Origin of the sequence: Bacillus sp. FJAT-29790 (assembly GCF_019039215.1) — a bacterium.
In the GTDB taxonomy this organism is placed as follows: domain Bacteria; phylum Bacillota; class Bacilli; order Bacillales; family Cytobacillaceae; genus Cytobacillus.
Window position 1 is genome coordinate 1,763,670 of sequence record NZ_JAHNZZ010000001.1, and the last position, 57,115, is coordinate 1,820,784.

Annotated in this window: 61 protein-coding genes, 1 other RNA gene and 2 pseudogenes (1 of these 64 running past the window's edge); 23 read left to right on the plus strand and 41 right to left on the minus strand. The window is 37.5% G+C overall.

The annotated features are described in order from the left end of the window. Positions 1-180: 180 nt before the first annotated feature. Complete coding sequence (gene splB / locus BGM26_RS08315; protein WP_217039346.1) at positions 181-1,209, minus strand: spore photoproduct lyase; 1,029 nt, start codon at positions 1,207-1,209, stop codon at positions 181-183. After that, complete coding sequence (locus BGM26_RS08320) at positions 1,206-1,469, minus strand: transcriptional regulator SplA domain-containing protein (protein WP_217039347.1); 264 nt, start codon at positions 1,467-1,469, stop codon at positions 1,206-1,208. The genes splB and BGM26_RS08320 overlap by 4 nt, the downstream gene beginning before the upstream one ends. Before the next feature lie 212 nt (positions 1,470-1,681). Here BGM26_RS08320 and BGM26_RS08325 point away from each other — a divergent pair, with 212 nt between their 5' ends. Continuing rightward, positions 1,682-2,047, plus strand: coding sequence for a carboxymuconolactone decarboxylase family protein (locus BGM26_RS08325; RefSeq protein WP_217039348.1), 366 nt, complete (start codon positions 1,682-1,684; stop codon positions 2,045-2,047). A 454-nt stretch (positions 2,048-2,501) separates the two neighbouring features. Beyond that, positions 2,502-2,930 carry a YugN family protein gene (locus BGM26_RS08330; protein ID WP_217039349.1) on the plus strand — a complete coding sequence of 143 codons (429 nt, stop codon included), beginning with the start codon at positions 2,502-2,504 and terminating at the stop codon, positions 2,928-2,930. A 263-nt stretch (positions 2,931-3,193) separates the two neighbouring features. Here the strand turns inward: BGM26_RS08330 and BGM26_RS08335 are convergent, their stop codons facing one another. Next, a complete protein-coding gene (locus BGM26_RS08335) occupies positions 3,194-3,616 on the minus strand; it encodes a pyridoxamine 5'-phosphate oxidase family protein (RefSeq protein ID WP_217039350.1) in 423 nt (140 codons plus the stop codon). A gap of 289 nt (positions 3,617-3,905) precedes the next feature. Here BGM26_RS08335 and BGM26_RS08340 point away from each other — a divergent pair, with 289 nt between their 5' ends. The 3 genes from BGM26_RS08340 to BGM26_RS08350 all read left to right on the plus strand — a co-directional run bounded on the left by BGM26_RS08340 (position 3,906) and on the right by BGM26_RS08350 (position 4,888). Continuing rightward, positions 3,906-4,193: a transposase gene (locus BGM26_RS08340; protein WP_217039351.1), complete on the plus strand. Its 288-nt coding sequence runs from the start codon at positions 3,906-3,908 to the stop codon at positions 4,191-4,193. A gap of 102 nt (positions 4,194-4,295) precedes the next feature. Further along, positions 4,296-4,472, plus strand: a complete 177-nt coding sequence (locus BGM26_RS08345; RefSeq protein WP_217039352.1) for an asparagine synthase — start codon at positions 4,296-4,298, stop codon at positions 4,470-4,472. A 77-nt stretch (positions 4,473-4,549) separates the two neighbouring features. Continuing rightward, on the plus strand, positions 4,550-4,888 hold the full coding sequence (locus BGM26_RS08350) for a DUF378 domain-containing protein (RefSeq protein ID WP_217039353.1): 339 nt from the start codon (positions 4,550-4,552) through the stop codon (positions 4,886-4,888). 149 nt (positions 4,889-5,037) lie between these two features. Here BGM26_RS08350 and BGM26_RS21925 read toward each other — a convergent pair. Further along, a pseudogene (locus tag BGM26_RS21925) lies at positions 5,038-5,175 on the minus strand (TetR/AcrR family transcriptional regulator); the annotation flags it as partial. Positions 5,176-5,182: 7 nt separating this feature from the next. Here BGM26_RS21925 and BGM26_RS08355 point away from each other — a divergent pair. After that, positions 5,183-5,524, plus strand: a pseudogene (locus BGM26_RS08355) (MMPL family transporter); the annotation flags it as partial. Positions 5,525-5,679: 155 nt separating this feature from the next. Here BGM26_RS08355 and BGM26_RS21485 read toward each other — a convergent pair. The 4 genes from BGM26_RS21485 to BGM26_RS08370 form a co-directional block, all read right to left on the minus strand. Continuing rightward, positions 5,680-6,108, minus strand: coding sequence for a c-type cytochrome (locus BGM26_RS21485; protein ID WP_367949328.1), 429 nt, complete (start codon positions 6,106-6,108; stop codon positions 5,680-5,682). 12 nt (positions 6,109-6,120) lie between these two features. Continuing rightward, the gene (locus tag BGM26_RS21490; RefSeq protein WP_254119149.1) at positions 6,121-6,591 is read right to left on the minus strand and encodes a c-type cytochrome; all 471 of its coding nucleotides are present in this window, start codon (positions 6,589-6,591) and stop codon (positions 6,121-6,123) included. A 126-nt stretch (positions 6,592-6,717) separates the two neighbouring features. Beyond that, entirely contained in the window at positions 6,718-7,755 is a 1,038-nt protein-coding gene (locus BGM26_RS08365) for a DUF4179 domain-containing protein (protein ID WP_217039355.1), read from the minus strand. Further along, a complete protein-coding gene (locus tag BGM26_RS08370) occupies positions 7,745-8,275 on the minus strand; it encodes an RNA polymerase sigma factor (protein ID WP_217039357.1) in 531 nt (176 codons plus the stop codon). The genes BGM26_RS08365 and BGM26_RS08370 overlap by 11 nt, the downstream gene beginning before the upstream one ends. Before the next feature lie 267 nt (positions 8,276-8,542). Between BGM26_RS08370 and BGM26_RS08375 the strand changes: the two genes are divergently transcribed. After that, positions 8,543-9,109: a sigma-70 family RNA polymerase sigma factor gene (locus BGM26_RS08375; RefSeq protein ID WP_217039358.1), complete on the plus strand. Its 567-nt coding sequence runs from the start codon at positions 8,543-8,545 to the stop codon at positions 9,107-9,109. Next, positions 9,106-10,218, plus strand: a complete 1,113-nt coding sequence (locus BGM26_RS08380) for a DUF4179 domain-containing protein (RefSeq protein WP_217039359.1) — start codon at positions 9,106-9,108, stop codon at positions 10,216-10,218. Before BGM26_RS08375 ends, BGM26_RS08380 begins: the two co-directional genes overlap by 4 nt. A 179-nt stretch (positions 10,219-10,397) precedes the next feature. On the opposite strand, the gene BGM26_RS08385 is transcribed toward BGM26_RS08380, so the two are convergent. The 10 genes from BGM26_RS08385 to BGM26_RS08430 form a co-directional block, all read right to left on the minus strand. Continuing rightward, on the minus strand, positions 10,398-11,699 hold the full coding sequence (locus BGM26_RS08385) for a DUF4179 domain-containing protein (protein WP_217039360.1): 1,302 nt from the start codon (positions 11,697-11,699) through the stop codon (positions 10,398-10,400). Next, complete coding sequence (locus BGM26_RS08390) at positions 11,692-12,216, minus strand: sigma-70 family RNA polymerase sigma factor (RefSeq protein ID WP_217039361.1); 525 nt, start codon at positions 12,214-12,216, stop codon at positions 11,692-11,694. Before BGM26_RS08390 ends, BGM26_RS08385 begins: the two co-directional genes overlap by 8 nt. A gap of 366 nt (positions 12,217-12,582) precedes the next feature. Further along, entirely contained in the window at positions 12,583-12,960 is a 378-nt protein-coding gene (locus tag BGM26_RS08395) for a type II toxin-antitoxin system RelE/ParE family toxin (protein WP_217039362.1), read from the minus strand. A gap of 24 nt (positions 12,961-12,984) precedes the next feature. Continuing rightward, a complete protein-coding gene (locus tag BGM26_RS08400) occupies positions 12,985-13,194 on the minus strand; it encodes a DUF5808 domain-containing protein (RefSeq protein ID WP_217040799.1) in 210 nt (69 codons plus the stop codon). A 22-nt stretch (positions 13,195-13,216) separates the two neighbouring features. Continuing rightward, complete coding sequence (locus BGM26_RS08405; protein WP_217039363.1) at positions 13,217-13,594, minus strand: GntR family transcriptional regulator; 378 nt, start codon at positions 13,592-13,594, stop codon at positions 13,217-13,219. Between the two features lie 144 nt (positions 13,595-13,738). After that, entirely contained in the window at positions 13,739-14,341 is a 603-nt protein-coding gene (locus tag BGM26_RS08410) for an alpha/beta hydrolase (protein WP_217039364.1), read from the minus strand. A 351-nt stretch (positions 14,342-14,692) separates the two neighbouring features. Then, complete coding sequence (locus BGM26_RS08415) at positions 14,693-15,571, minus strand: metal ABC transporter permease (RefSeq protein WP_217039365.1); 879 nt, start codon at positions 15,569-15,571, stop codon at positions 14,693-14,695. Next, complete coding sequence (locus tag BGM26_RS08420; protein WP_217039367.1) at positions 15,561-16,502, minus strand: metal ABC transporter permease; 942 nt, start codon at positions 16,500-16,502, stop codon at positions 15,561-15,563. The genes BGM26_RS08415 and BGM26_RS08420 overlap by 11 nt, the downstream gene beginning before the upstream one ends. A 10-nt stretch (positions 16,503-16,512) precedes the next feature. After that, positions 16,513-17,262: a metal ABC transporter ATP-binding protein gene (locus BGM26_RS08425; RefSeq protein ID WP_217039369.1), complete on the minus strand. Its 750-nt coding sequence runs from the start codon at positions 17,260-17,262 to the stop codon at positions 16,513-16,515. A gap of 10 nt (positions 17,263-17,272) precedes the next feature. Continuing rightward, a complete protein-coding gene (locus BGM26_RS08430; RefSeq protein ID WP_217039371.1) occupies positions 17,273-18,199 on the minus strand; it encodes a metal ABC transporter solute-binding protein, Zn/Mn family in 927 nt (308 codons plus the stop codon). A 430-nt stretch (positions 18,200-18,629) separates the two neighbouring features. Here BGM26_RS08430 and cspD point away from each other — a divergent pair, with 430 nt between their 5' ends. After that, a complete protein-coding gene (cspD, locus tag BGM26_RS08435; RefSeq protein WP_009332654.1) occupies positions 18,630-18,830 on the plus strand; it encodes a cold-shock protein CspD in 201 nt (66 codons plus the stop codon). A 113-nt stretch (positions 18,831-18,943) separates the two neighbouring features. Here the strand turns inward: cspD and BGM26_RS08440 are convergent, their stop codons facing one another. Together BGM26_RS08440 and BGM26_RS08445 are read right to left on the minus strand one after the other, a co-directional pair. After that, entirely contained in the window at positions 18,944-19,120 is a 177-nt protein-coding gene (locus BGM26_RS08440; protein WP_217039373.1) for a zinc-finger domain-containing protein, read from the minus strand. Positions 19,121-19,151: 31 nt separating this feature from the next. After that, on the minus strand, positions 19,152-19,808 hold the full coding sequence (locus BGM26_RS08445) for a reverse transcriptase-like protein (protein ID WP_217039375.1): 657 nt from the start codon (positions 19,806-19,808) through the stop codon (positions 19,152-19,154). Between the two features lie 248 nt (positions 19,809-20,056). Here BGM26_RS08445 and BGM26_RS08450 point away from each other — a divergent pair, with 248 nt between their 5' ends. Continuing rightward, entirely contained in the window at positions 20,057-20,446 is a 390-nt protein-coding gene (locus tag BGM26_RS08450) for a reverse transcriptase-like protein (protein WP_217039376.1), read from the plus strand. Between the two features lie 107 nt (positions 20,447-20,553). Then, positions 20,554-21,480 carry a DMT family transporter gene (locus BGM26_RS08455; protein WP_217039377.1) on the plus strand — a complete coding sequence of 309 codons (927 nt, stop codon included), beginning with the start codon at positions 20,554-20,556 and terminating at the stop codon, positions 21,478-21,480. 470 nt (positions 21,481-21,950) lie between these two features. On the opposite strand, the gene BGM26_RS08460 is transcribed toward BGM26_RS08455, so the two are convergent. Further along, positions 21,951-22,220 carry a DUF6123 family protein gene (locus tag BGM26_RS08460; protein ID WP_217040709.1) on the minus strand — a complete coding sequence of 90 codons (270 nt, stop codon included), beginning with the start codon at positions 22,218-22,220 and terminating at the stop codon, positions 21,951-21,953. A 7-nt stretch (positions 22,221-22,227) separates the two neighbouring features. Beyond that, positions 22,228-22,746 (minus strand): divergent PAP2 family protein, encoded by a 519-nt coding sequence (locus BGM26_RS08465; protein WP_217039379.1) that lies wholly within the window; start codon positions 22,744-22,746, stop codon positions 22,228-22,230. 397 nt (positions 22,747-23,143) lie between these two features. On the opposite strand from BGM26_RS08465, the gene sspL reads away from it, so the two are divergent. After that, positions 23,144-23,284 carry a small, acid-soluble spore protein L gene (gene sspL / locus BGM26_RS08470; RefSeq protein ID WP_217039380.1) on the plus strand — a complete coding sequence of 47 codons (141 nt, stop codon included), beginning with the start codon at positions 23,144-23,146 and terminating at the stop codon, positions 23,282-23,284. A gap of 39 nt (positions 23,285-23,323) precedes the next feature. Here the strand turns inward: sspL and BGM26_RS08475 are convergent, their stop codons facing one another. From BGM26_RS08475 to BGM26_RS08495, 5 genes are all read right to left on the minus strand, one after another. After that, entirely contained in the window at positions 23,324-24,211 is an 888-nt protein-coding gene (locus tag BGM26_RS08475) for a 5'-3' exonuclease (protein WP_217039381.1), read from the minus strand. 272 nt (positions 24,212-24,483) lie between these two features. After that, positions 24,484-25,320 carry a sulfurtransferase gene (locus BGM26_RS08480; RefSeq protein ID WP_217039382.1) on the minus strand — a complete coding sequence of 279 codons (837 nt, stop codon included), beginning with the start codon at positions 25,318-25,320 and terminating at the stop codon, positions 24,484-24,486. 184 nt (positions 25,321-25,504) lie between these two features. After that, the gene (locus tag BGM26_RS08485; RefSeq protein WP_217039383.1) at positions 25,505-29,176 is read right to left on the minus strand and encodes a dynamin family protein; all 3,672 of its coding nucleotides are present in this window, start codon (positions 29,174-29,176) and stop codon (positions 25,505-25,507) included. Between the two features lie 608 nt (positions 29,177-29,784). Beyond that, complete coding sequence (locus tag BGM26_RS08490) at positions 29,785-30,345, minus strand: isoprenylcysteine carboxyl methyltransferase family protein (protein ID WP_217039384.1); 561 nt, start codon at positions 30,343-30,345, stop codon at positions 29,785-29,787. A gap of 3 nt (positions 30,346-30,348) precedes the next feature. Beyond that, positions 30,349-31,437 (minus strand): type III polyketide synthase, encoded by a 1,089-nt coding sequence (locus tag BGM26_RS08495; protein WP_217040710.1) that lies wholly within the window; start codon positions 31,435-31,437, stop codon positions 30,349-30,351. 524 nt (positions 31,438-31,961) lie between these two features. Here BGM26_RS08495 and BGM26_RS08500 point away from each other — a divergent pair. The 4 genes from BGM26_RS08500 (at position 31,962) to BGM26_RS08515 (ending at position 35,345) form a co-directional block, all read left to right on the plus strand. After that, a complete protein-coding gene (locus BGM26_RS08500; RefSeq protein WP_217039385.1) occupies positions 31,962-32,417 on the plus strand; it encodes a chemotaxis protein CheX in 456 nt (151 codons plus the stop codon). Positions 32,418-33,041: 624 nt separating this feature from the next. Next, positions 33,042-33,191: a cytochrome c oxidase subunit 2A gene (locus tag BGM26_RS08505; RefSeq protein ID WP_217039387.1), complete on the plus strand. Its 150-nt coding sequence runs from the start codon at positions 33,042-33,044 to the stop codon at positions 33,189-33,191. Between the two features lie 22 nt (positions 33,192-33,213). Beyond that, positions 33,214-33,690 carry a cytochrome c oxidase subunit II gene (locus BGM26_RS08510; protein ID WP_217039388.1) on the plus strand — a complete coding sequence of 159 codons (477 nt, stop codon included), beginning with the start codon at positions 33,214-33,216 and terminating at the stop codon, positions 33,688-33,690. Then, positions 33,690-35,345, plus strand: a complete 1,656-nt coding sequence (locus BGM26_RS08515; protein ID WP_217039389.1) for a b(o/a)3-type cytochrome-c oxidase subunit 1 — start codon at positions 33,690-33,692, stop codon at positions 35,343-35,345. The genes BGM26_RS08510 and BGM26_RS08515 overlap by 1 nt, the downstream gene beginning before the upstream one ends. A 35-nt stretch (positions 35,346-35,380) precedes the next feature. Here BGM26_RS08515 and BGM26_RS08520 read toward each other — a convergent pair whose 3' ends face one another. From BGM26_RS08520 to BGM26_RS08530, 3 genes are all read right to left on the minus strand, one after another. Continuing rightward, positions 35,381-36,295: a DMT family transporter gene (locus BGM26_RS08520; RefSeq protein WP_217039391.1), complete on the minus strand. Its 915-nt coding sequence runs from the start codon at positions 36,293-36,295 to the stop codon at positions 35,381-35,383. A 52-nt stretch (positions 36,296-36,347) separates the two neighbouring features. Then, a complete protein-coding gene (locus BGM26_RS08525) occupies positions 36,348-37,868 on the minus strand; it encodes a carboxypeptidase M32 (RefSeq protein ID WP_217039393.1) in 1,521 nt (506 codons plus the stop codon). Positions 37,869-38,269: 401 nt separating this feature from the next. After that, a complete protein-coding gene (locus tag BGM26_RS08530) occupies positions 38,270-38,503 on the minus strand; it encodes a DUF2249 domain-containing protein (RefSeq protein WP_217039394.1) in 234 nt (77 codons plus the stop codon). A 215-nt stretch (positions 38,504-38,718) separates the two neighbouring features. On the opposite strand from BGM26_RS08530, the gene BGM26_RS08535 reads away from it, so the two are divergent. Next, positions 38,719-39,876 carry an MFS transporter gene (locus tag BGM26_RS08535; RefSeq protein ID WP_217039395.1) on the plus strand — a complete coding sequence of 386 codons (1,158 nt, stop codon included), beginning with the start codon at positions 38,719-38,721 and terminating at the stop codon, positions 39,874-39,876. A gap of 169 nt (positions 39,877-40,045) precedes the next feature. Here the strand turns inward: BGM26_RS08535 and rbsK are convergent, their stop codons facing one another. From rbsK to BGM26_RS08565, 6 genes are all read right to left on the minus strand, one after another. Continuing rightward, the gene (rbsK, locus tag BGM26_RS08540) at positions 40,046-40,927 is read right to left on the minus strand and encodes a ribokinase (protein ID WP_217039396.1); all 882 of its coding nucleotides are present in this window, start codon (positions 40,925-40,927) and stop codon (positions 40,046-40,048) included. Positions 40,928-41,057: 130 nt separating this feature from the next. Beyond that, positions 41,058-41,990: a nucleoside hydrolase gene (locus BGM26_RS08545; protein ID WP_217039397.1), complete on the minus strand. Its 933-nt coding sequence runs from the start codon at positions 41,988-41,990 to the stop codon at positions 41,058-41,060. A gap of 24 nt (positions 41,991-42,014) precedes the next feature. Then, a complete protein-coding gene (locus tag BGM26_RS08550) occupies positions 42,015-43,196 on the minus strand; it encodes a NupC/NupG family nucleoside CNT transporter (RefSeq protein ID WP_217039398.1) in 1,182 nt (393 codons plus the stop codon). Between the two features lie 154 nt (positions 43,197-43,350). Then, complete coding sequence (locus tag BGM26_RS08555) at positions 43,351-44,268, minus strand: pseudouridine-5'-phosphate glycosidase (RefSeq protein ID WP_217039400.1); 918 nt, start codon at positions 44,266-44,268, stop codon at positions 43,351-43,353. Further along, positions 44,269-45,363: a carbohydrate kinase gene (locus BGM26_RS08560; RefSeq protein WP_217040711.1), complete on the minus strand. Its 1,095-nt coding sequence runs from the start codon at positions 45,361-45,363 to the stop codon at positions 44,269-44,271. It lies immediately after the preceding gene. Positions 45,364-45,816: 453 nt separating this feature from the next. Continuing rightward, on the minus strand, positions 45,817-46,776 hold the full coding sequence (locus BGM26_RS08565) for an EamA family transporter (RefSeq protein ID WP_254119154.1): 960 nt from the start codon (positions 46,774-46,776) through the stop codon (positions 45,817-45,819). Positions 46,777-46,955: 179 nt separating this feature from the next. On the opposite strand from BGM26_RS08565, the gene BGM26_RS08570 reads away from it, so the two are divergent. From BGM26_RS08570 to BGM26_RS08595, 6 genes are all read left to right on the plus strand, one after another. Beyond that, entirely contained in the window at positions 46,956-48,047 is a 1,092-nt protein-coding gene (locus tag BGM26_RS08570) for a PfkB family carbohydrate kinase (protein WP_217039402.1), read from the plus strand. A gap of 202 nt (positions 48,048-48,249) precedes the next feature. After that, on the plus strand, positions 48,250-48,939 hold the full coding sequence (locus BGM26_RS08575) for a Crp/Fnr family transcriptional regulator (RefSeq protein WP_217039403.1): 690 nt from the start codon (positions 48,250-48,252) through the stop codon (positions 48,937-48,939). 37 nt (positions 48,940-48,976) lie between these two features. Beyond that, the gene (locus BGM26_RS08580) at positions 48,977-49,219 is read left to right on the plus strand and encodes a DUF2249 domain-containing protein (protein ID WP_217039405.1); all 243 of its coding nucleotides are present in this window, start codon (positions 48,977-48,979) and stop codon (positions 49,217-49,219) included. Then, positions 49,216-49,422 (plus strand): DUF2249 domain-containing protein, encoded by a 207-nt coding sequence (locus tag BGM26_RS08585; RefSeq protein WP_217039407.1) that lies wholly within the window; start codon positions 49,216-49,218, stop codon positions 49,420-49,422. The genes BGM26_RS08580 and BGM26_RS08585 overlap by 4 nt, the downstream gene beginning before the upstream one ends. A gap of 14 nt (positions 49,423-49,436) precedes the next feature. Continuing rightward, entirely contained in the window at positions 49,437-50,681 is a 1,245-nt protein-coding gene (locus BGM26_RS08590) for a hypothetical protein (protein ID WP_217039408.1), read from the plus strand. A gap of 11 nt (positions 50,682-50,692) precedes the next feature. Then, complete coding sequence (locus BGM26_RS08595; protein ID WP_217039409.1) at positions 50,693-50,992, plus strand: metal-sulfur cluster assembly factor; 300 nt, start codon at positions 50,693-50,695, stop codon at positions 50,990-50,992. Between the two features lie 45 nt (positions 50,993-51,037). On the opposite strand, the gene BGM26_RS08600 is transcribed toward BGM26_RS08595, so the two are convergent. The 5 genes from BGM26_RS08600 to rnpB form a co-directional block, all read right to left on the minus strand. Beyond that, positions 51,038-52,963, minus strand: coding sequence for an ATP-dependent DNA helicase (locus BGM26_RS08600; RefSeq protein WP_217039410.1), 1,926 nt, complete (start codon positions 52,961-52,963; stop codon positions 51,038-51,040). A 313-nt stretch (positions 52,964-53,276) separates the two neighbouring features. Continuing rightward, positions 53,277-53,447, minus strand: a complete 171-nt coding sequence (locus BGM26_RS08605) for a hypothetical protein (RefSeq protein WP_217039412.1) — start codon at positions 53,445-53,447, stop codon at positions 53,277-53,279. A 200-nt stretch (positions 53,448-53,647) separates the two neighbouring features. Next, positions 53,648-54,787 (minus strand): THUMP domain-containing class I SAM-dependent RNA methyltransferase, encoded by a 1,140-nt coding sequence (locus tag BGM26_RS08610; protein ID WP_217039414.1) that lies wholly within the window; start codon positions 54,785-54,787, stop codon positions 53,648-53,650. Between the two features lie 10 nt (positions 54,788-54,797). Then, positions 54,798-56,873, minus strand: a complete 2,076-nt coding sequence (locus BGM26_RS08615) for a sensor domain-containing protein (RefSeq protein WP_367949288.1) — start codon at positions 56,871-56,873, stop codon at positions 54,798-54,800. Positions 56,874-57,007: 134 nt separating this feature from the next. Beyond that, positions 57,008-57,115: RNase P RNA component class B (rnpB, locus tag BGM26_RS08620), an RNA gene on the minus strand (it continues 285 nt past the right edge of the window).

Consider the following 57,115-nt stretch of genomic DNA (forward strand, 5'->3'; position numbering starts at 1 on the left):
AAATGCGATAGCATTTTCGAGGAGTCAAGTGCCCTCCGCTCCAATCAACTCAGTTGTTAATAATACTAAAAAATGCAGCAAAGTTTACGAAAACAGCCAAAATAATAAAAGCTAATCGATTTGAAAGTTCGATTAGCTCATTATGATCATTTATATAGCAACTTTTTAAATTATATCCTATTACGTGAAATATTCTAATTTTGCATTCGGGAAGAACTTTTCCATATAAGCATAAAGATGATTTTTTATATCCTCCTCTTCTCCTTTTTGGTAAATGTATTTTCCGATACCATATTTCCCCCATTTATACCTTCTTTTCTCTTCATCTAACTCTAATTTTGTCATGGGATAGTTTTTTTCGATGACTCTTTTGGCTGGCTTTGTAAAACGATGTTGAATAAACTCAAACGTTAAATCCTTCCTCGCTTCAGGCAGCAATTCTGCATCCAAACGCTCAAACATTTGATAGTATCCATCCTCCCACCCTTCATGCAAATAAATGGGCGCTACTATAAATCCAAGTGGATACCCTGCTCTTGCAACTTTTCCTGCCGCCTCAATTCTTTTCTCTAAAGGAGAAGTACCTGGCTCAAAGTTCTTAATCACGTAATCAGCGTTAACACTAAATCGAAATCTGGTTTTTCCGTTATGCTTGGCATCAAGCAAGTGATCAACGTGATGAAATTTCGTCACAAATCTCAATTTTCCATACTCTGATTCTCCAAAATGTTCAATCGCTCGTTTTAACGTATGAGTCAAATGATCGATCCCAACAATATCGGATGTACAGGATGCTTCAAACCTTGTTAGCTCAGGTGCACGTTCCTCCATATATTTGTCGGCCGCTTCTAAAATCTCATCGACATTCACATATGTGCGGATGTACGGCTTACTCCCCATCGTCGTTTGTAAATAACAATAATGACAATGACCCATGCAGCCTGTCGCAAAAGGAATTGCATATTCTGCAGAAGGTTTTGAGGTATCGAATTTAAGTGTTTTTCTAATCCCGACTACTAGTGTAGACTTGGCAACCCGATATCTTTGAAAATCATTTTCCCCAGGAAGATTCCTTACTTGATTATGGGAAGTGGTATACCTGATTTCTACATCCATCTTTTTAAACTTTTCTAGTAACTCCCTTCCTAATGAGTAATCCAACGCATTGGGTTCAAAATAGACGAGCTTAGGTGTAAATGGCTGATTCATTCGAATGTCTCCTCTGAATCATTTCCGTAATAGTAATGGTAGGCTTGGTTAGCCTCTTCTGCTGTTGTATAAATAGCCATTTCACTTGATAACGGATAATAATTTTCATACAAAAACAAAGCTAATTCGTTGGTATTCTCAGGGTTATTTACAACTGCTGCTGCCTGTATATTTGCTACATCCTGAGTATGCGGATTTCGGTAAAAAACATAGACAATATCTCCAGCATGATATGTTCCGTTTTCGTTATTCAGTTCCATTTCATCACCTTTTCTATTCTTTAAAATCCACTAGGTAAGTAACTTATTAATAGAATTGTGCCTTTATTTCCTAAAATTATGTTTTCTTGATTATGGAAAAGGATGAAATACGGAAAACTAAAGTTTATATACAAGAATATTCGTTTAAATATTTACATTTGGCTCATAATATCATTGATGAACATAATTTTTAGAAAGAGAGTGAATGATAAATGGAATTTGAAGCTAGAAACTCTACTGAAGCCGCACTTATTAAATATAAAGAAGGACTGGGCATGTTTACCGAAAAAATGCCTGAATTTTCAAGGCAATTTAATTCTTTTACTGAAGAGTGTTTTAAAGAAGGTGTTTTATCTCAAAAAGTAAAACAATTAATCGCATTAGGCATCAGTCTACATGCCCAGGACGAGTATTGTATCATCTATCATACAAAAGGGTGTCTTGATCAAGGTTGCTCAGAACAAGAAATTCTTGAAGCTGTAGGTGTGACTGCCGCATTTGGCGGTGGGGCATCTATGAGCCAGGGAGTTACACTTGTTCAAGAATGCATTCAGGAATTAAATCAATTGAAACAATAAACGAGTTTTAAGCATTTTATTATGGATGAAATTGATATAGTAGTTTTGTTAATGGATGATATATGGTTTCGTGCTTTTTTTTTCACTTTGATTTGATCTAATATATCCCTTTTATATTAATGATTTTTCAACATATTTATTGTCTTTTCAACATTTACTCTTTATTTTTGGCTGTTTTCGTAAACTTTGTTGCTATTTAATCAACTAGAAGTGTAGTGGATTTCCGTCTCAGGATGCTTAGCGAACCAAGGGGCGGGCGGTGAGCATCCTCAAGCTTTAAGCCTGTGGTGTCTCACCAGTCTCGCAGGAGTCTCGCACCTTCCGCTCCAATCAACTTCAGTCAAAACCTATTTAAAAACAACAATCATTTAGAAAACAGCCTTATTTTTTATGTATCTTTACCCATTTTTTTGAAAATAATAGTATTAAATATTCTTATTAGAGGTGAATTATTATGATCAAATTAAACTCAGTAATTAAAGGAAAAAGGGCCCATTTTGGTATTGTTCGAAAGATGTTTCTGTCCCATGGGTGTAGTTTTTGCAGTAATTTTGAATATGATCAAGGTAAATTTGATGCAGTTTTATGGAGGGAAGGTGGGGAAACCATCTATTTAAGAATCCCTTTTAACGTTTTGGATGGGGCCTTGGATCATTCTAATGCCTATATTGAGTTTGGAACACCTTATGTTATTAAACATGTTGTAAATACTGGTTTAGATTATGATGAAAACTCATTACTAACCGCTACTACAGGACTTAGTCAATTTCAAGAGCCCTTGGATAAAGACGGATTTATAAGAGATAAAAGCAGATGGGAAAAAGCAGGTGAAGAAACGGTAGAACAAGTATTAAATTCCATGAATAATTTATTAAGCTCCTGATCTCACTGATTTTGCAATGAAACGAAAACATGAAAACGCTCGAATAATAAAATGTTTATTCAAGCGTTTTTAATTTTCAGATCCTCTCTTGCCAGCATCCACTAACGGATAACCCTTTTCCTATGTAGCAGTTCTTCGTCATTTCCCCCCAAGGAAATGCTAGATATTGACTCCAAAAAGATATTTACCTAATTATCCTGTAAAAAAAGAATTGAATGTATGTACTATGTTTTTTGCTTTCATTATAAATCACTCCTTTATTGTTAGAAATAAAGCTCTTGTGGTGGTTCACCTTGATTGTTTAAAATACGGACAGTTTCAGGTTGGATTTGTAGAAATACATAGTTTGGATCTTCAGGACCATCGAACCATTTGTTAAATGATTCATCCCAGAATTTCACTTTCAAATCTTGCGACTTATTAATTGTAGATGTTCCAGAAATTTCAACATAGGTATCGCTTTGCCCTTTTTCTTCATAACCTAACAGTACTGAAACGAATGGATTTTTTTCTATTTCAACTATTTTTTCAGTATCCATTTTCGTTGGTGAATACAATGTTAAGTCCTCATTATAAAATGTCATATACCGTGAATGAGGCTTGTTATTTTCAACGGTTGAAAGGACGCCCATCCTATGATCAGAGATAATTTTCATAACTTGCTTTTTTAAATCTTGCTGGCTCATTGATTTTCACTCCTTTACTATGTTACTGTGCCTCTTATTCTTGAAATTAAACCTTCCAGTTCTTTGTATTTTCTTGTAGGTGCGAGTCAAAAAAAACATATGTACAACTAAAGCAATGGTTAGTCTTTCCTTTTAGGCAGATAATAAAATAAATAAAATAGAGGAGTGACAACACAAAAAAGAATAATTAACATCAGTTGAGATTGGTTTATGATGAGGTTTTGTTAAAGCTTTAAATCATGTAATTTTACTTTTCGGTAATACAAAACTGTATTTAGAAGGTGATTTTTTGAAAATTTTGTTGGTCCTAACAAGTATAATATTCCCTTTAAGTATGTTCATCTTACAGAAATTCCGGGTGAAGTTTCGTTTTATTTTTAATATTGGTGCAATCATCTCGATACTCATTTTTGGAAATATCGCTTCTCTATCTATTCTTGAAATTATTAATAATAGAACCGTATTTATGACAAATATCCATGCTCTTTTCTTAGACCCCATTTTCTTAACTACCGGAGCCTACTTAGGTGTATATATACTTTATCAATTATTGGTAGTCACTTTAGATCAAAAATAAAATGCTACATTGAGCATTCATTACATATTTTTTTGGTATTAAACCAACATTAAATCCTAAAGATAAGAATGAATCTTAGCAACTAACGGGAGGGCTGTTTTTATGGAGAACGTACGAGAAGGATTAATCCCCGCAGTACTCGGAACAGTAGTAACATCCACTGGGATCGCACTACGGAACAATAAAAACATTAAACCGTTGATCACAGGTTCGGTTATAGGCTTTGGATTGGCCCATGTTGTATTAGGGGCTATCGATTTAGTCGAACATCGTCGCTAAAGATTCAGGTAGGAAGGATGTAGATCCTTCCTGTACATAGTTTCACAAAAAATTAAGGATAAAGGAGTGTTATACCCATGAAAATCATAAATCGGATTGCCCTAGCTCTAACTATAATTGGTGCTATTAACTGGGGACTAATTGGTTTTTTTAAATTTGATTTAGTAGGAGCAATATTTGGTGGACAAGGTGCCTTTTTGTCAAGAGTGATTTTTGGTATTGTTGGGCTAAGTGGACTGGCTTGCGTAGCGCTTTTGTTTGAACCGATGAGAAATGTCGATCAAGACATTAATCGACAAAGCTTTGGAAAACCTAATTATGGCACTGAATTTGGGGAAGAAACAGACGTATCAAATTTAAATAGACCTTCTAGACAAGTTTATGAACAAAACCAAAATCCTTCAGATAAGGAATAATAACCTGTTTTTTCAAAGCCATGCATTCAGCATGGCTTTGAAATTTCTTCTGAATCTAACAAGTATCTAATGCTCGACGGATAAGATTATTCGCTAGATTTACGTCCCCTTTAAGCAATGGAATAATACTTTAAATTACTATTGCTTCATTAATTTCTTAAGCCATTCCAATAAAAGTCAACAATTTGTTTGGCCATCTCATCCATTAAGGGGAAAATAGGTTGTTGGTTTGCATCTTTATAATTTCCAACTGATAGCATAGCTACAAATGCATGAGTTCCTAATCTCCGATGTGTTACATTAGGTGAGGATTATAATATTTTTATGGTTTCGAAAATATGGAAGAATAAACGAACACAAAGTCATCTTAATGCTGTCGCCAACGGAGTGATTCAAACCGGAAGTGTGATTACATCAGCAGGCCTAATCTTAGCAGGAACATTTGCTGTTTTAGCTACCCTACCAATTCAAGTGCTTGTTCAATTTGGTATTGTTACAGCAATAGGTGTGCTACTAGATACATTTATCGTCCGTCCACTTCTGGTGCCCGCGATTACTACCGTTCTTGGTCGATTCGCTTTTTGGCCTGGTAAACTGTGGAAGAAGGACACCTTATCACAAAAATCAAATGCCTAAAATTACAAGGAATAAATCGATAGCACATAAATACCGAGGATGGTAATCTATCCTCGGTTAATTAATTAAATTACAAACAAATAACACACTTTGATTTCTTTTTTTAGGTATACCGAAATTACAAATACCAAGATGAAAACTTTAATTATAACCTATTACTTTTTTGTTTCTCCTTCTGGTCCTTGTGACACTTCTTCTTTTGTCTTTTTCGCTTTTGTTTCATAAGCAGCATCATCAGGTGCATCCTCATTTGGCCAGTCGTTTTCTTTGCCAGGGAAGTCCGGCCTATCGTGGGATAAAATATAAGCTGCAAGATCTGCTGCCTGCTGATCTGTCAATTCACCTTGCTTAATCCCACCAACTTCTCCTAATGGCATATTCCGCTTTATATATCCCGCCGCTGTTCCCATACGTGCCATCCCAGCACCAATATTAAAAGAGTCTGCTCCCCAAAGAGCAGGACCAGTTGTGGCACCCGTACCCGCACCATTCTCCCCATGGCACGCCATACAAGATTGCTTGTAAAGCGCCTCGCCGTTTGCGATATTTGCTTCTGGCAGGTTTTCGATTAAATTTTTTGTGATCCAAGTCCTGTTTTATATTCTTGTTGGAACATCTTTTGAGATATATGAGAGATATGAAACCATTGCTCGCATCTCATCGCTGTTAATCGGAAGCGGCTTGCCGTTCAAACTCCGCCTCATACAGCCGTTGATCCTATCTTCAATGGTAACTACTCGCCCCCCCCCCCGAGCATTGTATTGCGGATATACTGCCGACACCCCAACAAAGCTTGAACTTAAATCTAGACCGGCATCTCCATGACAGCTTGAACATGAAAGTTGATTACCAACATAATCATTTAAAAGCACATGCGTATTGTTCATTAGTCCATAGCCTTGTTTAACCGATTTGCTAAATTGGTCGGTTTTGTCTTTTATACTTTCCATATCAGGAGGTTTAAATCCGATATTTTCTTCCTGTTTGTTTCCTTGGGCGTCTTTTGTCTCCATTTGTTTTCCATTCGTATTACAAGCTGCCAAAAAGGATAAGATGATAATAAACATAAAAGCAAATAATTTCCACCTTCTCGTTAATCCCATGGCAAAAAAAATTTACTTCTAATACAAATTCTTCATTCCCCTTACTAGACTTTTCTATATTTAAAATTTCCATTGGTATATTTTCCCTGTCTAATTTTTAAGTAGTTCAACCTCTCCTATACCCTCAACAATTAATTTCAGCTTTTTAGCATTGTTATAAGAAGTGATCGGGAAGTTTGTTGAAATAATTGTTTCATTCTTTCTTTCACTCATATTAAAGCCCCCTGGACGATATTCATTGCCTTCTTCATCTATGATTTTCATTGTATGTGAGAATGGACTTTCATTCTCAAATAATTCACGCACGGAAAATGTTAGATTTAATGATGTTGGACTTGCCTTGGCGGAAGAAACTTGAATGACAGACAATGGATCATCCATTGCATATTCAATGATTGAAATCGATTTGCTTATGTCCTGATTGGCTACCGGCAAATCCCATTTTCCATCGATTTTCTTGAATGCCTTCGTTTCGTAAAAAACATTGATACTTTCTATTTCTACTACAGCATCTTGTAAAAGAGGAATGTCCCCTTTATTGGAATCAACCACAACATCATATTGAGCAATCCCCATTTTTATATCTAATTTCGGATTTTCATCTATGAGGCCAGATATGTATCCACCGTTTCCTTTCAATGATTTTGTATCTGGAATAAATTCTACAATGTATTCACCATCACCATTTTTCAGACGATAATCCATTGAAACTCGTATCACATCTTTCTTAAGGATCGTGCGGTCTTCAAATTCTAACTGAAAACTCATTCCCAATTTATTTGCATCTGCAAAATGTCGTTTTAGTGTTACTTTTATATTCTGATCGGTAGCCGTGCTATTACTTTCTTGTGTGAACCCTTCCGTTACGGCACGTTCTATGCCTTGATCACCAAAGTTTAAGAAATCATTTATACTGGCGATGACATTTTGGTTAGTGAGGACAACACCAGTTACGATTAGTCCACAAGCAGGCATAGCTACTCTCTTCCAAATAAAATTGTGTTTCTTCTTTTTCGATCGTGCTCGAACCATATCATATGATAGATCTAAAGATTGTCTTACTTTAGCAGGCATCTCTTTCTTTTCATTCATAATCTGATCAAATTCTTTATCGAAGTTATTTTTCATATCCAATCACTCCCTCACTTTTGTAATAATTATTTCTTAATATCGACTTGCCTCTGGAGAGTCTTGATTTAATCGTACCTTCTGGCTCCTTTAAAAATTTACTCATTTCCCTAATGTTCAATCCGACAATATAGTATAAGATGAAAGCTAATTTATAATCTTTATTTAAACTGTTTAGCGCATCCTCTAACTCTATATTTTGAAAATCATCTTTACTTTGTATTGGGAGTAAATACACATCAACCGTCGAATAATTCTTATTCTTGTTGAGTAAGCTGTTGCATTTATTAATTAATATTTTACAAATCCATGTGTTGAAGTACTCATCACTTTTCAAGGTATGTAATTTTTCATAAGCTGAGATAATAGATTCCTGCATAACATCAGCCACATCTTCATCATTGTCTAATAATCTGCTAGCTGTCCTGTACAATACATCTTCATATTGCTTTACGAGAGAAACAAAAGCTTCTCCATCTCCCTTTTTCGCCTTTTTGACCAAGGCTTTTAATGATCCCATTTAGACACCTCCTCGCTCGTTTTTTATTTGTTTTTCAATAGATTAGATACGGGAAGATATCAATTAGTTGCATTATATTAAAATAATTGTCTAAATCTTTTAAGCTGGCCATTTCAAAAAGGAATATATTTTGTTTAGCGATCTTCCTTCAGATCTCTATGATAGACTAATTAAATTATCTTTTTATTGAAAATGTGAGAAAAAATCAAATTCGTTTCGTTTTATAAGGTGTAAAAGCTTTTACAAAAAAATAAGGAGATCATTAACATGACTTCAAATGATACAAATTTTATACAGAGATTACAGCGTCAAAAAGAAGACGCATTAGAATTTATCGTTGATAAATATTTGCCGCTAATAAAAGGGATAACGTATAAAGTTCTCTCCCCTCTTGGGAAGAATGGCGTCATAGAAGAGTGCATAAACGATATATTTCTTTCAATATGGAATCATTCGAAAAAATTCCGTGGAGATTCGACTGATTTTAAGAAATGGATATGTGCCATTGCAAAGTTTAAATCGATTGATTACTACAGAAAGTTTAGTAAAAATGCAGAATTCACTTTAAATGATCTAGAAGTGAATGCGGAAAAATCAGCAGAAGATGAACTAATGATAATGGAAGACAAAGCGGAACTAATCAAGCTAATCAATTTATTAGAGCCAGTGGATCGGGAAATTTTTATCATGAAGTTCTTTCTCGGGTTAAAAACGGAGGAGATATCTGAAAAGCTAGGTTTGACAAAATCTGCGATCGATAATCGAATTTATCGAGGAAAAAAGAAGCTCTATCACAAAGCTACGAATCTTAATCTAGGAGGCAGTATCGTATGAAAGATATTTATGAATTATTAAATGATATTGATATTGATATAGATGGAAATGAATTTGTGGAAATGGAAGTAAGTGAATTTGAAAACACGAAAGTAAAAAAAGCTCTGAAAAAATCACTGAATCAGAAGAAAAAAGTAAATAGTTGGAAAAAGAATGTTGCTGCAGCTGTCATCATTGCAGGGTTATCAGCTACAACATTCGGATTAACCTTCCCTGCTTATGCCGGCAATATTCCTATCATTGGAGACATATTTAGATTTATAGATAATGGAAGTACTGGTCTATATGATGATTATAAGGCCTATTCCAGTGCGATCAACATGACAAAAGAAAGTAAAGGCATTAAAGTTACTATAAATGATGCCATCTTTGATGGGGAAACTATTTCATTAACATATTCGCTAGAAAGCGATCAAGATTTAGGTGATGACCCTCTCTTGCTTGATTTCTTAAATATAAAAGGAGCAAATGGAACAACAGGTCGTTCTACAATTTCAAGAGTGGATAAAAATAATTATGTGGGCTTAATCACTGCTAGCAGCTTTAATCTCATTAATAAGGATGCTGTTAATGTAAAATGGAGGATTGAAGAAATTACCATTCCGGAAAAGCAAATAGAAATCAAAGGGAATTGGAACTTTGCTTTTTCTTTAAAGGCAACGGAAAACAACACACAATTAACGGACCGTAGTGCGGTGCATAATGGCGTACAAGTGAATATCGGAAAAATTTCCGTTACGCCAATGTCCTTTATCGTTTATTTTGATCAGATGGTTTCCAAGGAAGTAAGAGACAAATGGCACGGTGTAGATGTGGATATTGAAATTAAAGATGATTTAGGGAATATTTACTCTGGTGAAGGAAATGGCGGATCAGGTGACAGTGAGGGCTATAAAATGAGCTTGAGTAAAACGTTTGAAAAATTAGACCCGAATGCAGCGAAACTTATTATCACCCCTTATGTTCATTTATATGAATATACATCTGAAAATTATGGTGGAGTAGAAATAAACGAATTTGGCGAGAAAGCAATTTCAATTCCGAAAAAACCCGGTAAAGGCAGGCAGGAATTTGTATTAGACGATATCATTATAGAATTAAAGAAATAGCGGAATAGACTTAAGGGACTGTCTTGTGAAATTGGACAGTCCTATGTATTTTATGACTAACCCTATTTAACTGATTATTGGAAAATTCACAATGGTAATTAATTTGTTCGAAAAAAAGAGTTAAAATTTTATTCTCCCTCAAAAACCCCTTTCCAAATTTGAAAAGGGGCCAACCCAATTTATGGTATATCAATTTCAAATGCTTCATACGTAATTGTTTTCGGATACTTATGGGTTTTAAGCTGTAAACCTTTCTTTTTACCAGTAGAAAATTCTTGCTTATAGCTGTTTCCCTCAATTCGTTCCGCGTCTGGTTTATCCTTCACCATTAAGTTTTTCCCGTTTGCGTCTTCTAACCAAATGGGGTTACTTGCTTTGTCAACGATGCAATCACTTTGAACGTCAAAATACACAACCATTTTATTTTCTTGATAAGATATATCTGTAACGATAATCTTCCCAAAATCACCTTGATCAACCACAAAAGGAAAACTTTGAGCATCTAAAGGGATTGACACCTTTTCCCAAGCTTCTCCAGACATCGGAATCGTATAAGGAATGATTCGAACTTTTTTTGCTCCTTCTTTTAAGGGTGAATAAAGAAAATCAAGATCTGTCTTTACCTCCCCATTTTCCACCTCTCCAATGCCTCTTCCGGTGACTGTGTCTAACATGTTTCCTTTATCATCTATCATGTAAAATTTCAACATATGCGGATCAAACTTAGTATTTTTCTCATCTTTTGATACTTTTACAGAAAGATTGGTTCCAGCTGGACCAAGTTTCAATGAAGTAATTTGAACGTCTGCCTGTTCAAACCTTTTCACTTCTTGCAGTCGAATGACTGTCACTTCATTCGATTGCTTTACTGGAAATTTGAACTCCCACTTTCCAGGAATCAATCCAACAGCATCAATTCTTATCTTCATGTCAAATTCTTCAGGTAGCTCCTCAGTTGGTGTAATATCGATAATCCCCTTATATTTCTGTGGGGTGACAAAATCTCCTGAAGAGCCGGAACTGAAGTTAATTTCCTTTCCGTTTACTTCAATGGTTGGCCGTTCCAGGTCACCAATCGCAAATAATGATTCCTGTGTATATCCCAATGTTAAGCGTGTTCCATCATAAAAAATCTCATTCATTGTTACAGTAATCCCATGATCCTTTGAAGACTTATCGACAATTTGCGTTAATCCCTTTTTCCCCGCTATTTTTAAGCCTTCATCTAAAGCATCATTAAAAAAGGTTCCGATGATTGGAATATTCGAAGCGATCTTTGCCACCGCAGGAGAAACACTCGCCGACCCAATAAACAATCCTAAACCTACAACCGCTGCACTGAGCGAATAGAAAGCCATTTTTCTCTTCGATTTCTTGCCTCGATTTTCATTGATCGTATTTGTAATAATCGAATCAAGCTTATCCATTGGTACTGGAATTTTATCCAATTCTTTTTTAAAATCCGGCCATTGGCTACTCATTTACACAATCCTCCTTCAATTTTTCTTTTAATAAATTAACTCCGCGATGTATATTTGTTTTCACCGTTCCTTCTGGCCAATTCAAAATTTCCGCAATTTGCTTGACTGTAAAATCTTTGTAAAACCGGAGAATTAAAACTACTTTATATTTTTCCTCTAACTCCATAACTGCCTGAAGTAAATCTAGATCTGTTTCACTTGATAGATTTGAATTCATCTTACTTTCTAAAACTTCTCTTTCCATAGGAACAATTCTTTTCTTCCTGTTTAATAAATCCACAGCTGTGTTAATGAGAATACGTGTCAACCATGTTGAAAAATACCTTTCATCCTTTAGGTTTTTAATCGAAATAAAAGCTTTATATACTGTTTCCTGAAAAACTTCAAGTGCATCATGTTCGTTTTTCATATAAACATAGGCCATTTTATAAAGCTTGACCTTTTCCTCCGCCATTAACTCCTGAAAAGCTCTATGATTGCCTCTTTTCGCACGCTGTACTTTCTTAATATCTGACAAATTCCTTTCCCTCCCTTCTTGTATCTAACTGTTAGACAAATGAGGTATGTAAAACGTTTCAATTTATTTGAATATCTTGTCGATTGATGGATAGTAAAAAAATATGTAAATTAAAAAGCGACGAAAAATACAGTGATCCCTCTCTTCACAAAACTTTCTCACTTTACGAATATGACGTTCCAGAAGAAATCCCTTCCAATCTGTTGTTTGGCTTTGGAAATTCACTATTGAAAAAAAAACTGCCGAAATCCGCAGCAGTTAGTTGATTTATTTATGAGCAAAATTGATTCTGAAGAAGAAATTCCAAAAAACCCCATTTGTACTAGTATTAGACGATATCATTATTGAATGAAAGAAATATAACTTTTACTTGTTGTTTTTTAAAACATTAATATAATCTCTTGAACCGTGTAAAATACGGTAAACATGCACTTTATTTTCAATAATTCGATAAAAGGCTGCATATGGTTCAATGATGAGCATTCGAAAATGATAGTTTTTAATGGAACTTTCATTTACCTTTACACCCGAGTTAGGAAAACCTTCTAATTGACGCAATGAGCTCATTATTTTATCAAGCATGCTTGCTGCTGCAGATGGATTGTCAAGTAAGATATACTCAAAAATATCGTTAAGATCATCATTTATATGATTATTTGCATAGGGACTTGCTCCGTTTCTAGGAATCAAAAGTAAAGCCCACCATATAAGGACTATATAAAGAAAGTAATATGACCTCTTCATCAAAAGTCCCCTAAAGTTGATTCGTTACCCAAAGAACGAAATGAGTAAAATAATAATAATCGGCCCAAACAGGACGATATAACCGATAGGGTTGGCAAAGTTTAGCGTCCAGCCTATTCTGAAACGTTTTTCAACAAAAATGGAAGGATCATTTTTATTAAAATATAAGAGGCCGCCCTTCCAATATTGATCATCATCAAGATCGGAGATTCCACTCGCTGGATGCGGATCCATCTTATTCTTTCCTTTTAAGCATTTAAGTTTTTCCCTTTAAGTCCCCAATGATCGATGACACAAGATCTTGAATCTGCTCTCTTTCCAATCCTAAAACGAGAGCTTCTGCAATCATCGGTTTAAATTCTTCCAAGAGCCGGTTCGTATACCCTGTCATTTCTTTCGGAAAATTTATCACAGCACCAGATTTTGGAATGATGCGAATAATCCCCTTCTTTTCTAACTCATGATAGCTTTTATTTACGGTATGCATATTTACACCAAGATCCGCAGCCAATGCACGTACAGAAGGCAGCGAATCCCCGGATTGCATAGCTCCCCTAGCAATTCCCTCAATAATTTGATTCGTTAGCTGAGTAAAGATAGGAATATCTGACTGGGGCTCAATTTGAATAATCAACGGTATCCCCTCCATACTGTTCTATATTTAATACAACAAATTTGTTATAGTTTGTATAGAACAAAAAAACAAAAAATAAAAACCCCATCTCTGGGGTTTAATGAATGAAATTACTTTTAAATTTAAACTCTAGTAATTGTGCAGCTAGATCTGCCGGTACCATTCTGCAGCAGCATTAACTTCTTCGAAAGTCAACTGATGACCGCGATTCTCCCAATGTAGATGTACATTAGCATTTGCACTTTTTAATATTGAATGAAGGTCTTCAGATTCCTTCGGAGTGCAAATCGGATCATTTGTCCCTGCACCGATGAATACGGACCTACCTGAAAGATCCGGTAAATCAATACCTCTTCTTGGAACCATCGGATGATGCAGAATAGCTCCCTTCAATGCATCTTGATAATGAAACAATAAGCTTGCGGCGATGTTTGCTCCATTAGAATACCCAACTGCTACAATATTCGTCCGATCAAATTCGTATTTCTGTGAAGCTTCATCCAGAAACTCATATAATTCTTTTGTACGAAAAACGAGATCCTCTTCATCAAACACGCCTTCCGCTAATCTCCGAAAAAATCGGGGCATTCCATTTTCGAGAACATTCCCGCGTACACTAAGGACTGAAGCTGCTTCGTCAATTTTCCCTGCAAGTGGCAGTAAATCTAATTCATTTCCCCCGGTTCCATGGAGTAATAACAAGGTAGGTTTTGATAAATCTTTGCCTTTTTGGAATATATGTTTCATTCACTTATCCCCCTTTGAACTTATATCATAATTCTAGTTTTTACTTGGCATATTAGATCCATTCCACTCGAATAAAATCTGTTGCTAAAATTAGTTATCTTCCGCATGCCCACTTCCGAGAACTATCTCCACTTCAAGTATCTTCAATTCGAGATTTATAATAAAATAAAAATTCCCTTTTGTCAACTCATACCTACTTTAATTTAGAATGGTATCCGTCGTTTATACATAAATGATCTAATATATTTACGTTTTCTCTATAGTTCGTGAATAAATGGTCCTAGGGGTTATTAGTGACCGTAATTGAATTAGCAAAAAAATAAAGCCCTTCACTTTTGTGAAGAGCTCTCTTTAATCCATCTTAATTTTTTTCATCGACAGCCTTTTTGAAATCAGCCCTTTTGTTGGCGAGAATAAGAAGACAATGGCGAAAATCAAACCGTTTACTGATGCCATGCTGCCTGAAATTGAAACATCCTGCCAGCTTGCAAGAAAGTAGCCTATAATCGCAGCAGCTACGCCAAATATAGCACTTAGCAAAAGCATGACACTTAATCGATCTGTTAACAGATAAGCAGAAGCTCCCGGTGCAATCAGCATGGCGACGACTAAAATCGCCCCAACACTATCAAAGGAAGCGACTGTTGTGATCGATACCATCCCCATGAGGAGATAGTGAATTAGCAGCACGGGGATTCCGATTGCTGCTGCCATTTGCGGATCAAAGGATGTGATTTTCAATTCTTTATAAAAGAACCCGATAATCATAAGATTGATTACGAGAACAATCGTTAACATCAGAAATGCTTTCGGAAGCTCACTGAGAAAACCCCACTTGACGAGATCCCATGGAACAAAGGTGATTTCACCCATTAATGCATGATCGACATCCAAATGAACATCATCTGCAAATAATGTTATCAGAATGACACCAACCGCAAACAGGAAAGTAAACACAACGCCAATTGAAGCATCCTCCTGAATGCCAGAGCTATGAAATATTTGTACAAGGAATGCGGTCAATAGCCCGACAACCGCTGCGCCAACTAGCATGTAAAAACCATTCATGCTTTGACTAATGATAAATGCAAGCACAATACCTAGCAGAACAGTATGACTAATCGCATCAGCTAGCATCGAAAGCTTGCGTAAAATTAAGAAGCAGCCTGTCATTCCACATGTAATGCCGGCTAAAGAACCAACGATTAATATCCAGCCTTCATAGCTCATGAAAACCGCTCCTTTTATTCCTTTGAAGCAGCATTTCTTTTCTAATGTGCTTGTCAAATAACATTCGTTTTACCCATTTCGTCACAAGCCCTCTTTCCGGTGCAAAAAGCATAGAGAGCAGGAACAAAACGGTAGCTGTAACAACAATAAACGGGCCTGTTGCCAATCCTTCCCTAAGTGTGCTTATGAGTGTTCCGGCCATACCGGAAACAGCACCAAATATCCCTGAGATGACAACCATTTTTCCAAGTGAATCCGTCCAATAACGCGCCGCAACAGAAGGCGTAATAAGCAGGGCGGCCATTAAAATAACGCCGACTGCTTGAATCCCAATGACAACGGCAGCTACTAATAGAGATAGGAACAGGAAATTCAATAAGCCCGTTGGCAGCCCTAGCCCTTTAGCAAAAGCAGGATCAAAGGTCAGCACTTTCAATTCTTTAAAAAGCAGGGCGGTGATCAGAATTAAGACAGCAGAGGTCCCTGCCATTAACTTCACATCATTTCCGACTAGTGATGCAGCCTGCCCGAAGATGAAATTATTCAATCCGCTTTTACTTCCAGATGAAGATTGCGATACTTTTGTTAATAAAACAATTCCGAAACCGAAAAACACGGATAAAACTAAACAGATAGCCGCATCCTCTTTTAATATCGATGTTGAGGTAATGAACTGGATACAGTAAGCTGCAAGCAGGCCGGTTATCGTCGCACCAATTAAAAGAGCCGTTAATGACTTTTCTCCAGTTATTAAAAAAGCAATACATATACCCGGTAACGCCGCATGGGCAACCGCATCCCCGATTAAACTTTGTTTCCTTAGCAAAGCAATGCTGCCAAGAACCCCGCTTGCTAAACCTAAAAGCATGGTCCCAAGCAGTACCCATTGCGTATTCGCATCAAAAAAAATCATTTTCAGCATCTCATTCATTCTGAGCACCTCACCTTTGCTCGACCATCAGCTGATCTTTTTCCAAAAAAGCCAATTTCCCCCCATATGTGCGATGAAGGTTTTCAATGGTAAACGTATTTTCTGTTGGACCTGCCGCAATTGTTTTTACGTTCAATAAGATGACGTGGTCAAAATAATCTTTTACGGTCTGCAAATCATGATGAACAACAAGCACTGTTTTCCCCTGGCTTTTTAATTCATTTAACAGTTCAATAATGGCTCTTTCTGTTGCAGCATCCACCCCGACAAATGGTTCATCCATAAAATAAACCAATGCATCCTGAGCCAGCGCTCTTGCAAGGAAAACCCTCTGCTGCTGGCCCCCGGATAACTGGCTGATTTGGCGATCCGCAAATGCTTCCATCCCAACTTTCTGCAAACATTCAAGTGCATGGGCAATGTCCTTTTTTCTGGGTCTCTTGAACCAGCCGATATGTCCATAACGTCCCATTAAAACAACATCGAGTGCATTTGTCGGAAAATCCCAGTCAACAGAGCCGCGCTGAGGAACGTACCCAACAACTTTATCCTTTGGGTGATACTTTTTTCCGTAAATTTGAATGTCTCCTGTTGCTTTTGGTATCAAGCCTAAAATGGCTTTAATTAACGTCGATTTTCCCGCTCCATTAGGACCAATGATTCCAATCAGCTTTCCTTCAGGCACATCAAAGCTAACATCTGTCAACACAGGCTTTTTCTGATAAGCAACCGTTAAATTTTTCACTTCGACCGGATTCATATGTCCACCCCTATCTCAAAGCCTCTACTATTGTTTTTAAATTATGTTTGTACATGCCTATATAAGTGCCTTCTTCTGTCCCTTCTTCACCCATTGCATCCGAGAAAAGTTCTCCGCCAACCTTAACGACATGGCCTTTTTTCTTCGCACCTTCAATGACAGCATTAATTGAACGATCAGAAATACTCGATTCAATAAAGACAGCTTTAATATTTCTTGTAACCAATGTATTTACTAAACTCTGAACATCTCCAAGTCCGTATTCCGAATCTGTACTCAGACCTTGCAGTCCCATTACCTCCATATCATATGCTGCTCCAAAGTATCCAAAGGCATCATGGGCTGTAACAAGCACTCTTTGTTCTGTTGGAATTTTCGCCATTTCCTTAAGCGCAAAAGTCTTTAATTCCTCAAGTTTATTAAAATAAGCTTCGGCATTTTTTTCATAAAAATCTTTATTATCAGGATCTGCTTTAATTAATCCCTTTTCCACCTCTTCGAGAGCCCTTTTCCACAAATCAATATCAAACCAGATATGAGGGTCAACTGCAGTACTGTCGTTCACATGGGATAAAAGATTTTCCTTTTTAATCGAATCACCAATCGCGTATGTCGGCTTATCTTTATTCATTTTTTCAAGAACACCAAGCATTTTCCCTTCCAGATGAAGACCGTTATAAAAAATCACATCTGCTCTTTGGAGTTTCGAAATATCTCCCTGGGTTGCTTTATAAAGATGCGGGTCCGTTCCAGGCCCCATCAAACTCTGAACCTCAACCTTGTCACCGCCGATATTCATCGCCGCATCAGCAATTTGACTTATCGTTGTCGTTACAATAAGTTTATCTCCTTTTTGCTCACTCTTAGATGAATTCCCTGAGCAAGCTGCTAGAAACAATAAAGAAAAAGCAATGTACAGGGCAATTAATTTTTTCATCAAAATACACCTCTTTCTCCATTTCAAATGATTCTTTTAATGAGTGTATGCCCATTTTTTCGATATGTGCATTTATTTTTGATTAAATCATTACTTTTTCCCTCAATTATAAAAGTTTCCCTTGTTCAACATTTTAAACCCTATTGAAAATTTGTCAATAATTATTATAAATGAAACCTTCCAATCCGATTTTCAGAAGGAAATGGTGCGGAGCTGGGAAGTATTTTTTACAATATTCTAAAAAATGGTATTGTTTTTCTGAAAATTCGCCTAAATTCCTTGACTGTGCCGTGATATTCGTGTATATTTAAGTCATCATTTAACATAAAATATTTCCGTTATTACTAAATATCAGCAGTATTTTAGTTGAGTGGTAATATTTATCTAAGGCATTTAAATATGTCTTAAACGGCTTAGGAGGAAAAGTAACATGCAAAACGGCAAAGTAAAATGGTTTAACAATGAAAAAGGGTTTGGATTTATCGAAGTTGAAGGTGGAGACGATGTATTCGTACACTTCACTGCAATTCAAGGAGAAGGTTTTAAATCTCTAGAAGAAGGCCAAGAAGTTTCTTTCGAAATCGTTGAAGGAAACCGCGGACCACAAGCTGCAAACGTTGTAAAACTATAATCTAATAAATAAAAAGGCTGGCATTTGCCAGCCTTTCTTTATTTACTTTTAAGACTTAATCGTACCTAATGTGGAGAAACCCTCTCCTACAGATGAAAGGTTATGTTTGAACGCTATGACAATTTACCGCCAATGGCCTTTATTTTATCTCCAACGGTGCACGTTGTAATGCAGAATTTATGCGCATAGCGGCGCCCATTTTCCGCTCTATGATGTTTATATAAAAAACAGCCGTTGCAATAGTTGTTCAGCAATTCTTCCACATCATCAAATATTTTTTTCCGTTTCATCTTATTCACACCTTCCTTCATTCTTTCGGCCCTATATGACTTGCATTTTACTATTTATCATTTTCCCTTCAAGGGCCTGTGTAGCAAGCTTATCAGCCTCTTTATTCACATTCCTCGGGATAGGTGTAAACTTAGCTTTCACATGAAGCTTTTTGATTTTCCCTTCAATTCGGTCAAGCCAACGATTTAAATTATCTTCATAACATGGCCATTCCCCTTTTAACTGCATTAACACCCCTTGAGAATCTCCTTTAAACTCACATGTCATATGATGAACGCCCATTTCTTCAAGGAGGTTGATCGTATAATACATGGCAGCATACTCTGCTTCATTATTATTTTCAATTTCGTCAAACAACTCATTAGACCGAATACGGTATTTCTTTTTTCCTTGTTTATAATAAATCACTGCACCTAGCCCCGCTTGATTCGTATCTTTATTAAAACCGCCGTCAAAATAAACGGTCAAATCATGCGGATCTTCTTCAATTTCCGTCAGCAGCTTTTTCATTTCTTTTGTGTTCCATGATGTTCCGATCTCATCATGATAGGTAATATCGACACCTTTTCCGCTCTTTTCAATATCCTCCCCAATTGTTAACGCTAGTTCCCCTTCAACCCAGTCGGAAGAAAAAGCTATCCCTTCCTGCCCTTTTTTTTTGTAAGTCCACTCCAATTTATATTTCATCTTTTTCAGCCTCTCTACGCTTTTTATCCGAATAGTAAAATTCCGTTTTACAAGTTTCCTAAATCTAATGAAATGATATGCGGTTCCCGACAATAAAATCGAAAAATCCGTTTACAAACATTTATAAAATTCAGCACTATTTTTTCTCTTGAATCCTTCATTTTATGTTAAACTTACTTTTAGCTTACCCTGTTGATCCTTTTCATAATGACTTTTTTTCAGAATACAATCAAGTGGAGGACTAATCATTGTTTGAAGTATATATAGACGGTGCAAGCGCAGGAAATCCAGGTCCAAGCGGTGCAGGAATTTTTATCAAAGGCAATGGCCATGTGGAGAGATTTTCGATTCCGCTTGGTGAAATGGAGAATCACAAAGCAGAATATTACGCGCTGATTCATGCCCTTGAAATCTGTATCGAGAAAGGTTATAAAGTCGTTTCATTCCGGACGGATTCTCAAGCGGTTAATCGGGCGGTTGAAAAAGAATTTGCAAAAAACAAAACATATGCCCCACTGCTTGAGCAGGCATTAACATTAAGCAAACAGCTGGATTTATTTTTCATGAAATGGATTCCAAGCTCAGAAAACAAGACGGCAGATGAATTAGCCCGTGCGGCTATTCGAAAAAATCATTAGAAAAATTTGGCGTTCGCTAAAACTTTTTTGGCGATGCGATATTTTTAGCAGGAATAGTAGGTTAATAACTTAAACTTTCCTACTAGCCAAGAAAGGAGAACTCTAATATGAAACAATCTAGAATATTTGCGGATTCAAGCTTGTTGCTCATCGCCTTAATTTGGGGATCAACATTTGTCGTCATTCAAAACGCGATCGCTTTTCTCCCGCCGCTTTCATTTAATGGGGTGCGGTTTTTTATTGCTGCCGTATTGCTTGCAGGGTGGCTTTTTCTGTTTGAGAAGAAGCAGCTAAAACATTTCGACCGGAAGTTGTTATTTTCAGGGTTCATTCTTGGCATATGTCTATTTATTGGCTATGCGTTTCAAACAGCCGGGTTATTATACACTTCTTCATCGAAAGCAGGCTTTATTACCGGGCTTAGCGTCGTCTTAGTTCCAGTTCTCTCCCTTTTCTTATTAAAGATAAAGCCGGGAATTAACGCGATTATCGGTGTTTCGATTGCGACGGTCGGTCTATATTTTTTAACAATGACTGATAAGGTTTCCCTAAATATCGGGGATGGCTTCGTATTTATAGGGGCTTTAGGGTTTGCGATGCATATCGTTTCTACAGGAAAGTTTAGCAGCAAATACCCTTCACTCCTATTGACGGTAATCCAAATTTCTACTGTTGCTTTACTGTCAAGCACATTTGCTATTTTTACGGAGGATTGGCAACAAGCGTTTCGACCCGATGTGATCCTGCGTGGTAATGTGTTGTCGGCGCTCATAATTACTTCTGTTTTTGCGACGGCTCTTGCTTTTTTTGCCCAAACGAGCTTTCAGAGGTATACGACGCCAACGAGAGTGGCTTTAATCTTCGCCATGGAGCCCGTATTTGCAGCCGCCACAGCCTACATCTGGGCGGATGAGCGTCTTTCAATGAGTGCGATCTTCGGTTGTCTGCTCATTTTTGCTGGAATGATCTTCGCTGAACTGCCGATGAAAAAATCGCTACTCAAAATGAAAAAAAGCCGGAAAGAGGCTATATAAAAAATCGGCACTGCTGCCGATTTTTTTGTTGTTTTTAAACGGGAAATCTTTTGCTTTATTTTAACAGCAGTTCAAATAAAGTCTCAAAAAGAGAAAAATGAGACTCGTACGGTCAATGAAAGAGCGCTTCTTTGACCAAAATGAGAAAAATGAAACTCGCGCGGTCAATGAAAGAGCGTTTCTTTTACCGAAATGAGAAAAATGAAGCTCGTATGGTCAATGAAAGAGCGTTTTATTTACCGAAATGAGAAAAATGAAGCTCATACGGTCAATGAAAGTGCGTTTCTTTTACCGAAATGAGAAAAATGAAGCTCGTATGGTCAATGAAAGAGCGTTTTATTTACCGAAATGAGAAAAATGAAGCTCGTACGGTCAATGAAAGACCCTTTCTTTTACCGAAATAAGAAAAATGAAGCTCGCACGGTCAATGAAATAATGCTTCATTGACCGAAAAAAGATGCAAGCCTGTTTTAAATCGAGATCATCTCTTTTTCTTTGACGAAATGGATCGCATCTTTCCGTGTTTTTACGCGATTTGCGATAAATGTTTCGAGCAGTGAAATATAGAAGCTACCATCAAACTTTTTTTGTGCTTTTAGTGTTAATTCGATGGCTGTATTAATAAGCTCATCGGATGCGTTCGTGTAGTGTTTTCCAAAATAAATAAATCCGATGGCGTCTTCTTCAAACTGAAAGCCTTTACTTTGCAATAATTGCAAATAATCTTCCACTGTCATCACAGACAAGTCATCCCTCTCCCCTTAGTCCCAACCTCCTAAATCTTACCTTACATTTCAACATTTTTCTATCTTTTTTCGTTAAGAAATAGCCAATCGTCCCGGTTATCACCCCGAGGAGTGCTCCTCCAATGACTTCAACTGGCTGGTGACCAAGCATTTCCTTTAATTTCTTCGAGGATTCTTTTTCAACCTTTACCGATTCATCCTTTTGGATCTTGTCCATTTGTTCACCCATGCGATTTACTTTTAATGTTAATTCCCCTGTTTGCCGTCTGATTCCTTGTGCATCATACATGACGATTAGTCCATAAACGAGGGATAGAGCAAAATCAATCGTTGGAACTCCGCGTTTCAATGCAATAAAGGTTGTCAGTGACGACACCCCTGCGGAATGAGAACTTGGCATTCCGCCAGTATGAAAGAATAACTCAGGCCGAAACTCCTTTTTTTTATAATAGTGAATAGGAATCTTCAAACCTTGGGCTAAACCTATACTTAACAAAGCAATATATACACCTTTATTCATACATCAACTCACCTCTGTTTTAGTGTGAAGTAAGAAGAGTTTATTTATTCTTTTCGGAAATACTATTAATGGAAAACGGTTTTCGTAAACTTTGTTGCATTTTAGTGTGATTTTATATAAATAAATCTGAGTTGATTGGAGCGGAGGGCGCTTGACTCCTCGAAAATGCTATCGCATTTCCTTCGTGCGTGGGCAGATTCAAGGATGTAAATTCAATTTCCTACGGGAGATAGAGGGAACGGGAGACCCCACAGGCGGTAACGCCGAGGAGGCTCCCGTCCCTCCCCGCGGAAAGCAAGTGCCCGCAGCGGAAATCAACGGGCTAACTTTTTAAAGCCAAAACAACAAACTATGCGAAATGAGCCAAATGGAAACATAAAACAAGGAGGTGAAGAAAATGGGTAAAAGAAAACAAAAAAATCGAGGGAAAACAGCATCTGGCGTAAATCCACAAGGATATGGACAGGATACTGAATTTGCAGCCGAAGAACCAAAGAGCAAACTGGAAAATGCAGTTAAAAAGAAAAATACGAAATAATATGAAAGGCTGTCTCAAAATTTGAGACAGCCCTTCCTGTTAAGCATATTCTTTCATATTTAAAAACCGATCTAATCCGCGGAATTCGATTTCAGTGAATTTCTCCAAAACCTTTTCGCGATTCAACTCAAATCTTGCTTCGGCTAATACACACTCAACCGGAACGTCACATTTAATTTCCGCAAGCTGACGGCTTAAATGGAGCATCTCAAGATCCTGTTCGATTTTCGTCCGCTGACCTTTTGTCAACTGATCTAAATTCGCTAAGACTCCTTCAATATGCTCAAATTGCTGCAAAAGTTTTAGGGCTGTTTTTTCGCCGATCCCTTTTACCCCAGGGTAATTATCGCTTGAGTCACCCATAAAAGCTTTTAAATCAATCATTTGTTTTGGCTTGATGCCCTTTTCTTCAAAGAATGTATCCTTAGTATGCACTAAATAATTGCCATAACCCTTTTGCAATAAGACGACAGATATTTGTTCATCAAGCAGCTGCAAAATATCCTGGTCCCCTGTAAGAATATGCACACGCGCCTCTTCTTTTATGCTCTTTGCGATCGTTCCAATACAATCATCCGCTTCATAGCCCGCTAAACCAATATTCGGTACATCAAAAGCTTCAACGACTTCTTTTACTAGATCAAACTGAGGGATAAGTTCAACAGGTGCCTCCGGACGATTCGCTTTATACCCATCATACATCTCCGTGCGAAATGTTTTGCTTCCCATATCCCAACACACAGCGACATGTGTCGGGTTGAAGGAAGAAATCGCTGTTAAAAAATGCTTAACAAATCCATATACCCCATTTGTTGGTACACCTTTTGAATTAATCATAAATTGTCCAGTTACAGCAGTCGCGAAATATGCCCTAAATAATAAAGCCATGCCATCAACGAGCATCAAAGATGGTTTATTTTCATTCATCTATTTCTTCTCTCCCATTCATTTCTATTATAATATTAATCCTATTATAACATGGGAAACTCGCCTGATAGAATGCAATCTTTGACAACTAAAGAGGAGTGGTTGATTTCCGCTCCAGGATGCTCGCTTTCCGCAGTACGGGCGGTGAGCATCCTCGGCGCTTTGACCTGTGGGGTCTCACCTGTCCCGTTGCTCCCGAAGGAGTCTCACACCTTCCGCTTCAATCAACTTCTTTATCGACGGTTTGCTTTTACAAAATCTTATTTTAATTATTATTCTCCTGTTTCTACATCGTTTTCATCATACGTGATCCAGTCACTGAAGCTGCCTGCGTAGAGTTTGACATTCTCAAAACCTGCTGCTTTAAGCGCGATGAAATTGGGCGTTGCTGTGATCCCAGATCCGCAGTAAACAATGATCTGCTTGTTTTTGTCTAGATCTGTAAATCTTTTTTCCTGCTCCTCACTCGGTTTGAAAAAGCCTTGTTCATAACCTTCAGACCAAACTTTATTAATAGCCCCTGGAATATGACCGGCTTTTCTATCAATTGGTTCTTCTATACCTAAATAGCGTTTACAATCTCTTGAATCAATTAATATGGAGGCCTCATCTTTGTCATTGACCGCTTTTTTTACCTCTTCATAGGAAGCCAAAATTCCTTCATTTACCTTTATATCAAAATCCTTTTTTTGATAGGTTGGGATTTCACTGGAAACTGGAAACTCCGAATCGATCCAGCCCTTATACCCGCCATCTAAAACAAACACATTTTCATGCCCAACATATTTTAATAGCCACCACAGTCGGGCAGCGAAGGCACCCTCGCCCCCATCATAAGCGATAACAGTCGTATCTTTATTGATCCCTGCCTTTTGAAGAGACCCCCTCAACTTTTCCAGATCGGGGAGGGGGTGCCTGCCTCCATGTACTAAAACGGGGCCGGCTAAATCCTTGCCTAAATGAAAATAAACGGCTCCCGGGATGTGATCCTTCAAGTATGATTCATACCCATCGTCTGAAGAACTAAGGTTATAGCGGCAATCCGCCATTCTAATATTCCCATCATCCAATCGATCTAAAACCCATTCTTTGTCAACGAAATATTTCATTCCTTCTTCTCCCTCTTTCTCTTTTCAATAAGCTTTTGAACCTGCTCTTTAGGCGTCCAGCATTTGAATTGATAGTTTGGCTTTGTTTCGAAACCTAATCGCTTACAGAAATAATTCATCCTTTTATCCGTCCTGACCGCTTGAAAATGGATGCAAGTCGCGCATGCATGAAAGGATTTGATATTCATCTATTCTCCTCGAAATTGGCAATGTCCTTTTCCATTTTTTGAAGCTGGGCAATCGGAAAATCATCGCTCAAGATAGCTAAAATTCCACCATAGTACTCACCTGCTTGCTCGATAAGAACGGAAAGCAATCGTCCGTATTCTTCTTCAAGCAATTTGTGATAATGATTTCTCAACCTACGGCCTTCGGATTGCAAATAGGTATCAGACGGCGCTGATATCATTTGTTCAAGTTCTTCACTTAAAAATTTTCTTTCGTTCTTTTCAAAGAATGATTTCGGATTTTTAAAATGGGCGAGCGCTTTTTTAAACTGTGCTCTGTCCTCATTTACAAATGCCGTTTCAAATTCGATTCCTTCCAAGCCTCTTACTTCGAAGGGACTGAAACTAAGTTCCGGGTTGACTTCAGCAGTCGTTTTTATTAGCATCTCTTGCGCTTGCTTTAATTGTTTGCTGATAAAGGCTTCCATTCTTAATGTCGTGGCCCGTAATTCTTGAGCAAAATCAAATCCAAAGCTTTGCAGAAAATCCTCCAAAGCCGTTTGCAGCGCTTTTTTAATATTGCGGCCGTCATCCTTTAATAGCGCAGGATTAAACGCCTCCTTCACAAAATCACCAAACCGTAAAAACACGCGTTGCTTAATATAGAAAACAAGCTCATCTGCTTCTTGCTCCAGCCTTTGGGAGAGGATTCCGGCATCATTTTTTCCGATCAGCAATTGAACAGCTTGTTGCTCTTCTTCTAATTGAATTCGTTTCTGTGCTTTTAATTCTTTATTTTCCTGTGAAGACTGAATAAATCTTCGAAGCTGTTCTAAAACTCGTTGCCATGCTAATTCAGCTGATGTTATGGAAATTTCCATCAGCTCATTCGTGATAAAGGAATAAAAACTCTCTTCAAAAAGATTAATTTTTGACCGGGCTCCTTCTTTCCTTTCAAGCTTTTCTGCCAATGCTTCTAAGCTTGATAACCCGAAAAGATGAGGGCGACGAATTCCATATTGGATGAGCTGTTCCTCAACGTATTCTAGCACTGATTTCATTTCTTCTTCATTATTTGCGAGATCAATTGCATTTACGATAAAGAACATTTTATCCAGCTCAAAAGAATCCTTAACACGTCCTAATTGGATGAGAAATTCACGATCTGCTTTGGAAAACGCATGGTTATAATAAGTGACAAATAGGATCGCATCTGAATTTTTTATATAATCAAAAGCAACACCGGTATGGCGGGCATTAATTGAGTCAGCACCGGGCGTATCAACGAGGGTAATCCCCTTCTGAGTGAGCGCACAATCATAATACACTTCAATCGTTTCAACAAAACAGGATTTTTCTTCAATCGCGACATAATCTTTAAATTCTTCCAGGTCCGTACTGATCGTTTTACCTAGATGATGTCGGAAGGATTCAAATCCCTTTAAGAAAGCGTGCAAGAACGCAAAATGGGTTTTTTCATTCGCATCAAAATTCGCTTTTGCATTGATCACTTTTTGGATATTTTTTAGCGCATCATCAAAATCGATTGCCGAAAGATCAAACATCTTCAATGAGCGATTCACATCATCGAATAACGTTTTCTCTGCCTTCACCTTTACTAACACAGTTCCATGCTTATGTTCATCATCTATAGGCATGATTTTATTAATCGCAGCCGTCGTCGGATTGGGCGAAACAGGGAGCACTTTATTCCCGATTAGGGCATTGGCAAAGGAAGATTTCCCCGCACTAAAGGCGCCGAATAGAGCCACCGTAAATTGTTTATTTCCAAGCCGGTCCGCTTTTTGCAGTAATTCCGCAGCCATTTTTTTAAAGCCTGGAACATCCTGGACAGTGTCAGCAGTGAAATGTAGTTTCTCGACTAAAGATTGAACAGACTGAGTCTCTGCTTTTTCGGGACTTTCCTTCAAACCCTGTTCTAGCACGACCTCAGATAAATGGCTGACTTCCATTTGATCCTCGGCAGCATCAATCGATTGATAAATCACTTCAGCCTCTTCCATTGGCACAGCAAGTAATTGAGTGATTTTTTCCTTATAACCCTCTTGCGGGAATTGCCCAGCTAGTAATTCGTCAATCCGTGTTTTGAATAAGCGAAGATTTTCCTTAATCGCTATGATTCCTTGCCAAGATTCTGCATGCATTTTTAGCTGCTTCCACTCTTTTTCTAATCGATTTTGCTTAAGCTGATTTTTCGATTTTAGGGCTTTAAGAAATAATTCTTTTAACTCTAAAAGGCTATTTTTTGCAAATCTCTTTACTAAGTCAGCGACCTCATTCGTATACTGGAGGACATAGTCACCTGAAAGGAGCGCCCCTTCCTTAACCGTATTTACTAGAAGAGCTTCAGGGAAAACGACTTGAAAGGTTTGAGCACGTGCTAATAATGCGGAATCATGAATTTCATAATGCTTTAGTTCATGAAGGTATAGCTCTTTCAAATGCCACTCTAGCTGAGATTTTACTTTTTCGGAAAAATCTTTTTTAAATTGTTCGAGCCGCACATTTCTTTCCATCTCTGTTTTCTGTCGTGAAAAGAAAAGACCTACTTTAAAGTTAGATTGGCGGGACTCGATGTAACTTTCGGCAAGTTCCCTCGTCTGAAACGGCATTAAATAAGCGTTTTTTAATATTTCATCCACTTTATTATTTAAATCAATTTCAGTCTTATCAAGTGAACCCTGGATTATGGTTAGATCCCTTTCGATCTCTTCCACTTGCTTAGAAAGTGACTCCCTCTCCTCAATAGAAAGTTCTGTTAACTTCTGCTCATATTCTTCGATGGCTTTCCAATTCTTCTCATCTAAATACGTTAGATGTTCACTTGCTAGTTTTTTTAACGAATGAAAAACGGATGCTGGAAGAAGCAATTGCCTTTTGGCAATCTGATCTTTAAGAAATTGCTGCAAGGCGTGGAATTCGTTTTCCCGGTGAGATATTTCTTTTAACGATGTATAAAAAATTCTCGCAGGTTCAACACCCCATGAAGCGAATGAATCGCGAACACTATTCTTAAACTGCTCGAAACTCAATTCTTCCTCACGATGCTTATCTATTTGATTGATAATTAAATAAACCTGTTTACCAGCTGAAGTTAATTCCTTTGTAAAAAGGAAGTTTAATTCAGACTGAACATGATTATAATCCATTACATAAAAAACGAGATCAGCTAGATGCAATGCCGACTCCGTTGCAATTCGATGAGCATCGTCAGTGGAATCGATGCCAGGAGTATCCATTATCACAGCATCAGCAGGCAGGCTAGTTTCTGAATAGCTAATTTCGATTGCATGGATTTGATCCCCGTCCTTACAATACGATTTCACTTGGTCATAATCATAAGGTGCCGGATATAATCTCGGTTTCCCTTCTTTAAAAATCACTTTCGCATAGTCCTCGCCTGATTTGATTTTTACGAGATTCGCGCTCGTAGGGATCGGACTAGATGGAAGTAAATCTTCTCCAACAATTTTATTAATCATACTCGATTTTCCCGCTGAAAAATGCCCGCAAAAAGCAATCGAATATTCCTGTTTCTTGAGTTTCAGTGCCAAATCCTTTGCTCTATCAGCCGTTTGCAGATCTTGATTTTTGGAAAAATACTCATGCATTGCTGTAATTTTACTCATTAAATCAACTGTGTCTTGTTTTAATGCTGTTTGAACCATGTATATTTATCCCCTTGTTGAATCATTTTACATTCTATTTTAAATGATTTTTCTCACAATTCCTATCATAAGCCGAAAATAAAAAGAGGACGACTCAGGAACTAAGCATCCGACCCCACATCAGTCATATATTGTAGATGGATTGTTATTATCCAATACATACAGTATATTGATCGCGGAGCCAGACCCTTCTTGAGTCATCCTCTTCAGATTGTATATTCATCATTATCTATTTTGTGGTTTTGCAACATGATTTAAGACATGTTTCATCATGAATGCATAGGCTGTTACTGTGCCTGCAATAAAAATCGCTACCATATGTAACAACACCTTCCTATTGGAATGGTACTTGAGAATAATATTCAACTTCAATTAGAATTTTAGCACGAACGATAATCATTTTCAATGGCTATTTTCGCATATATTGTTGTTTTAGCCTAAAAAGTTTGCCCGCTGATTTCCGCTGCGGACAATTGCTTTCCTCGAGGAGGTATGGGAGCCTCCTCGGCGTTACCGCCTGCGGGGTCTTCCGCTCCAATCAACTCAGATTATTAAATAAAAATCACATTATTAAAGCAACAGCCTTTTCAATAGAATCTATATAATTGTCACACTTTTTTAACATCCTTTGTCAAGCGAGATATCCCATTAAAAGCTTCCTCATATTGAGTTAATTGTCTTAACGCCTTTTCCTCAGCCGGGATTCGAATCATAAGGATTACTGCATTAAAAATAGTAAACAGGAATGCGGTAAAATAAGCCTGAAACATAAGCGGAATAATAATCAATTCTGCCGTGACGATGATATAGTTAGGATGCTTAACAAACCGGTATGGTCCTTTTTTTACAATCTTCGCGTTTGGCAAGACAATAATCTTTGTATTCCAATATGAGCCAAGTGAAGCAAGTGCCCAAAGTCTGCCTGCCTGTGTGAGTAGGAATAATGCGAGAAGAACCGGCCAACTTAGCGACAAACCTTTATTAAGAACAAGGACTTCACATATAAACGAAACAAAAAATAAGCAATGAACGAGCACGATGAACGGATAATGGGATTGTCCGAATTCTAACGCACCTTGCTGCTTCATCCAGCGTTCGTTTTTTTTGGCAATACATAATTCAGAAACTCGCTGAAAAATAATAAATGCGACAAAAATAGCGAATGCCATCCTCTATTCCTCCCATTTTATAAGCAGCATCTCGGAACTAAAACCCGGACCCAAAGCGGTAGCAAGGCCATATTCACCCGCCTGGCCTATTTCCATAAATCTTTTCAGTACATACAGGATCGTGCTTGCGGACATATTTCCGTATTGCTTTAATACTTCAAGTGATATCTTTGTCATTTCAGGATCGAATTGTAATGATTGCACATACGCGTCAATGACTTTTTTCCCTCCCGGATGAGCAATGAAATGATGGAGATCTGTAATCGCCAATTCGTTCTGAAGTAAAAATTCCGTCACATTCGGCTTTAACCAGCTTGCAATGATCGTCGGAATATCTTTAGAGAAAACAACAAAAAGGCCTTCATCCCTCACCTCCCAGCCCATAACGTCAAGTGAACCCGGCAACATTGTAGATTGGGTAGCGATAATTGCGGGAACGGTTTCCATCTTTTGAAAGGATCTCCTGTCTGCTTGGTCACCTGTAACAAGCGCACAAGCTACTCCATCCGCAAATAGTGACGTTCCAATTAAATTGCTTTTTGAACGATCGTTTCGTTGAAAAGTTAAACTGCATAGTTCAATAGAAAGAACAAGAACTTTTGCATGAGGGAAAGCAAGGCAATACTCATGTGCACGTGAAAGACCTGAAGCTCCGCCAGCGCAGCCCAATCCCCAAATCGGAATTCTTTTCGTATGCTGTGAAAACGGAAGCTTATTCATGATCCTGGCTTCAATACTTGGCGTAGCCAAACCGGAACTCGAAATACAAAAAATCGCATCGATCTCGTTATAAGGGATTTCCTTCTGTAGAAAAATATTGCTTTTCAAGCAATTTTCAATCGCTTCAGTCCCTAATTCCACGGCACATTCAATATAAGCTTGATTTCTTTCCGCAAATGATTTATTTGCTTTAAACCAATCCAGCCCTTTTGCAAAATGCCGTTTTTCAATTTGACCATTATGGAAAGCCTTCAGTAAACGTTCGATATCATGAAAGGAATCAGAAAACAAATCCCTGGCAAAATTCATTGCTTCATCTTGTTTGAGAACATGAACCGGGATTGCCTCGGCTACCGAAACAATGGATGGCATAACGATCTCTCCTTCTTCTTCATATAGATACTTTTTACCAAAATATTGAATTCTATACAAATTTGAATCCTAATGGTAAAAATGCAGCAAGGTGAACTTCGTTATGTGGCTTAAGTGGCTGAAATAGGCTTATGCGGTAGTTCAAGCTCTTTATGCGGCAATCTTCTTATGCCTCTTCGGATCTTGATTCGTTTTGCGGCTGTTTCGTCGATTTATGTGGAATATTATGCTCTATTCAAGGCACTTTTTTTGCATTTTTGCGGAAACATTCAGTTCCAATGCGAATGCAAATCAGCAATACGGGGAAATAAAAAAAACTTCCCCAACAGGAGGAAGTAATGTTTTGAAGGAGTTGTTGTGCTCTTTTATTATAGATCCTTTCTACTGATGAAGCATTACGAAATCTTTACCAATTCACTTCATGTCGAATTGATGGGAAATGTGGAATTTTTATAAACTTTTTTATAAAAATCAACGGGAAATATGGTAAGATTATACTAGGTATTTAGTGGGAGGAATGAAGTGTGACACTAACAAAAAGTGTAACAGATATATTGAACGGAACGATTGAATCAGTTAAATCAGTGTTGCCTTTAGAGATTACAGTCGAGAAACCTGCGTTATTTACGCAGCCTTACACCCAACATTCGATTGGGGTCTTAATCGGGATGACTGGCGATGCTAAAGGCCGAATTATCATTGATGGCGATGAAATCGTGTTCGGGAAAATTGGCGAAGCCATGTTTGGAATGATGCTCGAAGGAGAAATGCTTGAATCCTTTGCAGGGGAGCTTGGCAATATGATTGCCGGCGGCCTCTCCACATTTGTTTCCCAAAGAGGATTTGAAATGGACATCACTCCTCCAACGGTTCTAATTGGGCAAACAAAGGTTTATGGTTTTACAAAAGCTTTTCGGCTGCCAGTCAAGATCAACAATGTCGGCGATTTAATGATTGTATTAATGGTAGAACTGAATTAAACGGCACTCATAAAGTGCCGTTTTTTTATTTGTCAATATTGAAATTTTATTTTTAAGCAACGTTATTACTCTGATTCCGCATAATTTTTATTATTTTTCTGTTTTTGAACTTCAATGATAATTTTCTTCTTCACAAAGGAGCCGCAAGCTTTACAAAATTCCTCATCTTCCTTATATAAAATCCTGCAATGATCACAATAGTATTTTTCCATAGTTTCTCTTACCCACATCCTGTCATGGCCGTTTATACATTATATTTTTTTTCGCTAAAAATGTGAGTGATAGGAATAGCTACGAAAGAGATCTCGTTGGTTTATTTTCTTAAAATCACCGCATATTTCATTAAGTAATACTTCTCAATACGCTTCGCTCAAAGATACTTCACACTCTAGGTCAAAAGACCTCGTCAACCCTCAATGTACACTTCACAATTCCTTCACATTTAACCGTTCTTCTACGTGATATATATCACTGAAAAATCAATTTCCCCCTATTACCATAGTGTTAAAGTGATGAATGAACATTTTGTGAATTCAATGAAACACCTAGATTCTTCGCCATTGTCTTGTATTATGAAATTGTAATCATTTACTTTTTCCAATTTTTCGAGGGGAGGGAAAGAAAATGGCAAAACCGGAACTCAATAGAAAAGTTGAAACTGAAATTGAGGATAGCTCTTCTCTGAAAGGAACATTTGCTTCCGTAATGATATTAGGAGTGTTCCTGATCGTTACTTGGGTTGGTGTTTACATGTTGTTTTTAGACCGTTCATAACAGAAAGAAAGGGGAAAAAGCCATGCATATGCATAAGTTTGAAAAAATTTGGCTCATTTTCGGGATAGGAACACTGCTTGTATTTCTAACCGTCATTGGCGTCAGTGCTTTCTATCTTGGAAACCAGCCGCCAAGCTGTTTAGCAACAATTGATCCGGAAAAGGTTGACACACAAGTGCCTTTTAATGAGCCTGGACTAAAAAAAGTTGAAGGAAAAGATTGGGATTATGAATTAGTTTTTGTCGCATCCGCATTCAATTATGACCCTGGACATGTTCAAGTTCCACTTGGAGCGAAAGTAAAGGTCATTGCTACTACAAAGGATGTTATTCACGGATTTGAGGTTGCAGGGACGAATGTCAATATGATGCTTGAGCCTGGGTATATTAGTGAACTTGTTTATACATTTAATAAACCTGGAGAGTTTTTAGTTCTATGTAATGAATATTGTGGGATTGGACACCACATGATGACATCGACGATTGAGGTGGTTGAATAATGATTAACAAACAAGCTAATCCGAATGTTGACCGCCGTGATGGAAAATTGGCAATGGCTCACTTCTATGTTGCATTCATTGCTTTAGCAATTGGTGGCCTTGCAGGTTTGTTACAAACTTTAGTTCGTTCAGGAAAATTCACTTTACCAGCTGGAATTGGTTATTACCAAATCCTCACAGTGCATGGAGTTGTTTTAGGACTTGTCCTTACTATTTTCTTTATCATCGGCTTTATGCTTTCTTGTGTCAGCAAAACATCAGGAACGTTTTCCGGCCGCCAACGGACAACTGGTTGGATTGGTTTTTGGTTAAAGACAATCGGTACGGCAACTGCAGCTACGATGATCCTATTAAATGAAGCAACAGTGCTTTTCACTTTCTATGCACCACTTCAAGCACATGCACTCTTTTACATAGGATTGACATTAGTGATTGTCGGTACTTGGTTTGACGCTGGAGTTATTTTCACAAAGTACTTTGCATGGAAAAAACAAAATCCTGGCATCCCAAGCCCGCTTTTAACATTTATGGCTGTTATCACATTCATCATGTGGTGTGTTGCTTCAATTGGAGTGGCAATCACCGTTCTATTCCAAATGCTTCCTTGGTCGCTTGGACTAATTGATACAATGAACATCGGTCTAAGCCGGACATTATTCTGGTATTTCGGCCACCCACTTGTATATTTCTGGTTATTCCCAGCTTACATGGCATGGTATGTAATTATTCCAAAGGTGATTGGCGGAAAAATCTTCTCCGACGCTTTAGCTCGGATGTCATTTGTTTTGCTCTTGCTATTTTCAATCCCAGTTGGCTTCCACCACCAGTTATTGGAGCCAGGAATTGATCCAGCATGGAAATTCTTACAAGTTGTCTTAACTTTCTTAGTTGTCGTCCCTTCATTAATGACTGCTTTCTCAATATTCGCTACGTTCGAAAACTTTGGACGTTTAAAGGGAGCAACGGGCCTTTTCGGCTGGTTTAAAAAGCTTCCATGGGGTGATGCACGCTTTACGGTACCTTTCATTGGAATGGTTGCCTTTATCCCTGGGGGTGCAGGTGGAATTGTTAACGCATCTCACCAGATGAACCAAGTTGTGCATAATACGATTTGGGTAACAGGACACTTTCATTTAACTGCTGCTACAGCTGTTATGTTAACGTACTTCGGCATCTCTTTTTGGCTAATACCGCATTTAACAGGACGAACTTTTACGAAAAAGTTGAATAAAATTGCCATGATCCAAGGGATCACCTGGGCTATTGGGATGACTTTCATGTCAGGTGCCATGCATGCTGCCGGATTACTAGGCGCACCACGCCGCTCTGCTTTCTCTGAATACGGCGGTGCTGCCCAAGCAGCGGAATGGATACCATATCAAATCGCACAAGCAGTTGGCGGATCCATTCTTTTCATATCAATCATCATCATGCTTTATATCGTTGTGAATCTTTCGTTCTTTGCTCCAAAAGGTGATCAGGAATTCCCAGTTGGAGAAGTTGCAGAACAAGCAGAAAAAGTTCCAATGGTGTTTGATAACATGAAGATTTGGCTTGGAATTACAGCAGCTCTCATCTTATTCGCTTACACAATTCCGTTAATTGATTTAATCCAGAATGCACCACCTGGAGCAAAAGGCTTTAAACTCTGGTAAGAAATCAACACTCCGATCAATGATCGGAGTGTTTTTTAATTTGCTAAGTCCGTTTCTTCGATAAGGTTTTCTTTTTTACGGATCGGCATATTGACTATTAAAACAGAACTTAGGATTAATAATGCACCTACAATTTGAATGATCCCAAGCCTTTCTCCATAAAGCATGACGCCTAACATCGTGGCTACCACAGGTTCAATTGTAGCAATAACTGCGGCTTTGCTCCCTTCTGTCTTCTCAAGCCCCCATGTGTATAAAAAATAAGCTAATACAGTTGGGATTAGCCCTAAACCAACACTATATAGCAATACATTGACATTGAGTAAAACGTCAAGCTTTTCCCAAAGCTGAGTGACAGGGATGAGTGCAATAGAAGCAACTAGAAAGGTATATAAAGTAATTGTAAACGGCTGATACTTCTTTAAGGCAAACTTCCCAAAAATCGTATACAATGCATAACCAAGCCCTGACCCTAATCCTGTTAAAATTCCAATGAAAGTAATCGTGCTCTGCCCAGCAGTTAAACCTGCAATTAATATACAGCCGACTAGGGTCCCTGCTACAGCAAGGAGTTTATTCAGGCTGAGCCCTTCTTTTAAAAAAATGAAAGATAACACAGTCACAAAAGCCGGGGCCGTATAAAGCAGAATAACAGCGATCGAGATATTCATCTGGCTAATTGTTGTAAAATAACAAAAGTTAAAAAACACAACACTAAAGATACCTGTTCCGACAAACAATCGACCATCTGTGATTCGATTCAGCTTCATTTGATTTCGGTAGCGTACGAACCCAATTAGCAATAGGAATATGGCAGCAAATGCCACTCTAATAGCAACGATTTCCATTGCTGTAAAGCCATAATCTCCTAAGCCTTTTACAAAGAAAGCAATCAGTCCCCAGAGACTCGCTCCTGAAGCAATCATAAAGTAAGGAAGAAGTTTTTTCATTTTATACTCCTGTGAAGGAAAGGATGACGGTACGTCACCCCTTCAATCCTTCTTATTTTAATTGATAAACATTGCCGTATTTTTCATACAAATAATCAATTAGGTACTGAGCATTCAGTCCCTCGCCTGTTACATCATTTAAGATCTCAAGCGGTTTTTTCATTTTTCCAAATTGGTGAACATGTTTCGTGAACCATTCTTTGATAGGTGTTAAATTTCCTTCTTCAAGCAGCTTATCGTAGTCAGGCAGGTCTTTTAACATTGCATTCTTCAGCTGGGCCGCATACATATAGCCTAATGCATAGGAAGGAAAATATCCGAACATCCCGCCCGACCAGTGCACATCCTGCAGAACGCCTTGGGCATCATTTTCCGGCGTTAATCCTAAATATTCCTTATATTTCTCATTCCAAACATGTGGCAAGTCTTTCACATCAATCTCATTATTAAATAATCCTTTTTCGATCTCATAGCGAATAATCACATGCAGTGAATATGTTAATTCATCTGCTTCAATGCGAATAAGCGATGGCTTCGATTCATTGATCGCCCTGTAAAAGTCAGCTAAATGTACATCATCAAATTGCCCGTTTGAATGCTCCTTTAATAAGTCATAATTCTTTTTCCAAAACGATGGATGACGCCCGACAAAATTCTCATAGAATAATGATTGCGATTCGTGAATGCCCATCGAAGTGCCCGTACATAATGGCGTACCAATTAATTTTGCGGAAAGATTTTGCTCATATAAAGCATGACCCCCTTCATGGATCGTTCCGAATACGGCCGTTCGGAAGTCGCTCTCATCATATCTAGTCGTCACACGGACGTCTCCAGGACTTATTCCAATAGCAAAAGGATGAACGGTTTCATCTAAGCGGCCTGCATTGAAGTCGTAACCCATCTGTTTCAGAATTTCCAAACTAAATTCGCGCTGATTTTCTTTTGGAAAATGCTCAAACAGGAAGGCTGTTGCTGGTTTATGATCAGACTCGGAAATTCTTTGCACAAGAGGAACGATTTTCTCCCGCAGCTCACCAAAAACTTGGTCCAGCACTTCAACGGTAACCCCTGGCTCATACATGTCTAGAAGGGTATTATATTTATTCCCCTCGTAACCCCAATAGCCGATAAAGCGCTTCGTCTTTTCCACTAATTTCTCTAAGTAAGGGCGGAACATCTCAAAATCCGATTTGGCTCTCGCCTCTTCCCAAACACTTTCTGCCTTTGACTGAAGAATAACGTACTCCTTATATTCATCTGCGGGGATCTTTTTATTGCGGTCATATTCCTTCTTACATTCCTGAAGCGTTTTCTTTGTTACTTCAGAAAGATAATTGCCTTTTTCTGTACCTGATAATTCTGCTATGTATGCTGCCATTTCTTCTGATGTGGACATTTTAAATACTTCTGAAGACAGCATTCCAATTATCTCTGAACGCTGCTCTACGCCTTTTTTAGGGGCACCTGTACGTAAATCCCAGTAAATTAATGAGAGTGCTTCATTGTAAGCTGCCATCTTTTTCACATATTCCAAAAACTCATTTTCAGTTTGTTTTATTGTTTCTCTCATCCTGTTTCCCCCTTAAAGTCAAATACTATTATATTTTATCACATTCTTTTGAAAAAACAGGAATTAGACGGGTTTTCACAAATAAATAAAACGCTAATTTCCAACAGAAAAAGACAACAGATTCACTGTTGCCTTGCATTTGAGGAACGCGTATTCATTTAAATCTTAGGCTGTGTTCGGATATATTTGTTGTTATTGCCTATAAAGTTTGCCCGTTGATTTCCGCTGCGGGCACTTGCTTTCCGCGGGGAGGGACGGAAGCCTCCTCGGCTTACCGCCTGTGGGGTCTCCCGCTTCCCTCTATTCCCGCAGGAGTCAAGCGCCCTCCGCTCCAATCAACTCAGATTATTAAATAAAAATCACATTATAAAAGCAACAAACTTTATAAAAACGGCCAAATCTTATTTCTTACCAATTGCTACCTTCCATGTATCTGGTCCTTCTTCAAGATATTCCCACGTGAATTGGTTTTCTCTTTCCATCATAAATTGATATTGCAACGGTCTTGGATCATGGTCATTGACTAATTGCATAAATTGGCCTGATTCTAAGGAATCAAATGTTCTAAAAATAGTCGGATGCTTTTCACGCGGCGGATAATCGGGTGCAATAACGGTTTGAGCGAATTCTTTCATTTTCTTTCCTCCTAATCTGTAATTAACACCTTTATCTTATATAATTAGGGCTAATCAATTAGTGAGGCTGGTCACGGTATTGCTATGATATTTCTCCAACACGTTAAGTATTTTCTCATAATAATTGCTCGGTTTAAGAAGCGAATATTCGTTTTACAGCTCATAAACAGCTATAATGGGGAAAGACAGAATATATTACAATAGGAAGAGATTAGATGAAACCGTTTATTTTATTTCTCGTTTTGCTTGCTTTTATCGATATGTTTGCTCAGTTGCCAATTATGAGTCCGTTTGCGAAAAGCTTGGGTGCTTCGCCTGCGTTAATAGGGTTAGTCGTCGGGATGTATTCATTCTCTAATATGTTTGGAAACATTTTAGCAGGATATTGGATTGATAAACAAGGCGCAAAAAAGGTTTTGATTATTGGCTTTTTCTTTACAGGAGCCATTCTCCTTCTCTATACAATTGTGACTACTCCTTCACAATTAATGGCCGTGAGATTCCTTCATGGCTTATTTAGCGGTTTTCTTGTTCCTGCTGCTTTCACTGTTATTGCAAATAAGGGGAAAGATGGAAAACAAGGAAAGTCAATGGCTATTTCTGGCGTAGCTGTCGGTATTTCAGCCATTATCGGACCTGCTTTCGGTGGGATAGTTACCTCAAAATACGGCATTAACTGGGTGTTTATAATTATTGCCGTTATCATGCTATTAATCGCTGTTTTGTCATTCTTTGTCCTTCCGAATGGAGTTACAGCAATATCGAGAAAAATCGAGCCACCTGTTAATACACTTTTTTCCTTATTAAAAGCCCCTATGTTGGCTATTAGCTTTACAGGCGCTTTTTCCCTTATGTTTGCCCAAGGAGTATTGGCATACATGCTTCCGTTGCAGGTTGAAGCTCTTAACTATGGCACCCACTTCAGCGGCATTCTCCTTAGTGCATTCGGCATTACCGCCATCTTAATTTTTGGCTTACCAACCAATAAGCTCTTTGATGCCTATCAGCACCATCATCTGATGATGGTTGGCATGAGCATTATCGGCATCGCTCTCATTTTTTTAAGTTGGGCAGCTTCCTTGCTGTTTTTGTTTACCTGTATGGTCATTTATGGGATTGGATTCGCATTGTTATTTCCATCCATGACTGCATTGCTCGTCCAACACACAGATCAAGAAACAAGAGGAAAAGCTTTTGGACTGTTTTATGCATTTTTCTCTATTGGCACTGTTGTTGGCTCTTCATTAACAGGTTTATTAGCTGTCAGTTTTGGAATGGGCTTCGTAATCGCAGCATGCATTTTGTTCGCAAATACGCTTTGGCTATTCTTTTATTTTAAAAACAAACCATCAGTATTAGGAAGTCTGGAGTGATTATGTGGAAGAATTCGTGGGCAAGTGTCTCATTTGCCGAAAGAATCTCTATTGTATCGATGGCTTTTTTAATGGTGTTCATACGGATGAAAAGCAAACCCTTTGCTTTAATTGTGCCGAAAAAGAGGAAAAATCCGCAGAATAAACTGCGGATTACTTTGAAGGATGACTATCTTTCTAAATTCACCCTTTTTAACACGCTTTCCAATGAAGGCATCCCGCTTTGAGCACCTTTTTTTTCAACTGATATTGAAGCACTTGCATTTGCAAATCGTACGGCTTCTTCAATGCTTTTTCCTTCTGTTATTGCAACAGCGAAACTCCCATTGAAAGTATCACCAGCGCCTGTTGTATCAACCGTATTAGTGTTAAATCCTTTAATGAATATATGCAGTTTACCATCATAAAAACGAGCACCTTTGTCACCTAAGGTTACGATTAATTTATTGGGATAACGTTCTAATGATTGTTCAATATTTTCACCAAAAATACTAATACATTCAGATTCATTTGGTGTGATATAAGTTGCTAAATCAATAAATTCTTTTTTAAAATTATCAATTGGTGCAGGATTCAATACAACAGGTACGTTATGATCTTTACATATTTTCAATACTTTATGAACTGTATTTGAAGGTATTTCTAACTGTATGACTACCATTTCACTTTTAATAATCTCATTTTTAACAAGTTCTATTTCTTTAGATGTCAATCGATTATTCGCCCCAGGAACGACAATAATTCTATTATCACCATCGGATACAATGATTGTAGCAGTACCTGTTGTTTCATCAGGAAACAAGAACAGATGATCCGTTTTAACGTTTTCTTGTTTTAATGAGGTCAATGCGATCTTTCCATATTCATCAGTACCACATGCACCAATAATTTGCGCTTCCTTACCTAATCTCGCAATAGATACGACCTGATTTGCACCTTTTCCACCAAAAAAAGTTGAAAAAGAGTTCCCTAACCTAGTCTCGCCTTTATTAGGTACGTGATCTGTTTGAACAACTAAATCCATATTTATGCTTCCAATTACGGTAATCATTTTTTCACCTCTATTAAAAGTTAATCATAGATTAATAGGCAGTTATCCCCCACTTAAAGACTTATGAGTGGGGGATAACTGCCCGCAAATGTCCGACGACGGACAGGATGCCCTAGCCAGGCTTTAGATTCTAGTATGTTTTAAGTGCGTCAATCATTAGTTTCCAAAAACCTTCTACATCAAGTTCTAATCCAAACTTCGCATTTACTTTTCTGCCAGTAACCCCATGCAAATCAACCAACATTGTTCCTGCAGTGAACTCACCTTTCGTTTCCACTGTAATATTTACGTCTTTCGTCTTAAACAATTCTGGTGCAACACAATATGCCACCGTTAATACATCATGGACTGGCGCCCCATCAAAATCGAACATTTCTTTATATGTTGAGGCAAAAAATACTAATAATTCACCAACTATTTTCGCCACTTTGTTATCAATTTTATTTACTTGATCGATCACTTCTTTTGTTGCTAAAGCTTGATGTGTGATATCTAGTCCCATTACTACTATTGGAATCCCGCTATCAAATACTTTTTTTGCGGCTTCTGGATCTGCCCAAATATTAAATTCAGCTGTTGGTGTCCAGTTACCAAATGTTCCACCACCCATTAGGACAATCTCTTCAATATTATCCTTAATTTCTGGTGCTTTAGATAACGCTAATGCTATATTCGTTAATGGAGCTGTCGGAAGGAGGGTAACAGGTTCTTTTGATTCTTTGACAAGTCTAATAATCGTATCAGACCCATGTTCCCCACTCCAACTGCGTGAAGGTTCCGGTAAATCAGGTCCATCTAAACCTGAATCTCCATGAATACCAGGTGCAGTTTCTCGTACACGAATCAATGGCTCACTTGCACCTTTTGAAACAATAACATCATGTAATGAAACTAAATCACAAGTTTTTAAGGCATTTATCGTCGTTTTTTCGATTTCTGCATTTCCTGAAACCGTTGTAATCCCCAATATTTCTAATTTCGGTTGTGAAGCTGCTAAAATAATGGCAATTGCGTCATCATGCCCCGGATCACAATCCATAATCACTTTTCTTCTTTTAGTCATTTTATTCTCACTCCTATATATAAATTACATGACAAGACCCATGATTGTACCTGAAATGACAGATGCTAATGTTGCACCTAACAATAATTTCAACGAAAATTTCGCAATATAACTCCCTTGTTTTTCACTGATTGATTTGATTGAACCAGCAACAATACCTACAGTTCCGAAATTCGCAAAACTAACTAAATAAACGGAAACAATTGCAATCGTTTTAGCGGAAAGATGATTTGAAATTTCGCCAAAATTCAACATAGCCACAAATTCATTCGTGATAAGTTTTGTCGCCATAATTCCGCCTGCTTGTACAGCTTCAGCCCATGGAATCCCCATTAAGAAAGCAATTGGCGCAAAGATATAACCAATAACCGTTTGGAAAGAAACTTGAAATACCCCTAGGAAAATCACATTAATAAATTCCATCAACGAAATAAATCCTAATAGCATAGCAGCAACAATGATCACAATTTTAAATCCATCCATTACACTTTCTCCAACCATTTGGAAGAAAGGAATTCTTTCTTTTTCTTGAATATCTATTAAATCATCATCATCGTCTAAATCATATGGGTTAATAATATTAGCAACGATCAGCGCACTAAAAATATTCAATACAACTGCAGTTACAACATATTTTGGCTCTAACATTTTCATATAAGACCCTACCATCGCCATACTTATTGCACTCATTGCTGAAGTACAAATAGTATAAAGTCTTTGTGGAGATAAAAGTGGAATTTGTTTGATAATTGTTAAGAACACTTCAGGTTGTCCAAGCGCAGCCGTCGAGATAGCAAAATAGCTTTCTAATTTGCCCATTCCCGTTATTTTACTTAAAAATAAACCTAAATATTTGATTACGAATGGCAATACTTTTATATAATTTAATATTCCGATTAAGACGGAAATGAAAACAAGGGGCAATAACACTCCAAGGAAAAACGAAAATTGACCTTCATTCAACATACCGCCAAAAACAAATTCAATTCCTGAATTAGCAATCTTCATTAATTTTTCAAAAAACACGCCTACTTTAGTAATAGCAATTAAACCTATACTGGTGTGCATCATGAAGTAAACTAAAAAGATTTGCACAGCAAACATGATCATAATACGTTTATATTTTATTTGTTTTCGATTATTACTAACTAAAAAACCAATAACAAAAACAAGCAAAATTCCTGTTATTAAGAAGATAAAATTCATTTGCAACCTCTCCCTTGATGTTAACGCTTTCATGCGAAGGATTAAAACAACAACTTCTATAAAGTTTGGTTATTTTCGATTATTGGTAACAATAATCTGGGAAGTTTAACTTTATAGAAGTTGAGTTTATTTCTAAATTCGATTTACTTTAGGATTATTTCGTTTTGTTGTTGAAGCTAACTGCAATTTGTGTTCCTACTTTAGCATTGTGTTTTACTAATTCAATGTTGGCAACAAGGCTTGAACCGCCAGTAATTTCTTTGATTTTCCCAAGCAAGAATGGTGTGCTATCTTTACCAACAATATTATTTTCTTCTGCTTCTTTAATTGCTTGATCGATAATTCCATTGATATATGCTTCATCCATAGCATGTTCTTCTGGAATTGGGTTAGCGATTACAGCTCCACCTTTAAGGTTTAATTCCCATTTCGTTTTTAATGTTTCAGCAATTACATCAATAGAATCAGTAGAGATATTTAACTTATGTTCACTTCTTCTTGTGTAGAATGCTGGAAGAACTTCTGTTTCAAATCCAATTACAGGAACCCCTTTAGTTTCAAGGTATTCTAGTGTAAGACCTAAATCTAGGATTGATTTAGCACCTGCACAAATAACAGCTACATCTGTTTGAGCTAATTCATCAAGGTCAGCTGAAATATCCATTGTCGTTTCAGCGCCTTTATGAACTCCGCCAATACCGCCTGTTACAAAGATTTTGATATCTGCTAAATCAGCACAGATCATTGTTGTAGCAACCGTAGTAGCACCTAATTTTTTTGATGCAACAATATGTGCTAAATCACGTCTTGATACTTTCGCAACATCCGGGCTTTTACCAAATAACTCCAATTCTTCATCTGTTAATCCAATTTTAATTTTTCCATCAATGATCGCAATTGTCGCTGGAACAGCACCATTATCACGAACAATTTGTTCAACTTCACGAGCCATTGTTACGTTTTGAGGATATGGCATACCATGAGAAATAATCGTAGATTCTAATGCAACGATCGCTTTTCCTTCAGCTTTTGCTTGTTGTACCTCTGCAGATAATTCAATATAATTTTTCATTTAAAATTCCTCCATATCTAATGTAAATTGTTTTTGTGATAATTCTTGTCTAACTGTATATTTTGACATAATCGTTTTATGGGCATTAACCATCCCAGATTTAATAATGTAATCAAATTCCTTCTTTTGCAGCCAGGAATAAATAACTCCTGAACAAAAGGAATCCCCTGCACCTGTCACATCAACAACCATTGGTGTTTCGATAGCTGGAAAATAACGAATCTCGCCATTTTCTAGACCTGACATGACACCTTTTGATCCATTAGTTACAATTACATTTTTTACCCCTAATTCTAACCACTTCTTAACTGAATTTTCCCAATCTTTCTCATCATTGATTTTAATATTCATAAAAGTTTCTGTTTCATCTTTATTGACGATGAGCCAACTCACTGCACTTAATGTTTTTGGAAGCCGGTTCATCTTTGGTGACGAAACAGGGATAATGACTAATGGAATATTATATTTAGATGTGAAGGAACAAACATAATCAATTGTTTCTCTTGGACAATTCAAATCCACAACGATACATTTAGCTCTTCTAAGAAATTTACTGTTTTTTATCATTAACTCAGGAGTGATATTTTCATAAACATCCATGTCTGCTAATGCAATGGATAAATCACCATTCTTATCTAAAACAGCTGTATAGGAACCTGTTGCCGAATTTTCAAATTGAGCGACATGCTCTAAATTCATAAAAGGTGAAGATAAATCGTAAATCTCTTCCCATGCTGAATCGTGACCACTTGCTGAAATTAAGACAACTTCCTCACCTAATCTTCCTAAGTTTTCAGCAATATTTCTTGCTACACCTCCAACCGAGCTAGAGGATTTTACTGGATTAGACGTTTCATTCGTAATTTCATATTTCGCATAGAATTTTCTATCTACATTAGCCCCCCCTATACAAATAATAGGGTTTGTCTCATTTAAGACATAAGCCTTGCCCATAACATACTCTTTCTTGATAAGCTCAGAAATAATATTAGCAATTGATGACTTTGATATTCCTACAAGATCAGATAACTCCTGTTGAGAAATAAATGGATTTTCTTTAATCTTGCCTAAAATAAATTCTTCATTTTCATTCATATCATTTGTCATTATTCCACCTCACTTCTTAACAAATGTTTGTTTGTTAAACACATGTTTAGTATACGCTTTCATATCAAATTGTCAATAGGATTTTATATTTCATTTTCTTTGTAATCATAATGTAATATTCCCAGCTAATAGCAGATCCATCCAATTACCTTTCAAAATCAACACTTTCAGTAATAACAAAAAAGACCTCATCCGCTATATTTTCTGGATAAGGCAATTTTTTCATAATAAATTTCATTACGGATCATTTTAATTAAAGTCTGTTTTCGTTAACTTTGTTGCTATTTAACCAAAAAGAGGTGTAGTTGATTTCCGCTCCAATCAACTTAAACAAAACTTTTTTAAAAACAACAATCATTTAGAAAACAGCCTAATTAAAACATGAGGTTGTAAATTGACTAGTAAGTGTGATCTAAATTTAGAGTAACTAGAATACAAGCATCAGCTAATATTTTTTTTAAATTCACTAGCCAAATAAGATTTATTTTTTAATTTTTGTTTTGCATCGTTATTTTTAAACACCAATATTTTACTATTTAGCATTGTTGGTAAACTTATCCCTAGAATAATGACGACGATTCCTACTATTTGTACCGTCGTAACCGTTTCACTTAGTAAAATAACTGACACCATTACCGCGATTGGCAATTCAATAGCACTCAATATAGATGTCATCCCTAATCCGACTTTAGGTACAGCAATCGTGAACAAGAAAACAGGAATAATCAGGCCAAATAACCCTAATGCCAAACCATAAATCCAAAGTCCTTCGGTAAACAAAGTTCCATTCCAAATAATTTCTGGAGATTGAAAAACAGCCGACATCATAAAAGCAAAGAAAGAAACCAATACTAACCGATTAGAGGTTGACATACTTGTAGTTGCCCGGCCATTGACAAATAAAAAGAGGGAATAACTAAGAGCCGCCGCTAAACCCCATAACCACCCTTGAAAAGGGATTTGAGATAAATCAACATCAATCAAGCCAGCTGCAGGTATGGTTCCCGTTACCAATATGATTAAAGAAAGAAATTCAATTCGACTCGGAAGCTGACGTTTTGTTATACACGAAATCAACACGCCTATCCATGTAAATTGAAACAGTAATACAACTGCCAGTGAAGCAGGTAAATAGTTCAAAGAACGGCCATATAAAATATTTGTCAACCCCGTTAGAACGCCTGCTAAGATAAGAATTTTAATTCCATTAAAGCTTAATTTTGTTCTATTTGTAAGAAGGTAGATACATACAGCGATGCAAAAACCGATAAAAAATTGACTTGTAACAGCTTCCGAAACCGAAAAACCACTTTGCATTGCCAGTTTAATGATTGTTGAAACGACTCCGTAACTGCTTGCTGCGATCACGACCAATATAGGGTATAGGTATATCTTCATCATTCCACTTCCTCCAATAATTTTATGAGTGTAAATAATCATGTTCGTTTTTTGTTATAATGGATTGACTATATGATTATGACTTAATAAGAATCCTTTCAAAATTATAGTACACAATTAACCGTTTTACAAACATTCGTTTATGGATTAAACTATTGTTTAAGGAGAAGTGAGGTTGTTTCATGGATAAAGAGAGTCAAATTTTACATTACATAAAAATGAATCCTTTCATTTCACAGCAAGAATTATCAAGTAAAGTTGGATTATCACGACCGGCGGTTGCTAATTATATCGCCAACCTGACAAGACGCGGTGAAATCAAAGGACGTGGATATATTATCCGAGAAGAATCGGCAATCATGTGTATTGGAGGAGCGAACACCGACCGAAAAGCGCGAACAATTAAAAAGGTGCGTTTATATTCATCTAATCCAGTAAAAATTACTGAGACATGTGGCGGTGTAGCACGTAATTTTGCCGAAAATTTAAGTCGGCTCGGCTTAAGCTCTTCTCTTTTATCTTGTGTCGGTGACGACAAAGAGGGGAACTGGATTCTAAAGGAAACGAAGAGTCAAGGTGTGGATGTTAGCCAAGTATGGGTGCTGCCAACAGAACGGACAGGGACTTATACTACCTTATTGGATATTAATGGCGAAAGTATTGTCTCAATGGCTGACATGAATATATACGAAAAAATATCAACTTCCATGATTGAGGAAAAATGGTCTTATATTATTGCCTCAAAAGCTGTTTTTTTGGATACGAATATTCCTAAGGAGTGTATCGATTATTTAATTAAACGCTGCAGCGATGCAAACATCCCCATTTATATTGACCCTGTATCTTCAGCCAAGGCTCGAAAACTTCCATATCGTCTTGACGGTGTAGAACTGCTGATTCCTAACCGAGAAGAAGCTGAAGTGCTTGCTGAAATAAAGATCGACTCCATCGAGGATTGTCAATTAGCGTGTGAAAAAATTAGTCAGCGCGGCGTTGAAAAAGTGATTATCACGCTTGGTGATCAGGGGGTTTATTATTTCTCTTCTGAAGAATCAGGGCATTTGCCCACTTTCAAAACGGAGGTAGTTGATGTCACAGGGGCTGGTGAGGCATTTGCTTCATGTGCCATATTTGGACTCATGCACGAGGACTCGTTATTCAGTGCTTGTCAATTAGGACTTGCTGGTGCTGCTCTTACCCTTCAAACCGAAAAATCTATTTCATCATCATTAAAACCCGAAAAAATTTATGAATTAGTAAAGGAGTTTTCGTGACTTTAACCAAAGCTTTATTTCTTTTATTATGCCAAAAAATGGTAAAAATCTGCAGATTAACTGTGGATTTTTTTATTTTAATATTACACATTGAGAATGAGAATCAAAAATGCAATTGCTATGATTGAGGTCACTTAATTGGGTATTTTAACATGCTAAACTAGTATCAAATAGGCTTATTACGAATTGGTAGGTGTGCTAATTGAGAATAAAGGATATTGAAAAAAGGCTGTCAGCAGTCCCGCTTTTTAAAGAGTTGGAAGCGGAGGAAATATCTCATATCGTCAAAATCGCTCAAACACGGGCTTACAAGCAAAAATTATATGTCTTTATGCAGGATGATCCGCTTGATCGCGTTTTTTTCATTCATTCCGGCAAAATTAAGATTTATAAAACCGATTCCTCAGGCAGAGAGCAAATTGTTTCTGTTCTAGAAGCCGGAGAAATGTTTCCCCATGCCGGTTTCTTCAGACAAGGAATATACCCTGCACATGCGGAAGTGATGGAAGAGGCTCAATTAATCGTTATTCCTATTGATCAATTCGAGAAATTACTTCTTTCTTACCCTGAATTATGCATTAAGTTATTTAAAGTGCTAGGCGAAAGAATCGTAGATTTACAAAACCGATTGGAAGCGCAAATCCTCCATAATACGTATGAGCAAATAATTTTACTACTATTAAGGCTTTGTAAAACAAATGGTGTGAAATCGGATGATTTATATAAAATTACGACCCATTTTACAAACCGGGAGCTTGCTAATATGATTGGCACCTCAAGGGAAACGGTCAGCAGAACGGTCAATCATCTGAAGAAAAAAGGCTACTTGGAAACGGATGAAGAAGGCTTTTTCTTAATCAACCGAGACGTGCTAAAACAGGAAGTTCTTTAAAGAAATCCATAAAAACATAAATAGGGAGAGATTAAAAATGGAAAAAAATATCGTTGAACTAGATGTTAGGGAAGATATAAAAAACAAGCTTGAGCCTTTCCATAAAATCATGACAGCTGTTGCTGGTTTGAAAAAGGATGACGTGTTTATCCTCAATGCTCCATTTAAACCCGTCCCGCTCTATCCGATAATGAAGGGAAAAGGGTTTGAATATGAAGCCGAGGAAATTGAGAGTAAACATTGGAAAATCACATTTACCAAAAGAGGTGTACAGCAATGATTTTGGATAATCGCGGACTTGAACCGCCGCAGCCGATGATGAGGACACTTGAAGCACTTGAAACTTTAAGTGCTGGCGAAACTCTATCGATCATCAATGACCGCAGGCCGATGTTTTTATATGAGCAGCTCGAGGAAAAGGGTTTAGAGCATGTCACCCGTCAACAAGAAGATGGAAGTTACTTAATTGAAATAACGAAATAAAGCAGGTGATGAAGATGTTTTCTTCACATTCAAGTAATGAAACGAATATAAAGCTGCCGTTTTCCTTTATTTTTATGAGCATGGTAGCATTAATGGGCTCGCAAATTTTACTCTTAGTACATGGTGATTTCATCATCAATGGTCAGTTTCGAATCCCTGGTATCTGGTCTGCAGCCCATTTATTCGTTTTAGGTTGGGCTTTAATGATTGCAATGGGATCGATGTACCAGCTTGTACCTGTTGCTTTTCTGACACCCATTTGGAGTGAGAAATTCGGATTTATCCAGTTTGGAATCACCGCCATCGGGATATTCTCGTTTGCTCATTTTCTCTTTTATGATCCGCAGAAAGCTTTAATACCTGGCCTCATAACGTTAGCCGGGATTCTCATGTTTCTTTTTCAAATGTTTATGACTTTACGACAGCAAACGAAGCCAAATATTTTAACACTTTATGTTGGTTTCGCTTTGCTATGCTTGCTTTTAACGATCATTCTCGGGATTACGCTGCTTTATAGCATGAAGACAGGGATTGCCAGCAGTTACTATCAACCCATTTTTAAAAGCCATTTATTACTTGGAACGTCTGGTTGGTTTACAATGCTGATTTTTGGATTTTCATACAAAATGGCGCCAATGTTTTCCCTTTCCCATGGCTACAGTATGAAGCCGGCAAATATTGTTTATCCGTTTTACACAGGCGGATTAGCCGCTACGATCGTATCATTCTTTGTTGAATTGCCAGGCCTGTTAACACTTGGACTTTTACTGCAATTCATTGGATTTGCCGTGTTTATTTATCACATTTCATTAATCTTAAAGAATAGAGTGAAAAAGAAGCTTGATCGGTCGTTCATGTTTGCTTTATTAGCAATCGTTAGCGGCGGGGTTATCCATTTGGCGGCATTTATCACGGCCTTATTTGGAATTTTCTCTAAAGCGGTCGGTCTATTATTATTTTTGTACTTGTTCCTATGGATTGCCTTCAGTATTATTGGCTATTTGTACAAAATTGTTCCCTTCTTATGGTGGACAGCTAAATATAGTAAAGAAATCGGAAAAAAAGATGTCCCTGCATTAAAAGATATGATGAATGATAAAGCGGCTACCCCTGTTTTCTTCGGATTGATGCTTGGCATTCTAGGTGTTGCTGCTTCGATATGTATTGGCAGCAAAATATTATTCCTGACTAGCCAAATTTTGTTTACCGCCGCTTGCTTGATCTTTTGCTATTCGATTGCGAAAGTAATTACTAAATAGGAGGGTTATTTATGTTGTTAAAAGATAAGGTAATTGAAAATTTGAAGAGAGTAATGGATCCAGAACTTAATATTAATGTGGTCGATTTAGGCCTAATCTATGATGTTGAAATTCCATCAGAAGGAACAGTCTATATTACAATGACATTAACAACACCTGGCTGTCCTCTTCATGACAGTATTACAAGCGGGGTAAAATATTGTATCCTCGAAATGGACGAAATCACAACAGTTGAAGTCAATCTCGTCTGGGAACCTGCTTGGACACCGGAAAAAATGACAGCCGAAGGTTTGAAGAAATTACAAAGCTAAGTTAGCAAAAACCCCCTCTTTGAAGCAAAGAGGGGGTTTTTAAAATTAACCGACTGCGACATTCACTGGCAGCACACTTTTCACCAATTCAATTACTTCCGGATTTTCATTATCGTTCATTAATATGTGAACAATCCCTTTATCTTCATGCGTTCGAATTAACCTGCCTATACCTTGCCGTAAGCGCAAAATCATATATGGCAAATCAACTTCTCTGAATGGATCTTCTACACTTTCGCGCTTAGCAGTAAAGACAGGATCCCGAGGAGGAAACGGCAGTGAAAAGATCAGCACATTTTCAAGCGCACTACCTGGAATGTCTAGCCCCTCCCATAAATGAACAGCACAGAGAACTGAATGCTCCTCATTTTGAAAGCTGGATACTAACGTACTAATTTCCGCATCACCTTCAAAATAGACCGGGAGATTCGTCTTCCCATTAATATACTGTTTGAAATTGGCAAGTTCATCTTTATTTGTAAATAATACTAACGCTTTTCCCTCTGATTTTTCAATCTGTTCATGGACATACCTCATTTTGGCAGCCATGTCTTTTTCTTGGAACTTTGGCATTGTAATAGCCATATTTTCCTCATAATCAAACGGAGAGGAAACAGAAAAGGAAAGATAGTTGTCGATTCCAAGGCTTTTTGCCATATAATCAAATGATTTATTCTCTGATAAGGTTGCAGATGAGAATATGAACGGTTTCCTTTGCGAAAAGACCTCTTCTCTCATAATATCTTCAACCATCCGCGGCATAATGACGAGTGTTCTTTCCTCGTAGTTTTCTTCAAACCAGGTTATTCCTTTTAATTCTTTTAGGAATAGTGACAAAGAATAGGAAATTTGTTCTAAATATTCCTCTACGATTTTTAAATCATAGTCATTGATAACATACATTTCACTTTCAAAGACGAGCTCTTCCTCGAGAGTACTGATTAACTCTAGAAGGAATTTCCCCTCTTTGATAACAGCCGCTGTTTTATTGATCGTTCTTTTCTCTGATCCTTCGGTTGCTGAGGAAGCGTCCGTTAATGTGTGAAAAAATCGCTCGTTTTGAACAATCGCATCATCAATGATATTTAAGGTTTTTTCTCTGACGTCATTGGCCATCAGCCTTGTCAATAGAGATTCCAGGATTTGCTCAGTAAATCTGTATGTCAAAGCTTTTTGAGAAGCATATTCCAATAAATGCCCTTCATCAAACACGACACATGAGCTTTCAGGCAGTAATGGCAGCTGTCCTTCACGCTTTCTTGATTCCTTCGTCCAAATATGCTCCATGTAGAAATCATGGGAACAGATGATGATATCCTTTGCATTACGGTAGTAATCCCTGTTAAGTGTTTGACCGCATCTGTGTCGCTTTTCACATGTAAAACAGTCTTGAAAAGCATCCCAAGCAACATTGTCCCAGTTTTCATCGGTTAATTCCGGGTAATCCTTCCGATCACCATATCGTTCAAACATTTGCATTGAAGATCCGACATGAACAAATTCAGGGAGCTGGTCATAAATCGAGTTATATGTATCCATGTCGTCACTTGCAACGAGCTTGTCAAGCTTATTCAAACACAAATATTGATCCCTTGACTTCGCAAGCCTTACATCAATATTCAGTCCTAAAGCATTTTCAAGTTTGGCAATGTCTCCCTCTTTTTTTACTAGCTGCTCAATGAGCGTCTCGTCTGCACACGCAATAATCGCTGGCTTATTTACGTAACGAGCATAAGCTAGACAATAGAGTAAATAGACGATCGTCTTCCCTGTCCCAACACCCGCTTCCGCGAAAATAACCTTCTTGTCTTTAAAAGCATTTTCTACCTGAAAGGCCATAAAAATTTGTTCATCCCTTATTTCAAAACCTGATTCAGGCAATATATCGTAAAATACATCCCCTATCCACTCACCCAATTTTTCAAAAAAAGATTCACTTTTGGATAATGCAAATGGCATCCTGCTTTGCATATTATCCCTCCGTCCAAAGAATTAAGCGTCTTTATTAAATACTGTTTTCGCATATATAGTTGTTTTAGCCTACAAAGTTTGCGAAAACAGCCTTATTAATAGACGCTTATTTTATATTTGTATCATTATCTCATTATTTCTTCATTAATAAACAAAAGACCACCAATCATTTTATCGTATAATCTGATCGTGTTCAAGTAAGAAGGTATTTTTCGAATGATAAACTAAGAAATTCGTTTCTGTGTTCCATCCCCGCAAAAAAAAAAGATCCGGCTCATTCAATAAGCCAGATCCCACTCATTTTATTTCCGCTCTATTTATGTTTCGATGATAACGAAAATGATAATGCCTGCTGAAGTTCATTCTGTGCATTTTCCAGCTGCTCGAGAGCTGTGTTAGAAAAATTATTATCGTCCTTTACTGCCTCGATCGTATCCGTTAAAGCACGGGATATTTTATTAAAGTCAATAATGGAATGATTCATATAAAGCCCTCCTGATCTTTTTGAAGATAAATATATAATATTCAGGAACAGCAGATAATATGCGGAATATTGTTTGAGGTGTGAGTTTGATGATTTTTTAATTTGGAACAATTAATTTAAAAATGTGCTCAATTATACATTTTCGAATGCCATCACATTCTTAAACTGCAAAAAAAGCCCTGTATCCAGGACTTTTCGCTTTATCTTATTTTCGGAGGCCGTTTCCCCCAGTATTGGTAATAGTCTGTACGGATAAATCCGTTAAACAACTTACGCTTTTTCGTGGCTGGTTTGCCGAAAACTTTTTCAAATTCCTCATCTGAAGTAAGAATATAGATCGACCATGTATCAAGAGGCGCTAAAACCTTGCCCATTGCCTCATACATTTTCTGAACGGCTTCTTTGTCACCGAGCCTCTCACCATAAGGGGGATTGCCAACGATGACGCCATATTCCTTCGTCGTTGTAAAATCCTTCACCTGCATTTGTTTAAATTGGATTAAATCTCCGAGTCCGGCTTCAAATGCGTTTTCTTCTGCGATTTTAATCATGCAATGATCAATATCAGAGCCAGTAATTTCAAGAGGCTGATCATATTTGGCCAGATCCTCTGCCTCCATTCTTGCGTCTTCCCACACTTTTTCGGGAATCCAATTCCATGCTTCTGAAACAAATTCACGATTAAATCCCGGGGCAATATTTTGCCCGATCAAGGCTGCTTCAATCGGAATTGTACCCGAACCGCAAAAGGGGTCGACGAACGGTTTGTTCGGTGTCCAATTTGTCAGCGTCACAAGCGCTGCTGCAAGCGTTTCTTTTATTGGCGCTTCACCTTGCCCGGTTCTATAACCCCGTTTATGTAAACCGCTTCCGCTCGCATCAATTGTCAGTATAGCTACATCCTTAAGGAGCGCCACTTCAATTTTAAAAAAGGGGCCGCTTTCTTCTAGCCAGCCTGTTTTTTTATAATGTGTTCTCATTCTTTCAACAATCGCCTTTTTTACGATTGCCTGACAATCAGATACACTGAAAAGCTGTGACTTCACTGATTTCCCGGTCACTGGAAACTCCGCGTCTTCAGGCAAATATTGCTCCCATGGGAGTGATTTCGTTTTTTCAAAGAGTTCATCAAAGGTTCTTGCTTTAAACTCGCCGACCTTTATTCTGATTCTATCCGCCGTACGCAGCCACATATTGGCACGTGCGATGGCTGCCTCATCTCCTTTAAAAGAGATTCTGCCATTTTCAACTTCACATTCATACCCAAGATCACGTACCTCTTTGGCAACGAGCGCTTCAAGCCCCATTGCAGAGGTAGCAATTAAATCAAACTTCGTCATAGTTTCACCCTTACTGTAATAATTGCCGATCCCAAATTTCCATTAATGACAAAACTTCGGGTAATGGGATCGGTTTTGCGATAAAAAAGCCTTGAACAAAATCGCAATTTTCCCTTTTCAGAAAATCATATTGCTTTTTGTTTTCTACCCCTTCTGCTACTACCTTCAAATGCAATCGATGAGCCATCGTGATAATAGCTTCCACAATCGAACTATCATCCTGATAAACCATTAAGCCGCTAATAAAGCTTTGATCAATTTTTAATGTATCCAAGGGAAATCGATTTAAATAACTTAATGATGAATATCCTGTGCCAAAATCATCTATAGATAGCTTAATGCCCAGTTTTTTAAGCTTAACGAGCTTATCAACCGTTTCAACAGCTTTTGGCATAATCATGCTTTCCGTTAACTCTAATTCAATATTGTGCGGGTTCACATTTGTTCTTTGAATGATCTCATCAATTGATTTAACAAATCCTTCTTGATTGAAATGAAAGGCTGAAATATTTATATTCATTCTTAATTTAGGATAACCATTTAAGTGTAATGTTTTTAAATCTTCACATGCCTTTTCAATAATCCATTCACTTATCGGAATGATTAAACCAGTTTCTTCTGCAAGCGGAATAAAATCTGAAGGCGGAATCACACCTAAATGTTCCTGCTTCCATCTTACTAATGCTTCTACACTGGTTATTTCATTTGTTTGTGTTTCCACTATTGGATGATACTCAAGAAAAAATTCATTTCGCTCCAATGCTTTGCGTAAATAAGTTTCCTTCACCATTTGGATCGATTCATCTTGATGCATCTCCGTATGATAAACCTCATATTGATTTCTGCCGCTAGCTTTCGCTTGATACATCGCTTTATCCGCATTTCGCAACAATGTCTCCATATCCGTCCCATCCAACGGGAATAAACTGATGCCAATGCTTGTCGAGATGTATACTTCATGCTTGTTTAATAGAAAGGATTTAGACAATGCTTCAATAATCTTCTCGGCCATATGAATGGCTTCCTTCGGATGTTTAAGATTTGGCAAGACGATGACAAACTCATCCCCGCCAAGCCTGGCAATCATATCTTTATTCTTGATTAACCCCTTCAGCCTTGTAGAAACGTTTTTTAATAATAGATCACCATGATTATGCCCTAGTGTATCATTAATGTGCTTAAACCGATCTAAGTCGAGAAATAGAACTGCTAGCTGCTGATTATATTTTTCGGCCGTAGTGATTAACCCTTCAAGCCGCATATTTAAGGTATACCTGTTTGCGACACCAGTTAGAGAATCATAATGCGCGAGAATCCTGAGCTGTTCTTCCGTATGTTTGCGGTCAGTAATATCAGAAAATACGGCGACAAAGTTAGTAATATTGCCGAGATCATCCTTTATGGAACTAATCGTGATCCACTCGGGAAAGACCTCCTCGTTTTTGCGTTTATTCCAAATTTCGCCTTTCCAATAACCTTGTGTAAATATTTGTTTCCATAAATTTCTGTAAAATAATTCATCATGAACACCAGATTGAAGTATGTTTGGATTTTTTCCAATCACTTCCTCCGCACTGTAGCCAGTTACAATTTCAAATGAAGGATTAACCGATAAAATCCTGCCATTACTATCGGTCACCATAACCCCTTCACTTGTATTCTCGAGGACTTTCCCTGCCAGCTTAATCTCATTAATGGACTTTTTTTGTTTAGTCATATCGCGGAAAACAACGACATAATTTGTCAAAGATCCACTCGTATTCAATACGGTGCGAATATTCATCCATTCTGGATAGAGTTCACCGTTCTTTCTTTTCTTCCAGACCTCGCCTTCCCACTTGTTATCTTGATCTAAGGAGGAGCGAATCGTTTGGAAATCCTTCATCTCTTTAAACAAAGAGGCAAAATTTAATCCTCGGGCCTCTTCATCTTCATAGAGGATGACCTTTTTCGCCCATGGATTTATAGATAGAATGGAAAAATCCTTGTTTAAAACAATGATACCCTCTTGCATATGATTGAAAACTATTTCAGATAATGACATATTTTTTTCATCGATATTAGGTTCCAGACTAACGTAAGCCACTAAACAACCTCCATTGATGCCTAAAGCTATGTAGTAATTCTTACTTTATAATAAATGTATTTTATCAATAGTACAAGAAAAGCTCTCCTACAAAGGAGAGCTACACTAGTCTTTAATAAATCTCACTAATAACGTTCTGTAAGCCATGTTTTGTGCCTTCGTACTGCAAGCGACCAAAGTCTCGTACTTAGGTGGTAATCATCTATCTACAGGTTATATAACCTGTCCTTCTCGTTGTTGAG

Bases quoted from the DNA above. Each gene is read 5' to 3' on its own strand.
- splB (WP_217039346.1), bottom strand. From the start codon at position 1,209: ATGAATCAGCCATTTACACCTAAGCTCGTCTATTTTGAACCCAATGCG.
- BGM26_RS08320 (WP_217039347.1), bottom strand. From the start codon at position 1,469: ATGGAACTGAATAACGAAAACGGAACATATCATGCTGGAGATATTGTC.
- BGM26_RS08325 (WP_217039348.1), top strand. From the start codon at position 1,682: ATGGAATTTGAAGCTAGAAACTCTACTGAAGCCGCACTTATTAAATAT.
- BGM26_RS08330 (WP_217039349.1), top strand. From the start codon at position 2,502: ATGATCAAATTAAACTCAGTAATTAAAGGAAAAAGGGCCCATTTTGGT.
- BGM26_RS08335 (WP_217039350.1), bottom strand. From the start codon at position 3,616: ATGAGCCAGCAAGATTTAAAAAAGCAAGTTATGAAAATTATCTCTGAT.
- BGM26_RS08345 (WP_217039352.1), top strand. From the start codon at position 4,296: ATGGAGAACGTACGAGAAGGATTAATCCCCGCAGTACTCGGAACAGTA.
- BGM26_RS08350 (WP_217039353.1), top strand. From the start codon at position 4,550: ATGAAAATCATAAATCGGATTGCCCTAGCTCTAACTATAATTGGTGCT.
- BGM26_RS21490 (WP_254119149.1), bottom strand. From the start codon at position 6,591: ATGTTTATTATCATCTTATCCTTTTTGGCAGCTTGTAATACGAATGGA.
- BGM26_RS08365 (WP_217039355.1), bottom strand. From the start codon at position 7,755: ATGAAAAATAACTTCGATAAAGAATTTGATCAGATTATGAATGAAAAG.
- BGM26_RS08370 (WP_217039357.1), bottom strand. From the start codon at position 8,275: ATGGGATCATTAAAAGCCTTGGTCAAAAAGGCGAAAAAGGGAGATGGA.
- BGM26_RS08375 (WP_217039358.1), top strand. From the start codon at position 8,543: ATGACTTCAAATGATACAAATTTTATACAGAGATTACAGCGTCAAAAA.
- BGM26_RS08380 (WP_217039359.1), top strand. From the start codon at position 9,106: ATGAAAGATATTTATGAATTATTAAATGATATTGATATTGATATAGAT.
- BGM26_RS08385 (WP_217039360.1), bottom strand. From the start codon at position 11,699: ATGAGTAGCCAATGGCCGGATTTTAAAAAAGAATTGGATAAAATTCCA.
- BGM26_RS08395 (WP_217039362.1), bottom strand. From the start codon at position 12,960: ATGAAGAGGTCATATTACTTTCTTTATATAGTCCTTATATGGTGGGCT.
- BGM26_RS08400 (WP_217040799.1), bottom strand. From the start codon at position 13,194: ATGGATCCGCATCCAGCGAGTGGAATCTCCGATCTTGATGATGATCAA.
- BGM26_RS08410 (WP_217039364.1), bottom strand. From the start codon at position 14,341: ATGAAACATATATTCCAAAAAGGCAAAGATTTATCAAAACCTACCTTG.
- BGM26_RS08415 (WP_217039365.1), bottom strand. From the start codon at position 15,571: ATGAGCTATGAAGGCTGGATATTAATCGTTGGTTCTTTAGCCGGCATT.
- BGM26_RS08420 (WP_217039367.1), bottom strand. From the start codon at position 16,502: ATGAATGAGATGCTGAAAATGATTTTTTTTGATGCGAATACGCAATGG.
- BGM26_RS08425 (WP_217039369.1), bottom strand. From the start codon at position 17,262: ATGAATCCGGTCGAAGTGAAAAATTTAACGGTTGCTTATCAGAAAAAG.
- BGM26_RS08430 (WP_217039371.1), bottom strand. From the start codon at position 18,199: ATGAAAAAATTAATTGCCCTGTACATTGCTTTTTCTTTATTGTTTCTA.
- cspD (WP_009332654.1), top strand. From the start codon at position 18,630: ATGCAAAACGGCAAAGTAAAATGGTTTAACAATGAAAAAGGGTTTGGA.
- BGM26_RS08440 (WP_217039373.1), bottom strand. From the start codon at position 19,120: ATGAAACGGAAAAAAATATTTGATGATGTGGAAGAATTGCTGAACAAC.
- BGM26_RS08445 (WP_217039375.1), bottom strand. From the start codon at position 19,808: ATGAAATATAAATTGGAGTGGACTTACAAAAAAAAAGGGCAGGAAGGG.
- BGM26_RS08455 (WP_217039377.1), top strand. From the start codon at position 20,554: ATGAAACAATCTAGAATATTTGCGGATTCAAGCTTGTTGCTCATCGCC.
- BGM26_RS08465 (WP_217039379.1), bottom strand. From the start codon at position 22,746: ATGAATAAAGGTGTATATATTGCTTTGTTAAGTATAGGTTTAGCCCAA.
- sspL (WP_217039380.1), top strand. From the start codon at position 23,144: ATGGGTAAAAGAAAACAAAAAAATCGAGGGAAAACAGCATCTGGCGTA.
- BGM26_RS08475 (WP_217039381.1), bottom strand. From the start codon at position 24,211: ATGAATGAAAATAAACCATCTTTGATGCTCGTTGATGGCATGGCTTTA.
- BGM26_RS08480 (WP_217039382.1), bottom strand. From the start codon at position 25,320: ATGAAATATTTCGTTGACAAAGAATGGGTTTTAGATCGATTGGATGAT.
- BGM26_RS08485 (WP_217039383.1), bottom strand. From the start codon at position 29,176: ATGGTTCAAACAGCATTAAAACAAGACACAGTTGATTTAATGAGTAAA.
- BGM26_RS08490 (WP_217039384.1), bottom strand. From the start codon at position 30,345: ATGGCATTCGCTATTTTTGTCGCATTTATTATTTTTCAGCGAGTTTCT.
- BGM26_RS08495 (WP_217040710.1), bottom strand. From the start codon at position 31,437: ATGCCATCCATTGTTTCGGTAGCCGAGGCAATCCCGGTTCATGTTCTC.
- BGM26_RS08505 (WP_217039387.1), top strand. From the start codon at position 33,042: ATGGCAAAACCGGAACTCAATAGAAAAGTTGAAACTGAAATTGAGGAT.
- BGM26_RS08510 (WP_217039388.1), top strand. From the start codon at position 33,214: ATGCATATGCATAAGTTTGAAAAAATTTGGCTCATTTTCGGGATAGGA.
- BGM26_RS08515 (WP_217039389.1), top strand. From the start codon at position 33,690: ATGATTAACAAACAAGCTAATCCGAATGTTGACCGCCGTGATGGAAAA.
- BGM26_RS08520 (WP_217039391.1), bottom strand. From the start codon at position 36,295: ATGAAAAAACTTCTTCCTTACTTTATGATTGCTTCAGGAGCGAGTCTC.
- BGM26_RS08525 (WP_217039393.1), bottom strand. From the start codon at position 37,868: ATGAGAGAAACAATAAAACAAACTGAAAATGAGTTTTTGGAATATGTG.
- BGM26_RS08530 (WP_217039394.1), bottom strand. From the start codon at position 38,503: ATGAAAGAATTCGCTCAAACCGTTATTGCACCCGATTATCCGCCGCGT.
- BGM26_RS08535 (WP_217039395.1), top strand. From the start codon at position 38,719: ATGAAACCGTTTATTTTATTTCTCGTTTTGCTTGCTTTTATCGATATG.
- rbsK (WP_217039396.1), bottom strand. From the start codon at position 40,927: ATGATTACCGTAATTGGAAGCATAAATATGGATTTAGTTGTTCAAACA.
- BGM26_RS08545 (WP_217039397.1), bottom strand. From the start codon at position 41,990: ATGACTAAAAGAAGAAAAGTGATTATGGATTGTGATCCGGGGCATGAT.
- BGM26_RS08550 (WP_217039398.1), bottom strand. From the start codon at position 43,196: ATGAATTTTATCTTCTTAATAACAGGAATTTTGCTTGTTTTTGTTATT.
- BGM26_RS08555 (WP_217039400.1), bottom strand. From the start codon at position 44,268: ATGAAAAATTATATTGAATTATCTGCAGAGGTACAACAAGCAAAAGCT.
- BGM26_RS08560 (WP_217040711.1), bottom strand. From the start codon at position 45,363: ATGAATGAAAATGAAGAATTTATTTTAGGCAAGATTAAAGAAAATCCA.
- BGM26_RS08565 (WP_254119154.1), bottom strand. From the start codon at position 46,776: ATGATGAAGATATACCTATACCCTATATTGGTCGTGATCGCAGCAAGC.
- BGM26_RS08570 (WP_217039402.1), top strand. From the start codon at position 46,956: ATGGATAAAGAGAGTCAAATTTTACATTACATAAAAATGAATCCTTTC.
- BGM26_RS08580 (WP_217039405.1), top strand. From the start codon at position 48,977: ATGGAAAAAAATATCGTTGAACTAGATGTTAGGGAAGATATAAAAAAC.
- BGM26_RS08585 (WP_217039407.1), top strand. From the start codon at position 49,216: ATGATTTTGGATAATCGCGGACTTGAACCGCCGCAGCCGATGATGAGG.
- BGM26_RS08590 (WP_217039408.1), top strand. From the start codon at position 49,437: ATGTTTTCTTCACATTCAAGTAATGAAACGAATATAAAGCTGCCGTTT.
- BGM26_RS08595 (WP_217039409.1), top strand. From the start codon at position 50,693: ATGTTGTTAAAAGATAAGGTAATTGAAAATTTGAAGAGAGTAATGGAT.
- BGM26_RS08600 (WP_217039410.1), bottom strand. From the start codon at position 52,963: ATGCAAAGCAGGATGCCATTTGCATTATCCAAAAGTGAATCTTTTTTT.
- BGM26_RS08605 (WP_217039412.1), bottom strand. From the start codon at position 53,447: ATGAATCATTCCATTATTGACTTTAATAAAATATCCCGTGCTTTAACG.
- BGM26_RS08610 (WP_217039414.1), bottom strand. From the start codon at position 54,787: ATGACGAAGTTTGATTTAATTGCTACCTCTGCAATGGGGCTTGAAGCG.